General features: G+C 43.4%; 48 protein-coding genes. 26 read left to right on the top strand and 22 right to left on the bottom strand.

Going from position 1 to position 57,671, the window contains the following annotated elements; all coding sequences use genetic code 11:
- The first annotated feature begins 609 nt into the window (after window positions 1-609).
- From BMX95_RS32480 to BMX95_RS32470, 3 genes are all read left to right on the top strand, one after another.
- Window positions 610-1,161, top strand: a complete 552-nt coding sequence (locus BMX95_RS32480) for a DUF6882 domain-containing protein (RefSeq protein ID WP_081197044.1) — start codon at window positions 610-612, stop codon at window positions 1,159-1,161.
- A 115-nt stretch (window positions 1,162-1,276) separates the two neighbouring features.
- The gene (gene corA / locus BMX95_RS32475; RefSeq protein WP_081197045.1) at window positions 1,277-2,224 is read left to right on the top strand and encodes a magnesium/cobalt transporter CorA; all 948 of its coding nucleotides are present in this window, start codon (window positions 1,277-1,279) and stop codon (window positions 2,222-2,224) included.
- Window positions 2,225-2,262: 38 nt separating this feature from the next.
- Entirely contained in the window at window positions 2,263-2,991 is a 729-nt protein-coding gene (locus BMX95_RS32470) for a class I SAM-dependent methyltransferase (protein WP_081197046.1), read from the top strand.
- Window positions 2,992-3,158: 167 nt separating this feature from the next.
- Here BMX95_RS32470 and kdpA read toward each other — a convergent pair whose 3' ends face one another.
- From kdpA to BMX95_RS32450, 4 genes are all read right to left on the bottom strand, one after another.
- On the bottom strand, window positions 3,159-4,856 hold the full coding sequence (gene kdpA, locus BMX95_RS32465) for a potassium-transporting ATPase subunit KdpA (protein WP_081197047.1): 1,698 nt from the start codon (window positions 4,854-4,856) through the stop codon (window positions 3,159-3,161).
- Window positions 4,857-5,382: 526 nt separating this feature from the next.
- On the bottom strand, window positions 5,383-6,135 hold the full coding sequence (locus BMX95_RS32460) for a sulfite exporter TauE/SafE family protein (protein WP_081197048.1): 753 nt from the start codon (window positions 6,133-6,135) through the stop codon (window positions 5,383-5,385).
- Window positions 6,136-6,172: 37 nt separating this feature from the next.
- A complete protein-coding gene (locus tag BMX95_RS32455; RefSeq protein ID WP_081197049.1) occupies window positions 6,173-7,012 on the bottom strand; it encodes a helix-turn-helix domain-containing protein in 840 nt (279 codons plus the stop codon).
- Window positions 7,013-7,092: 80 nt separating this feature from the next.
- Window positions 7,093-7,623: a carboxymuconolactone decarboxylase family protein gene (locus BMX95_RS32450; protein WP_242672952.1), complete on the bottom strand. Its 531-nt coding sequence runs from the start codon at window positions 7,621-7,623 to the stop codon at window positions 7,093-7,095.
- Window positions 7,624-7,855: 232 nt separating this feature from the next.
- Here BMX95_RS32450 and BMX95_RS32445 point away from each other — a divergent pair, with 232 nt between their 5' ends.
- The 5 genes from BMX95_RS32445 (at window position 7,856) to BMX95_RS32425 (ending at window position 11,626) form a co-directional block, all read left to right on the top strand.
- Window positions 7,856-8,512, top strand: a complete 657-nt coding sequence (locus BMX95_RS32445; protein WP_081197051.1) for a hypothetical protein — start codon at window positions 7,856-7,858, stop codon at window positions 8,510-8,512.
- Between the two features lie 47 nt (window positions 8,513-8,559).
- Window positions 8,560-8,943 carry a DUF1801 domain-containing protein gene (locus tag BMX95_RS32440; RefSeq protein WP_081197052.1) on the top strand — a complete coding sequence of 128 codons (384 nt, stop codon included), beginning with the start codon at window positions 8,560-8,562 and terminating at the stop codon, window positions 8,941-8,943.
- Window positions 8,944-9,287: 344 nt separating this feature from the next.
- Entirely contained in the window at window positions 9,288-9,893 is a 606-nt protein-coding gene (locus BMX95_RS32435) for a TMEM175 family protein (protein ID WP_081197053.1), read from the top strand.
- A gap of 95 nt (window positions 9,894-9,988) precedes the next feature.
- A complete protein-coding gene (locus BMX95_RS32430; protein WP_081197054.1) occupies window positions 9,989-11,044 on the top strand; it encodes a hypothetical protein in 1,056 nt (351 codons plus the stop codon).
- Between the two features lie 327 nt (window positions 11,045-11,371).
- Window positions 11,372-11,626 (top strand): hypothetical protein, encoded by a 255-nt coding sequence (locus tag BMX95_RS32425; RefSeq protein ID WP_081197055.1) that lies wholly within the window; start codon window positions 11,372-11,374, stop codon window positions 11,624-11,626.
- Window positions 11,627-11,845: 219 nt separating this feature from the next.
- On the opposite strand, the gene BMX95_RS32415 is transcribed toward BMX95_RS32425, so the two are convergent.
- A complete protein-coding gene (locus BMX95_RS32415; protein ID WP_090519722.1) occupies window positions 11,846-14,386 on the bottom strand; it encodes a M1 family aminopeptidase in 2,541 nt (846 codons plus the stop codon).
- Window positions 14,387-14,434: 48 nt separating this feature from the next.
- On the bottom strand, window positions 14,435-15,283 hold the full coding sequence (locus BMX95_RS32410; RefSeq protein WP_081197058.1) for an AraC family transcriptional regulator: 849 nt from the start codon (window positions 15,281-15,283) through the stop codon (window positions 14,435-14,437).
- Between the two features lie 126 nt (window positions 15,284-15,409).
- Between BMX95_RS32410 and BMX95_RS32405 the strand changes: the two genes are divergently transcribed.
- From BMX95_RS32405 to BMX95_RS32380, 6 genes are all read left to right on the top strand, one after another.
- Window positions 15,410-16,519, top strand: a complete 1,110-nt coding sequence (locus BMX95_RS32405) for a Gfo/Idh/MocA family protein (RefSeq protein WP_081197298.1) — start codon at window positions 15,410-15,412, stop codon at window positions 16,517-16,519.
- Window positions 16,520-16,524: 5 nt separating this feature from the next.
- Window positions 16,525-17,442, top strand: a complete 918-nt coding sequence (locus BMX95_RS32400) for a sugar phosphate isomerase/epimerase family protein (RefSeq protein ID WP_081197059.1) — start codon at window positions 16,525-16,527, stop codon at window positions 17,440-17,442.
- An 18-nt stretch (window positions 17,443-17,460) separates the two neighbouring features.
- The gene (locus tag BMX95_RS32395) at window positions 17,461-18,291 is read left to right on the top strand and encodes a phytanoyl-CoA dioxygenase family protein (protein WP_081197061.1); all 831 of its coding nucleotides are present in this window, start codon (window positions 17,461-17,463) and stop codon (window positions 18,289-18,291) included.
- 50 nt (window positions 18,292-18,341) lie between these two features.
- Window positions 18,342-19,160, top strand: coding sequence for a sugar phosphate isomerase/epimerase family protein (locus BMX95_RS32390; RefSeq protein WP_081197062.1), 819 nt, complete (start codon window positions 18,342-18,344; stop codon window positions 19,158-19,160).
- A gap of 271 nt (window positions 19,161-19,431) precedes the next feature.
- Window positions 19,432-21,573 carry a cellulase family glycosylhydrolase gene (locus BMX95_RS35365; RefSeq protein WP_090519721.1) on the top strand — a complete coding sequence of 714 codons (2,142 nt, stop codon included), beginning with the start codon at window positions 19,432-19,434 and terminating at the stop codon, window positions 21,571-21,573.
- 131 nt (window positions 21,574-21,704) lie between these two features.
- Complete coding sequence (locus BMX95_RS32380; protein WP_081197063.1) at window positions 21,705-22,289, top strand: hypothetical protein; 585 nt, start codon at window positions 21,705-21,707, stop codon at window positions 22,287-22,289.
- A 10-nt stretch (window positions 22,290-22,299) separates the two neighbouring features.
- On the opposite strand, the gene BMX95_RS32375 is transcribed toward BMX95_RS32380, so the two are convergent.
- A complete protein-coding gene (locus tag BMX95_RS32375) occupies window positions 22,300-24,705 on the bottom strand; it encodes a YhdP family protein (RefSeq protein ID WP_133053815.1) in 2,406 nt (801 codons plus the stop codon).
- Between the two features lie 183 nt (window positions 24,706-24,888).
- Between BMX95_RS32375 and BMX95_RS32365 the strand changes: the two genes are divergently transcribed.
- Window positions 24,889-25,890: a cytochrome D1 domain-containing protein gene (locus BMX95_RS32365; RefSeq protein WP_081197068.1), complete on the top strand. Its 1,002-nt coding sequence runs from the start codon at window positions 24,889-24,891 to the stop codon at window positions 25,888-25,890.
- 50 nt (window positions 25,891-25,940) lie between these two features.
- On the opposite strand, the gene BMX95_RS32360 is transcribed toward BMX95_RS32365, so the two are convergent.
- Together BMX95_RS32360 and budA are read right to left on the bottom strand one after the other, a co-directional pair.
- The gene (locus BMX95_RS32360) at window positions 25,941-26,378 is read right to left on the bottom strand and encodes a PepSY-like domain-containing protein (RefSeq protein ID WP_081197069.1); all 438 of its coding nucleotides are present in this window, start codon (window positions 26,376-26,378) and stop codon (window positions 25,941-25,943) included.
- Window positions 26,379-26,518: 140 nt separating this feature from the next.
- Window positions 26,519-27,331, bottom strand: coding sequence for an acetolactate decarboxylase (gene budA / locus BMX95_RS32355; RefSeq protein ID WP_081197070.1), 813 nt, complete (start codon window positions 27,329-27,331; stop codon window positions 26,519-26,521).
- Window positions 27,332-27,466: 135 nt separating this feature from the next.
- Here budA and BMX95_RS32350 point away from each other — a divergent pair, with 135 nt between their 5' ends.
- A complete protein-coding gene (locus BMX95_RS32350; protein ID WP_207631445.1) occupies window positions 27,467-28,261 on the top strand; it encodes an alpha/beta fold hydrolase in 795 nt (264 codons plus the stop codon).
- A gap of 13 nt (window positions 28,262-28,274) precedes the next feature.
- On the opposite strand, the gene BMX95_RS32345 is transcribed toward BMX95_RS32350, so the two are convergent.
- The 3 genes from BMX95_RS32345 to BMX95_RS32335 all read right to left on the bottom strand — a co-directional run bounded on the left by BMX95_RS32345 (window position 28,275) and on the right by BMX95_RS32335 (window position 30,485).
- Complete coding sequence (locus tag BMX95_RS32345; RefSeq protein ID WP_081197071.1) at window positions 28,275-28,487, bottom strand: YwbE family protein; 213 nt, start codon at window positions 28,485-28,487, stop codon at window positions 28,275-28,277.
- A 703-nt stretch (window positions 28,488-29,190) separates the two neighbouring features.
- Window positions 29,191-29,862 carry a hypothetical protein gene (locus BMX95_RS32340; RefSeq protein ID WP_081197072.1) on the bottom strand — a complete coding sequence of 224 codons (672 nt, stop codon included), beginning with the start codon at window positions 29,860-29,862 and terminating at the stop codon, window positions 29,191-29,193.
- A 377-nt stretch (window positions 29,863-30,239) separates the two neighbouring features.
- Complete coding sequence (locus BMX95_RS32335) at window positions 30,240-30,485, bottom strand: helix-turn-helix domain-containing protein (RefSeq protein ID WP_081197073.1); 246 nt, start codon at window positions 30,483-30,485, stop codon at window positions 30,240-30,242.
- Window positions 30,486-31,024: 539 nt separating this feature from the next.
- On the opposite strand from BMX95_RS32335, the gene BMX95_RS32330 reads away from it, so the two are divergent.
- Window positions 31,025-31,240, top strand: coding sequence for a hypothetical protein (locus BMX95_RS32330; RefSeq protein WP_081197074.1), 216 nt, complete (start codon window positions 31,025-31,027; stop codon window positions 31,238-31,240).
- Between the two features lie 84 nt (window positions 31,241-31,324).
- Here BMX95_RS32330 and BMX95_RS32325 read toward each other — a convergent pair whose 3' ends face one another.
- Window positions 31,325-32,632 carry a RagB/SusD family nutrient uptake outer membrane protein gene (locus BMX95_RS32325; protein WP_081197075.1) on the bottom strand — a complete coding sequence of 436 codons (1,308 nt, stop codon included), beginning with the start codon at window positions 32,630-32,632 and terminating at the stop codon, window positions 31,325-31,327.
- 86 nt (window positions 32,633-32,718) lie between these two features.
- Here BMX95_RS32325 and BMX95_RS32320 point away from each other — a divergent pair, with 86 nt between their 5' ends.
- Both BMX95_RS32320 and BMX95_RS32315 read left to right on the top strand, forming a co-directional pair.
- The gene (locus BMX95_RS32320) at window positions 32,719-33,057 is read left to right on the top strand and encodes a GNAT family N-acetyltransferase (protein ID WP_081197076.1); all 339 of its coding nucleotides are present in this window, start codon (window positions 32,719-32,721) and stop codon (window positions 33,055-33,057) included.
- 137 nt (window positions 33,058-33,194) lie between these two features.
- Entirely contained in the window at window positions 33,195-33,743 is a 549-nt protein-coding gene (locus tag BMX95_RS32315) for a carboxymuconolactone decarboxylase family protein (RefSeq protein ID WP_081197077.1), read from the top strand.
- A 162-nt stretch (window positions 33,744-33,905) separates the two neighbouring features.
- On the opposite strand, the gene BMX95_RS32310 is transcribed toward BMX95_RS32315, so the two are convergent.
- From BMX95_RS32310 to BMX95_RS32290, 5 genes are all read right to left on the bottom strand, one after another.
- On the bottom strand, window positions 33,906-35,348 hold the full coding sequence (locus tag BMX95_RS32310; protein WP_081197078.1) for a RagB/SusD family nutrient uptake outer membrane protein: 1,443 nt from the start codon (window positions 35,346-35,348) through the stop codon (window positions 33,906-33,908).
- Window positions 35,349-35,376: 28 nt separating this feature from the next.
- A complete protein-coding gene (locus BMX95_RS32305; protein ID WP_081197079.1) occupies window positions 35,377-38,580 on the bottom strand; it encodes a SusC/RagA family TonB-linked outer membrane protein in 3,204 nt (1,067 codons plus the stop codon).
- A gap of 68 nt (window positions 38,581-38,648) precedes the next feature.
- Window positions 38,649-39,776 (bottom strand): FecR family protein, encoded by a 1,128-nt coding sequence (locus tag BMX95_RS32300; protein WP_081197080.1) that lies wholly within the window; start codon window positions 39,774-39,776, stop codon window positions 38,649-38,651.
- A 57-nt stretch (window positions 39,777-39,833) separates the two neighbouring features.
- Window positions 39,834-40,442, bottom strand: coding sequence for an RNA polymerase sigma-70 factor (locus BMX95_RS32295; RefSeq protein WP_081197081.1), 609 nt, complete (start codon window positions 40,440-40,442; stop codon window positions 39,834-39,836).
- A 224-nt stretch (window positions 40,443-40,666) separates the two neighbouring features.
- On the bottom strand, window positions 40,667-42,277 hold the full coding sequence (locus tag BMX95_RS32290; RefSeq protein WP_207631449.1) for an OmpA family protein: 1,611 nt from the start codon (window positions 42,275-42,277) through the stop codon (window positions 40,667-40,669).
- 216 nt (window positions 42,278-42,493) lie between these two features.
- Here BMX95_RS32290 and BMX95_RS32285 point away from each other — a divergent pair, with 216 nt between their 5' ends.
- The 3 genes from BMX95_RS32285 (at window position 42,494) to BMX95_RS32275 (ending at window position 48,850) form a co-directional block, all read left to right on the top strand.
- Window positions 42,494-43,693: an acetyltransferase domain-containing protein gene (locus BMX95_RS32285; protein WP_081197082.1), complete on the top strand. Its 1,200-nt coding sequence runs from the start codon at window positions 42,494-42,496 to the stop codon at window positions 43,691-43,693.
- A gap of 326 nt (window positions 43,694-44,019) precedes the next feature.
- Window positions 44,020-47,205, top strand: coding sequence for a SusC/RagA family TonB-linked outer membrane protein (locus BMX95_RS32280; protein WP_090519719.1), 3,186 nt, complete (start codon window positions 44,020-44,022; stop codon window positions 47,203-47,205).
- Window positions 47,206-47,221: 16 nt separating this feature from the next.
- Window positions 47,222-48,850, top strand: a complete 1,629-nt coding sequence (locus BMX95_RS32275) for a RagB/SusD family nutrient uptake outer membrane protein (protein WP_081197084.1) — start codon at window positions 47,222-47,224, stop codon at window positions 48,848-48,850.
- A gap of 81 nt (window positions 48,851-48,931) precedes the next feature.
- Here BMX95_RS32275 and BMX95_RS32270 read toward each other — a convergent pair whose 3' ends face one another.
- On the bottom strand, window positions 48,932-49,594 hold the full coding sequence (locus BMX95_RS32270) for an XRE family transcriptional regulator (protein WP_081197085.1): 663 nt from the start codon (window positions 49,592-49,594) through the stop codon (window positions 48,932-48,934).
- Window positions 49,595-49,708: 114 nt separating this feature from the next.
- On the opposite strand from BMX95_RS32270, the gene BMX95_RS32265 reads away from it, so the two are divergent.
- Complete coding sequence (locus BMX95_RS32265) at window positions 49,709-49,915, top strand: hypothetical protein (protein ID WP_081197086.1); 207 nt, start codon at window positions 49,709-49,711, stop codon at window positions 49,913-49,915.
- Between the two features lie 360 nt (window positions 49,916-50,275).
- Here BMX95_RS32265 and BMX95_RS32260 read toward each other — a convergent pair whose 3' ends face one another.
- Window positions 50,276-50,935, bottom strand: coding sequence for a LexA family transcriptional regulator (locus BMX95_RS32260; RefSeq protein WP_081197087.1), 660 nt, complete (start codon window positions 50,933-50,935; stop codon window positions 50,276-50,278).
- 399 nt (window positions 50,936-51,334) lie between these two features.
- On the opposite strand from BMX95_RS32260, the gene BMX95_RS32255 reads away from it, so the two are divergent.
- The 3 genes from BMX95_RS32255 to BMX95_RS32245 all read left to right on the top strand — a co-directional run bounded on the left by BMX95_RS32255 (window position 51,335) and on the right by BMX95_RS32245 (window position 53,495).
- Entirely contained in the window at window positions 51,335-51,703 is a 369-nt protein-coding gene (locus BMX95_RS32255; protein WP_081197088.1) for a helix-turn-helix transcriptional regulator, read from the top strand.
- Between the two features lie 857 nt (window positions 51,704-52,560).
- Window positions 52,561-52,977, top strand: a complete 417-nt coding sequence (locus BMX95_RS32250; RefSeq protein WP_081197089.1) for a hypothetical protein — start codon at window positions 52,561-52,563, stop codon at window positions 52,975-52,977.
- A gap of 89 nt (window positions 52,978-53,066) precedes the next feature.
- Window positions 53,067-53,495 carry a hypothetical protein gene (locus BMX95_RS32245; RefSeq protein ID WP_081197090.1) on the top strand — a complete coding sequence of 143 codons (429 nt, stop codon included), beginning with the start codon at window positions 53,067-53,069 and terminating at the stop codon, window positions 53,493-53,495.
- A 61-nt stretch (window positions 53,496-53,556) separates the two neighbouring features.
- Here BMX95_RS32245 and BMX95_RS32240 read toward each other — a convergent pair whose 3' ends face one another.
- Both BMX95_RS32240 and BMX95_RS32235 read right to left on the bottom strand, forming a co-directional pair.
- Window positions 53,557-56,169, bottom strand: a complete 2,613-nt coding sequence (locus BMX95_RS32240; protein WP_081197091.1) for a zinc-dependent metalloprotease — start codon at window positions 56,167-56,169, stop codon at window positions 53,557-53,559.
- 43 nt (window positions 56,170-56,212) lie between these two features.
- The coding region (locus tag BMX95_RS32235; protein WP_143067629.1) for a T9SS type A sorting domain-containing protein at window positions 56,213-57,671 on the bottom strand (1,459 nt) is incomplete at its 5' end.

Here is a 57,671-nt window from a genome sequence, read left to right as displayed (position 1 = left end):
GCATCAGTTTTGGCCAAATTGAGTAAATCTATACGGCCAAAACACTTGATTTTAATACGGTTTCTATTTCAAACTTAAGCCTCATTAATCAGCAGACAAGCTGTCTAATGCAATCAAGTCTTCTATTAACTGGTTAGACATTTCGCCCGATCCCGCTACACAGACTGCAAAGGTTTCACGAAAGTGGAGCCTTTTTTTATTGTATTTAGTGTTGGATTCATATCCGCCAGCTGGCGGACGGACGGGGCCGCGAACGCCTACCGGCGGCCTTCCGTATCCAAACAAATATTGATCAAGTGATTAAAGTGAATAATCTATTAACAAACCGGTTAATATCCATCGGACTGATCTATCATTTTGACGAAACCCATTCAAAATGATAGGAGCCTAATGATTCACCTTATTAAAACATTCATTTTGATAATCAACCCTTTCATTTTGAAAAGGTTTCTCGGAACAGTGTTATCTGATATCCCGCCGCACACCTATAAGTAACTTTCGTTCAGGTAATTATAATATAGTTTCTGCCTAACCGCAAACAGGCCTTTAATTTGAGATTTAATTAATTGTGCAAATGAACCTAATGCACATGCTAAATCCAGACAATCTATGGGGCTTTTCTCGTTTTTTGGCTGTGTCACTCAATTAGAGAAGTACACTACCAGACAGTTACATGATTTGAATTCCATTTCATTTGAAAACCTTTCAAAAAAGGCATCACAATATTTAAATAAGGAACAAGACTCTTGTAATGCAGTTTATAAAATCAACAACTGTATAGATTGGCGTTATGACCAATATAAAGGTGAGTTGATCTTTGGCGCACATGGCATTAAGAGACTTATTGTTGATTTTGAGGAGGTGGGTCTATTTTCTTTTAAATCAAAAACCTGGCTTTGGGCGTGGAAAAACCCACGTTTAGAGGAAAAAGTTAATTCTGAAATTAGTAGGATCCGAGACTATGGATACAAAAGAGGATTTGAAAAACTGACTAATCCTAAATGGCCTGCAGACGAATTTGATGGATGGGAAATGACAGCAATTGCAGCTTATTTAATGAAAGCTAAAGGTGCATTTAAGGTGCCATCCAGTGACAACATGTTTTATTCGTTTATGATCTATAAAAACGTTCGGTGGGCCGATACCACACAACCTAATTAAAAAAGGTCGCCAGCATATTATAGAATCTATAATGCCTCCTACACTATATTCACTTTATACCAGGGTGGTGGCATAACTGTGCAGTTTATACAATTTTATTTTCTAAAGTAAAGAGATGCTCAGAGTTTACTATCACAGCGAAACAGAAATAAAAAAAGGCGAAGGGGTAGATTGTCTTAAGCAAATATCTTTTGAAAAAATATGCTGGGTTGATTTACAATTTCCCACTGATCACGAAAGCAGGGAAGTTATAGCTGTTTTTAAAATTGATTTTAATAAGTTGAAGTTAGAAAATGAACTCGAAAGCAATCCAAGATTTTATGAATCGGAAGATTTCATTTTCATCAGTGCAAATTTTATAGCCCTGAAGGAAAATAATTTCGAAAGCACCCCTGTTTTTATTTATCTATTGAACAATGTACTCATAACCGAAAGGAATGCCGACTTAGCTTCATTTGAAGAAACCACAAAAAAAATTAAGCGAAACAGGAAAGGATTCAAAAATGGAAGTGATGTTCTGGAAGGGATTCTTGAAACAAAATTTGATTTTGATGCAGACTTTATAGAACAAATAGCAAAAAATATTGCTTCGGTGGGCAGAAGCTTGTCCTTAAAAAATAGCGTTGACATGGAAGGAACGTTGTTAAAGATCAGTGATTACCAGGAAGCAACCACGCTTTCAAGAGAAAGTTTTATTGATAAGCAGCGGGTTGCCTCAGCGCTCCTAAAAAGCAATGTATTTGACAACAAAGAAAGACTTAAAATCCTGATCAAAGATATCAATGCCATGCTCGAATACACTTCCTTTATTTTTATCCGCCTTGAATATTTACAAAATACACTTTTAGGACTAATAAACATAGAACAAAATAAAACAATTAAAATTTTCACAATCGTTGCAGTTGTATTTATGCCACCCACATTAATTGCCAGCATCTATGGAATGAATTTTAAATCCATGCCTGAGCTTAGCTGGCACTTTGGATACCCGCTTGCCATATTGTTGATTGTTGGATCTTCACTTCTTACTTTGTACTTGTTTAAAAGAAAGAAATGGCTATAATTTATAAATAAAGTTGTTAGATTAAATAAAATAATAAAATGGACCATTACACAAATTTGGCATCGCATTATGATGAGTACTACCGCTATTCTGATGATTATATCAATTACTTTACAAACAAGATCGTTGAAGACCTGCCGATAAAAAACTATGAAACAATTGTTGAAGTTGGGTCAGGTACAGGAATATTTGCAAAGGAGGTTCTAAATAAAGTTCCATCAATTCAAATGATCTGCGTAGATAATAGCTACATGATGCTTACCAGGAATAAAGACAAACGTATAAAGCAGGTATGCAGGGACGCAGTTGAGTTTTCAAAGGAAAGCCATGTTTATGACAGGGTATACATGAAGGAGTTCATACATCATATTCAAAAAGAAGATAGATTACAATTATTCAAAGGATTGCATCAACAATTAACAAGCAACGGATCAATTTTGATTTTACTTGAACCCCGGCGGCTGAACTATCCTTTGTTCGAAGAAGCGTTGAGTCGATTCGAAAGAAAACAACCATCCCGGGTTGAAATAATTAGTTATCTTCAATTAGCCGGATTTACCACTTCATTTAATATTATTTCTTACCCCATTATACTCTCAAAAACAAAATACATTGAAATGGTTCGAAACAGGTATATGTCGGTTCTTGAGACCTTTACTGATGAGGAATTGGAAAACGGCATCGAATCCATACATGGATCGCAAAAAAATGAGGAGTTGGAATTTCTGGAAATCTTCTATAGCATAAAAGGGATTAAATCTTATTAAGAAAAACCAACGATAATTGGCGTTAAGAATAGCATAAGCTATGTGTCTTATCGCCTGTAAGATAAGAATCCTTCAAATTATTGTATTTGAAGGATTCTTATTTGACTTCAGGACAATCGGACAAATGGTTACATGACTTTTTTTACTTGTTTTTACCTCTTTTTTATTTAGTGTGAAATGATTGAAAAGTGTTCTGCAAAAGGACCTAAGGCAAATGCAGGAAAAAATGTTAATGCGGCAACTATAAATATTAAGCCGAACACCATCAGGCCAAACGTGACACTGTCTGTTTTTAATGTACCCGGGCTATCACCCATATATTTTTTTTCTGCAAGACTTCCTGCTATGGCAACTACTCCTATGATAGGCAAGTAGCGTCCGATCAAAATAACGATCGCGCAACTGATATTCCACCACGGAGTATTGTCTCCTAAGCCTTCAAAACCACTGCCACTTCCAGAAGAAGCAGAGGTATATTCATAAAGCATTTCGGTGAATCCATGGAAACCCGGATTGTTTAGCGTGGGAGTGGTAAGCATGGGAAAAGCACACGCAAGTGCAGTACCTGTAAGGGAAAGGAAAGGGTGCAGTAACGTAATGATCACCGTAATCTTGATTTCACGCATACCAATTTTTTTCCCAAGCACCTCTGGACTTCTTCCAACCATCAGGCTGCCTATAAACACAGTGAGTATAATAATAATAAAGAATCCAAGAACACCTGTGCCTACGCCTCCGTACAGCGCATTAACCATTATGCCAAGCAATTGCATGCCGCCTGATAATGGCATATAGCTGTCATGCATACTGGTTACAGCTCCCTCCATTCCTGCAGTTGCTGTAATGCTCCAGAATGTGGAACCTACATTGCCAAAGCGGATCTCTTTTCCTTCCATATTTCCTATGGAATTATCAATACCCATTTGTGTGATGGCAGGATTACCTTGCAATTCATAATGAAGGGCGGGAATTAGCAGCAATAAAAAACCTAGCGTCATTACACCGAAGATCACCCATGCCAGTTTTTTCCGTTTAAGGTAATACCCTAGTGCAAATACTGTAGCAATGGGAAGTAGCAGGTGTAAAATGTTTTCAATAATATTAGTGACCTGATTAGGGTTCTCAAAAGGATGTGCAGAGTTTACCCCAAAGAAACCAGCTCCATTTAATCCCAACATCTTAATAGATTCAAATGCTGCGATGGGTCCTGTTGCCACATGGGAAATGTCTCCCTGTAGAGTTGTATATGTGTCTGCTCCTTTAAAGGTCATCGGTATACCATTAAACAGGAAAATAACAGCTACTGCAAATGATAAGGGAAGCAAAATCCGGGTAATTGACCTGATATAATAATTATAAAAATTACCGAGTTTTTTTGTACTTCTTTCCCTTAATGCATTAAATAATACCGCCATTGCAGCCAACGTAATGGAAGGGGTTAAGAAAAAGAGAGAAAACATAATAACAACTTGCGACAGGTAGCTCATGCCAGTTTCTCCCGAATAGTGCTGCTGGTTACAATTGGTTATAAATGCACAGGTAGAATGAAATGCCAGATCTGGTGACATGGCAGGTATTTTATCCGGATTCATTGGCAGCCAGTCCTGGTTCATTAAAATGAAAAAAACCAGCGGAAACCATATTACATTAATGTTTAGTAGTGTAACCAGGTGTTGTTTCCAGTTCATTTCCCTGTTGGGATCAACTCTTATAAAGCGATATATAAACCTTTCAATAGGATAAAGAATTGGATCCAGAAACGTTTTTTCTTCAGAATACACTTTGGCAATGTACTTCCCGAACGGGATAGCAAGTGCCACGGTTAGGGTGAATATGATCATTACTCCAAATATCTCAGTATACATATACTTTCATTTCTTTTTTGGGTAGAAGTATACTAAACCAATGCCTGAATTGAAAAAATACTGGCACCACCCTAAAGCTCCAGGAAAATAGGTTATTTCAGAAGGGAACATACGTTGAAGCAAATGGGAAGAAAATCAAAACCCTTTCATTTTGAAAGGGTTACTTATCAAAAGTGAAAAACATGAAGTTTATTCTAGAATGGGCCTCTATCTAGCGGGAACGTTAATATACAAAAGATGGACACGGTAGCTTTAAAGAGCTGTTTCAAAGGGTTGTTAGTTTTTATAATGAATAAAGTGAGCAAATCTTTAATGATCTGGTAGGCGACCGGCGGCAATTACCGGATTTATCGGAAAATATAAGTCACACAGAAATTCAGATGCTGATTGCTTTGCAGTAAGCAAGGGTATTTCCTTCTAGTTTATTCATTTTTTAAAATCTATTTCATAATCAAATCCCTTCTTGCTAATTTTCTCCAGCCATCTATTTTACAAATTATTACCTATAACAATTTGTCCATTCTGGTCACTGGAAGAAAGGGTGAACGGCGAGTTCGAGACCAAGAATTCCGATGAAGATCAGAAAGCATCGCCGAAAGGTTGCCGGGCCTATGTGCTTACGAACCATTGTTCCTACCAACATGCCTATCAAAGCCGGAATTATCGCGAGTGCGGACATGGCAATATTTCCAAGATGGAATGCTCCGCTACGGGCCAGGCCCATCGCAAGTGCAATTGTTGAGACCGTGAACGACAGTCCCATTGTTTGAATAAGATCATCTTTGGAAAGCCCGAGGGCCTGGAGATAAGGAACGGCTGGAAGTGTGAAAATCCCGGTTACTCCGTTGATCAACCCGGTTGTCACCCCAATGACCGGCGACAGTAGACGTTCGAAGCGCGCAGGAACCGAAAATGGTTTCGTAAACAAGCCATGTAACGCATAAACGATCAGGGCAGTGCCCAATCCAACGCTCGCATATACTTTATTGGCACTCGTCAGAAGCGACGAACCAGCAAGTGTGCCAACCATGATGCCGAGCATCATCACCCAAAGCCTTTTTATCAGAACTAGTAAGTTCCGCCCCGTTAAGAGTTGCCAAACATTGGTGACAAAGGATGGAATAATCAGTAGCGAAGCCGCGCTGACTGGCGATATGAACGCACTGAGGACACCCATGGCGACGGTTGGCAGGCCCATCCCGGACACACCCTTGACGAACCCGGCGACGAAAAAAGTTAGCGCGATAACCAGAACATATGACGGAAGATAGTTACTCATTTGATGCAGTCAGATTTTGTATATAGATACTCCTTTTTCAGAGATTCCTAAATGTTGAGACGCTTGTTCCGGCATATTGTTTAAAGAACCTGCTGAAATGTGCCCGGCTTTCAAATCCAAGTTCATAAGCTATTTCTTTTGAAGACTTCTCTGTAAAATGGACGTAACGTTTGGCCTCCATAATAAGCCTGTTCCGGATGATCGTAGATGGTGCTGGTTGCTTTAACAAAGCAAAGACATTGCTCAAAGTTTTGGGCGATTTATTGAGTGCAGCCGCATAAAAGCTGACATTATGCTCCTTCGTAAAATTTTCTTCCAACAGTAGTGCGAATTTTCTAACAATATCCATTTTTTCGTCCGGAAATTGCTGGTAACTTTCGCTCTGCTTCTTTGCAATCCTGGTGGTCTTTATGATGACTCTTTTTAACAAGATACGAAGCATTTCTCCCTGAAAATTGTCTCTTATCATCAGTTCATTGGAAAACACTTTTTCCAGAGAGGACATTTCCTCAGCCTCTTCCTCATTCAGCGTTATAAACATCGGATGTCGGATACCGTAGAAGAGAAAACCGACACAACCCACTTCAATATCGTGATCAATAATACAGTAAAAATCGCGGTTGAACTGCCAGGCGGTTAGGGATTCAGGATGTTGAAATGTAAAATGCTGATTGGAAACGAGCGGAAGAATACTACGTGCAGGCATCGTATAGGATATTGCATCGATGAGCACTTCCTGGGACTTACCCTTGTTATAAACCAAGGTCTTTAAAGGGTAAGGACTTGAATCGTCAAGTCCCTTCCCAGAAAACAATTTATTGCCGCTGTGCATGACAAACCGCGCCGATGTGGCATTTTCGCTGTATTCCCTGATCATTCCTATTCAGATTTTACTTTTATCTTTAACATGATTTCACTTTTGGAGGTTACTCAATGTGTTAATTGCATACAGCTTGATTAGTCAATGCTTTTTGCCAAAGGATACTCATTCGGCACCTGGGTTACGGCATGAACTATGTTGCTGATCGTTCTATCGCCGATCTGGACGATCAAATCGATAAGATTTTCTTTTGAATACCCGGCTTCAAAAAAATCAGTTACTAATGTGCCGTCGCCCGGATGTCTTTCCGCCGAAAGCTGTTTGGCAAGCTTTACCAAAGCATCCAGCTTTTTGTCAAAACTCGCAAACCCTTTTCTTAATTCAAGGGTCTGTTCTTCGGTGAAACCGTTTAGTTTGGCGACCACGGTATGGGCGCTTAGGCAATATACGCAGTTATTCACTTGGCTCACCACCAGTGTTGCCGCTTCTACCTCTTTTTTGGTTAATGATGTCTTGCTGTTTTTAAGATTAATGTAAGCTTCAAGTGCGTTTTCGGAATAGGCGAATGCTGAATACAAATTGGGAATAAATCCGAATACTTTTTTTAATTGGTCGAATACTTGTTGATTTTTTGCAGAAACCTCTTCTCTTTTCAGGACTTTAAACATGTTTTCCATTTTGTTAAATTGTAAATACAAAAATTCCTTTGCTAATTGATAATGCAAAAATAAAACATGTTTCCCCTTGCTCAGGTATCCGTACTTCCCCTAATGTTGACGAAACTTCCCGAAAGGGTATTCACTCCAACGTTATTTTTGCATAACAGCCCGGTATTATTAACCAATTTTTAATTACCGATTTATTCATTATGTTAGCAGCACGTTTAACGACCAATTACCAATGAGAACAATAATCGCTCTTATCGCTTTTTTTACGACCTCTACTTGCTTAGGTCAAACCGTTACATCCAGTCAACCAATAGCTGCAACAGAAAAGAACACTTTAACACCTGGCGCTATTTTCTTTGATGACTTTAACAACAATAATAACAAATGGACAGTTGGTGATCATAAGTATATAAACGCAAGAATTGATTCGGGGTTTTATTATTTAACTGCCGTAGGCCGGGCATGTGGAGACGCGCAGGAAGTGAAAATTGATACGCACAAAGATTTTGAAATAGAAACACGAATAAAAATAGTAAGTGGTAAGTCCGATCACAAAAATTATTACAGCATGCTTTTTTGGGGGCGGGAAGCAAAGATCGGCTATTGCTTTACTTTCGCTAAAGACGGCTTTGCTTTTGTAGAATTCTGTGACGGGATAAATCAGAGCGATTGTACAATACAAAATGGTTCGTTACAAAAAGCCATCCTTAACCCGGAAGATTTTAATGTGTATCTGATCAGGAAAACAGGTAACACTTATTCCTTTTTTATTAACGGAACACAATTTTACAAAATGCCTTTTGCTCCATTCTATGGAAATCTAATTGGAATTGGCGCAGGCAGAAAAGTCAGCCTGGCAATAGATTATTTAAAAGTAAGTTATTTGTAAGTTGACCAGAACGCTATAATCTGTGCAAATAATCAGTAAATTGACTGATGCCTGAAAAAATCAAATCCCTGATTCAACTGTATGAGTTGCTTCCCGAAAACGAAAAGATAATCGTTGATGTATTGAGACAGCTTGTGCTCGACACCCTTCCCCATTACTGCAAGGAGAAGATCTCATATAACGTCCCTTACTTCTATGGCAAAAAGGGTATTTGTATTATCTGGCCCGCGACTATTCAAAGAGGCGGGATCCATGAAGGTGTTCTCTTTGGATTTTGGTACGGCAATAAACTTAAAGACGTTGACAAGTATCTAACTCATGGGACTAACAAGCAGATCTTCTATAAAATTTATAAAACTCCTGAAGAGATCAATCAACAGAAAATAGTTCGTCTACTGAAAGAAGCCATTAAGTTGGACAAACAATGGTAATATAACTTCCTGTATCCCCCACTTTACGATCACACTACCTAGTTATTCACGGGTATTAACTTAACGGCTATTCCCTGCCAGGACGATATTTACACTGCAGGCAATGGTGAAATATCAGTGCGATTGGTGGAGGATACGACAGCCCCCACCCAGGGAGAAGCCATTGTGATAGTAGAAGTAGAAACGCTTCCTATTTCCTAAAATGGTTGCACGCTCTTATTGAACAGAACGAAGGCTTCACGAAAGTGGAGCCTTTTTTTTATAGTAATGAGTAAATATATTGGGTTCAGCATAGATTTATTATATTTTGTTTAGCTTTCCCAAGCCAACATTAAAAATCTATAATGAAAAAAGCAAGATTCGAAGCATTTAGCGATGGAGTAATGGCCATCATTATTACCATTATGGTGCTGGAAATAAAAGTGCCCCACGGCGAACAGTTTTCCGACTTGAAAGACGTAATTCCTGTTTTTCTGAGCTATGCCTTAAGTTTCCTTTACATCGGTATCTATTGGAATAATCACCACCACATGGTGTCTACCGTTCACCAGGTTACCGGTGGCATACTCTGGGCAAATTTACACCTCCTGTTTTGGTTGTCGTTGGTACCCTTTGCAACCGGATGGATAGGCGAAAACCATCTTTCAGCTGCTCCATTATCCCTATATGGTTGTGTTCTTTTAATGGCGGCCATTGCGTATGTCATTTTACAAAACCTGATCATTAAGAGTCAGGGGCAGGATTCGCTGCTTAAAAAAGCTATTGGAAAAGATATAAAAGGTAAGATCTCCCCTGTCCTTTATTTAGCAGCCATTGCATTTGCGTGGCTCTATCCTATTATTTCAGGTTTGATTTACGTTTCTGCCGCTCTGATCTGGCTGATCCCGGACAAACGTATAGAAAGACTCCTCCGCCAAATCGAAGATACGCCTACCCAAAACGGGGATTAGCGGCCAGCCCAACTTGCAACTATCAATTCTTCATTCTATATTTATTACCACGAACACATTAAAAATATACGCATTTAACATTTATCCCTATTCCTATGAGAATCGCCGTTGGTTGGAACAGTTTTAAACTCCGTAGTTTTTCTTTTCAAGATCTTGGTATAGCACAAAGAGAAGAATTCGGCATGAGCATTGAGGTACGACAAAAGTATTTTCATTTTTGCTTTATCCCGTTTTTTAGCCTGGGTAAAATATGGACGATCCGCAGAGGCAATCAATTATACGAAGTGCCTGCGGATCTGCAAACGCAGATAAATGCCTCAGCCACTGCGGCTGCAATAAAAACCCCGTTTTATACCTATACCGGACCATTACTATTTGCTTTGATAGTGATCCTTATCGTAATGAATAGCAACCACCCGAAGTACCCATCTAAAGAAGAGGCTGTTAAACTCTTCAACGCAGAAATGGCCGTATTGGATTCCAAACGGCAACACCTGACAACAAAGGATTTTATCACCGTACAGCGGCTGGGGAATGGCTTGTCAGACACGACTATCTATTTAAAAATAGAAGATATAAATGGCGATCAAATAACAGTTACCCCTGTGGAAATGACTCCCCCCGTAACTGATGCCAAAGCCTTTGAGGTAGACGATGAATACACCCGCCATGCAAGCACCCTACCCTCTGTTAAAATATCCAACAAACAATTGCAGGCTGCTTTTGTGAAAGATTATTTAACCTCCGGCAATAGGCAGGCAATAAAGAAACAGGGGATCAACCTGTTGAACGATGGAAAAAGCTATATAGCCACAGACGTTGTTCGCCATTTTGGGCCTGTTATTACGCGGCGCGGTTTAGGAAGTTACGGAGGGCCAGAACTTACCATCGGTTTGAGTAACACAGGCTGGCCTGCTACAATTAGTGACATCAAAGAATTGACTGGCAATGGTGACTGGTCTGACAACCTTAACCAAAAAGTAGGCGGACGTGATCCCGGTTTGTTTGGCGCCACCTTTAGGCTTAATGGCTACCATATTAAGGATGGACAGCCATACAAAATAGTAATGACCCTAAAAGACACTACCGGTCAGTTACATCAATACGAGATCGCAGGTGTTAACCTCGATCACACTGTAAAAGAACTATAACGTTAACCGGTCTAACTGATTTCTAAAAAGGCTTCACGTAAGTGGGCCTTTTTTTATGGTTTTATTGGGAAGAGAGGCTGTATTATGTGCAGCCTCTTTCCTTTTAGTAATATTTGCAGAATTTATGCGTTTTGCTTAACCATTAGATATAGTTAAGCCTATAAACATTATCTATGAATAGAATACTTTTTTATTGTTTACTCATTACAGTCGCAGCCCTTTCCATTTCCAGCCAAATTCCACCAGCAATTAAATATGCACAGCTGGTCAGGAAAAGGCAAATGGCAACCCTGCTGTTATACACCAGATCATACACAAAAACTATGCATGTGGAGTAAACCCAAAGAACTTACCTCCTATCCTGGAAACGGTTTCGAAATAGCTGCACAATATTCTGAACCTATCGATGCAAAACAAGCATTGACATTATGGAAAGGAAGCCAATACCATAATGAGGCCCTGCTAAACAAAGGAGTTTACGCCAGAGAATGGAAAGCAAGGGGAATAGGAATTTATAAAAACTATTCAGTTGTTTGGTTTGGGCATGAAGTTGATAACAATGGAGAACCTCTTAAACCATAATGGTGATAACATCCCTCTTATTCAGCATCGTAATAAAAGGATAGTACCCTTCCTGTAGCCTAATGGTCGTATAATCCCCTGGGTATTGCCTGGGTATTGCCTGAACATTGCCTGGGTATTGCCTTATACACCAGGCAATCCCCGTAGGCCCCCCAGGCAGTCCCTGTAGCATCCCGGGGCAATCCCCGCCCATTACCCTACCATTATGATACCATCTCATTACCCACCCCCCAGCTTCTGCGCCCGGTACAGGTTGTCCGTTGCCTGCTGGATCTTCGCTTTCAGCCTGGGATTGTAACTCGGATGTTTCTCAAGGAATTGTTGTACAACCTGCCAGGCAGCCTTTGTTTGATAGGAACCGAAAGTGGCACTCAGCCAGCTTTGCGGAAAAAAGATATCACCTGTACGCTGGATCTCTTCTACCAACTCCAGACTTTGTGGTAAATATTTATACGATGTGGATTGACGCAACGGATGATGCAAATACCCCAGTGCAATAATTACCCAGGCTTCCTTCGCCCGGTTCTTGCGGTCGGTGAGACTGTTAAAAAAGCTATCTCTAACTGAAACGTCAGGAGAAAGCGATGGCACTAAGAAATCAAGCCTTGCTTTTTTATCAGCATCTTTCATGCGATCACGCTGTTGCGTGATGACCGTGACGGCCGTATCGTTCTTTAATGCAATGGTGAGCGCCAGTGCCGTGTAATCTTCATCTGCCAGCTTAATACCAGCAGGTGGCTGTTGTTGTTTCCAGATCTCGTACATACGTTTTCCTGCCACTTCGCTTACATACACATTCTGGTAGGCCCTGAACAATACCTTTTTATTATTCGGTTGTGTTTGCGTTGCTATGGCATTCCACAATGCCTCTTCTAATTGGAAAGCAAATGCGGCTCTTTCTGCAGGTCGAGTGAACGTCCAGTACAAACTTCCAATGTAACTGGTAAGCAGCCGGAGGTTGGTCTCTTCTTTTTCAATGGCTACTCCTTTGGTGAGCAATGCAAGCAGTTCGGCCGGCGTCATATATCGGCCCGACAATACATTCTCATAAATATTCACATACGCCGAGGCGCGGCTTACGGCGCTTTTCTGACTAAAGATCTGTTCCAGCATCAATTTATCTGCCGGGAATAGTCCATACCCAATGCCATCTGAATTGAACAGGATGAACAGGGGTTTGGTTAAACCGGTGGCAGCTTTCAACTGCATGCCCGCGGTATTCATATTTACCGGAATACTATGTATGCTGTCTGCATACACCAGCGTTATAGCGAAAGTTTGCGGCCAAATGCGTGCCGCGCCAGCTTCGGGGCTTTGCGTGATATTAAGTTTATCTATTTTATCTCCCTTGTAACTGATCGTATAATCAAAAACGGGGCGGCCGGGCTGATTCACCCAAACCTTGTTCCAACCGGGGAGGTCGTACTTACTGTATTTGGCCAGGATCTGCACCAGGTCATTCCAGGTGGCATTGTTGTAAGCGTATTTCTTCAGGTATTCCTGAATGCCTTTCCGGAAATTATCTTTCCCCATCAGCAATTCCATCTGCCGCATCATGATGGGTGCTTTGTGATAGATGATGTTGCCATACATAGAACCGGCATCCTGCAGGTTATCCAGTTGCTGTCGAATGGGATTGGCGCCGGGGGTGCGATCAACCCCATAAGCACTGGGATAGTGATCGGTGAGAAACTGGAGATTAAACGTTTCGCTGCCCATCAATTGTTCCACCACTTTATCGGCCATAAAATTGGCAAACACTTCTTTCATCCACACATCATTGAACCATTGCATGGTCACCAGGTCACCAAACCACATATGCGCCGTCTCGTGCGATATAAGCCCGATACGGCCAATGAGCTGATCCTTGGTGGGTTCTTTCAAAAAGAGCGACATCGCCTTATATTGAACTTCTCCCGGGTGCTCCATACCGCCAAACTGAAAATCAGGGATGGCAGCAAAACCCACTTTCTGAAACGGATAGCGGATACCCGTCCAGGTTTCCAGAAAACGAAGCGCATTGTCGTGCGCCTGAAAAATGGAGTCGACATTGGTACCCGGATCGGTCTCCCGATAAAGGAACTCCGCATTATATTGTCCGATCTGTTTTCCTGCCCGCGTATATTTTCCCGCAGTAAATGAAAAGAGGTAAGTGGGCAGCAGGTCTGAATCAATAAAATTATAAATCGTTTGCGCCCCGTTAATGGCGCTGTCTTTTAATTTGCCATTGGCCAGCACCTTCCAGCCGGTTGGCACCCGCAGCGTTAAGGCAAAACGTGCCTTCAGATCGGGTTGATCAAAACAGGGAAATACGGTTCGGGCGCGGTCCGGCACAAACAAGGCATACAAATATTCGGCATTGCGGTTCAGCGAAGCATCGCCGGCGGTGAATTGCAGGTTGATGGTATTACTTCCTTTATGCAAATACGCGGGCGCAATTACCAGGTGTTCGTTTTCCAGCTTTGGGGTAACGGTTTTTCCATTAACTGTCAAAGCTTGTATATGATCGGCATTTTGTTTGAAATCGATCTGCAGCGGCTGTGCATTGGTTGTAAGATTGCAGTAGATGGTTTCCGTTGCAGGAATGGGTTCCGTTTTGATGGCGGGGATCTGAAAATCGAGCTGGTAACGGATATTGGAAATTTCCGCCCGGCGGTATTTTGACAATTCGCTGGAAACGCCGGGTGTTACAATTTGCCGGGTAAAAGCGGGTATGCTAATTACCAGCAGCAGGATGGTGTTCATTAAGGTCTGCCTCATGAGTGCTACAAGTTGGCAGCAATATTAATAAAAACGTTTTTCCCCACGCTAATAAACATTGTTTTTTTGCTTGAACTGGTATGGCGTGAGCTTAAGGACCTTTTTGAATTGTTCGTTGAAATTGGCCAGGTTATTAAAACCCGCGAGGTAGCAGGCGCTCGCCACACTTACATCTTTTTCCAATAACAGTTTGCACGAATAACCTATACGTACTTCATTTACAAAATGAGTGAAATTCTTCTTGGTGCGGTTTTTAAAATACCGGCAGAACCCGGAATAACTCATGTGTACGATCTCGGCAATCTCTTCGAGTTTTATTTCGCTGCGAAAATGGGTCATCACATAATCGAACACCGTGTTCAGGCGATCGTTGTCCCGGCTGTTTTGTCCGGCCACTTCAGCGCTCGACAACATCTCCAGTTCGGTTGATTGCGCCAGGATATTTAAAATGCTTAACAATAGAAGAATCCTGTCCATCCCCTGCAGATCGAGTAAATGATACATCTGCTCCCGCACTACCTGGGCAGTTTGGCCGGTAATGTTCAACCCCATCATCGACCGGCGAAACAACGCAACGATCTTCTGCATTTCCGGTGTTTGTATAAAGGTGGAACCGAGAAAGTCTTCGCGGAAATGGATCACCAGCGAGCCGCCTTCTTCATTCGCATTTTCTTTCCGGAACAGGTGCGGCACATCCGGACCGATAAATGTAAGATTGCCTTCTTTATAATCTGAAATATGATTGCCGACAAAACGGGTCCCCTGTCCTTTTATAATAAGCACCAATTCGTATTCTGTATGATAATGCCAGGGCGTTTCAAAATAAGGGGTTATGAACGTATCGGCAATAAATGAAGAATTTTTTGAAAGCGGAAGCTTTTGAACATGAGCTTTCATGCTGGCAATTGTTAGATGTTCAATTTACTGAAAAAGATCGAATACGGTGGATTTGTGTCAAAAAACCATATTTTTTTGGCCAAAAACCGGTTGAAATTGGCAGGCCCCTTCTTTAGCTTCGATAGCATGGCTGAATTTAACCTTGACCTTAAAATTGATCCGCAAATGCCCGTGCGAAAGGATTGGCGGATTGGCACCATCGGCGCCGGCGCCATCATACGTGGCTGCCACCAGGTGGCTTATCAACAGGCCGGCTTCAACACTTACGCAATTGCTTCATTGAACAGATCACGCGCCGAAGAAGTGGCCCGCGACTTCAAGATCCCCATAGTACATAATTCGTGGCTGGACCTGCTAAAGGATAAACAGGTAGAGATCGTTGACATTGCGGTTCCACCCGATGTACAGCTGGAGATCGTTCGCGAAGCAGTGAAGGAAAAAGACCACATCAAAGGGATCCTTTGTCAAAAACCGCTGGCAATGACCCTGGCTGAAGCCAATGAGATCGTGCTGCTGTGCGAACAGGCCGGGATCAAATTAGCCGTCAACAGCAATATGCGGTACGACCAAAGTATACGCGCATTGAAGACGTTGCTGAACCATCAGTATTTCGGGAAAATAGTACTGGCTACCATCGATATGCGGGCTATCCCCCACTGGCAGGATTTTCTAAAAAAATACGACCGCATTGAAATGCTTAATATGGGCATTCACCACATCGATACATTCAGGTACCTCTTTGGCGATCCGGAAAAAGTTACTGCCATCACCCGCAGTGATCCGCGTACCACCTTTACTCATATAGATGGCATTACGCAGTATACCTTTAAATACGCAGATGACATGATGGCTACCAGTCTGGATGATGTATGGGCCTGGCAGGGAGAAGGCACCCAAAAGGATATGTATATACGCTGGCGGGTGGAAGGACTGGATGGCATGGCGCAAGGTGAAATTGGCTGGCCCAAATTTCCAGCGAAAGGATTAAGCACCATCCGTTTCACTTCCAGAAAATTTCCTGACCAATGGATAGAACCTACCTGGGACACGGTTTGGTTCCCCGATGCGTTTCAGGGCACCATGGCGTCTTTGCTGCGGGCGGTTGAAAACGATACGCTGCCGGAGATCAACGGTCGCGACAATCTGCACACCATGGCTACCATAGATGCACTTTATTTATCAATCAAAGAAGAAAGGACCGTACGCTTAACAGAAACTTTAAAAAACGTTAAATAACAATTATGATCTCCGTTGGCATTTTTAATGGATACTATCCATATACACTTGATGAAACAATAAAACGCGTTAAAAAAGACGGCTTTAATTGTATACAGCTCGATCTCAGTTTTAAAGATTTCGACCTGAACGACCCCCACACGCTGCCGCAGAACCTGACGCTGGAAAAAGCCCGTACCATCCGAAATGCGTTTCGTGATGCCAATATCGAGATCGTTGCCATTTCAGGTTATACCAATTTAATTTCCCCCGACCCCGATAAAAAGAAGAAGAACATAGCCTACGTAAAAACGCTGCTGCTATTCGCCCGTGAACTGGGCAGTCCGTATGTGATCAGTGAAACCGGCACGTATGAACCCAGCAGCGATTGGGTATTCCATGAAAAAAATACAACCGAAGAAGCATTCCAGGAAATTAAAGCAGTGATCCGCGACCTGGCCATCTATGCGCATGAACACAACGCCGTGTTCCTGGTGGAGAACTACGTAAACAATGTGGTGGGCAGTGTAGACCAACTGCTGCGGCTGTTTCGGGAAATAGATCATCCCGGTCTTGGCCTGCTGATGGACCCCACCAATTATTTCAATGGCGCTAATATCCGGGATGTGGATGGCGAACTGCATCGCATTTTCAATGCCCTGGACGGACGTATAAAGATCGCCCACGCCAAGGACATCAAACGCGCAGAAAACAGTGAGGAGAAACATGCCAGCATCGATGCAGTAGAGTCGCACACTTTTCGTGGGGCAGGTGATGTGGAACTGCCGGCAGCAGGACTCGGTATTTTGAATTACGAATTGTACCTGCAACTTCTTGCTAAAAACCATCCCAATATCCCGATCATAATCGAGCACCTTGATGAAGCTGATATTCCCCGTGCCAAGCAATTCGTAGATGATACGCTTAAAAAAATAGGCGCTTAACAATTAAAAATGTGAGATATGAATAATCTTAAATTAACAGATGCCCAAAAGGTACAATACGAAAATGACGGTTACCTGATCGTCAAGAATTTCGTAACGCCGGAAGAAGCTCAATTGCTTTATAATATAGCCACAGGCGACGATGTAATGCGGGGTAAAGCGTTCGACTTTAATGACCAAACAGGCAAGAGCACCAAACTCACGTTGTGGTTCACCCCGGGTGATGACACCTACGGGCTGCTCACCCGCAGCGAAGCCATGGTGCATGCCGTGCAGGACCTGCTGGGCGAAGGAGAAGTTTGTCACTTTCATTCCAAATTAATGCAGAAGGAACCAAAGGTTGGTGGCGCCTGGGAATGGCACCAGGATTATGGATACTGGTATAAGAATGGTTTCCTGTTCCCCGATGCTATGATCAGTGTAATGCTGGCATTAACGGAAGCTACCAAACTAAACGGCTGCCTGCAGGTGTTGAAAGGCACGCACAAGATGGGCCGCATAGAACACAACTTCGCCGGTGACCAACAGGGCGCCGATATGGACTTTGTGAACCAGGCTTTAGAGCGCTTTGAACGCGTGTATGTAGAACTGGAAGCGGGTGATATCCTGTTCTTCCACAGTAACATTTTACACATGTCGGATGCCAATACCTCCGACAAACCACGCTGGTCAATGATCTCTGCCTATAACATGAGTTATAACATACCGTTCCGGGAAAAGAACCTGTCGTGCATAACACCCGTTACAACGGTCTCAAACGACTCCATACTTTCAGCAGGCGCCAAAGGCCTTTCAGCCGACCGGGATTTTCTGCAGAAAGAAAATGAGATCACATTGAATGTTAAATAATATTGTTGGTCCCGCTTAGGCGGGGCCACTTTTGCATAAATAGAAAATACGTGGAATTAAAATTCTTCTGCCCGCGCTGGGGTTGTGAGCATATAGACTGGGATGCTTTTTGTGAACAGGTTAAACAGGCCGGCTATAACGGCGTGGAGTATGGTATTCCCAATGAAACGGAAGCCGCAACACTCGATATGGTTTGGGAGAAGCTGGCGAAATACCGGTTGGATGTAATTCCACAGCATTATGGAACGTATGATGCGGACTTCAACCAGCATTATGACTCGTATGCTGCGTGGCTGGAAAAGGTTCGTCCTTACCCGGCCATCAAGATCGATTCACAAACAGGGAAAGACTTTTTTACTTTTGAACAGAACAGCCGACTGTTGGAGGTAGCTGCTAAACATGAAGTACTGACCGGTGTACCGGTTTGTCATGAAACACATCGCAACAAATTTCCCTTTGCAGCACATGTTACTTACTATTACCTGCTGAACATTCCAACGTTACGCATCACACTCGATGCGTCACATTGGGTAAATGTAGCAGAATCCTATCTCACCGATCAGCCGAAAGCAATGGCACTGGCTATTGAACGAACCGATCATATACATGCCCGCGTGGGATATCCCGAAGGCCCCCAGGTGCCTGACCCACGCGCACCGGAATGGAAAGAGGCGCTCGGCCACCACCTGCAATGGTGGGATGCCGTTATAGCCCTTAAACGAAATATGCAGGACATAATGACGATCACGCCTGAGTTTGGTCCATATCCATATATGGTGCACCTGCCTTACACTGACAAACCCATTTGCAACCAATGGGATGTCAATCACTTTATGATGCAAACCCTTCGTGCGCGTTATACTATCTAAACGCGCCACACACGCTGCTATAACCATCAAAAGTTGTAAATCTTAAGAAAGGTTAAGAATAAATTTATTGTTATCCACAAGATAAAAAAGAATACTTCCCATTCCCTACATTTGCCTTCCCTATAACTCCTACAGCTAAACTAAGCCGTACAGTCAAACGATTTCCTTCTTCACTGCCTTTACCCACTAGCCCCTTGCACTTTTGTTTCCTTTCCTTAACAGGTTAGGCCAATCCGCATGTCTTTTTCAATCATGTAAATAAACCAATGTGATGAAACCACTAATGAAACCAATTTTCCTATGTGTATGCCTGTTCCTCAGTGCCTGGGGATTTGCGCAAACACCTGTTGCCATCAATGGCCAGCTAAAAGTATCAGGCACAAAATTAGTAAACAAGAACGGCTACCCTATTCAGTTACGTGGTATGAGCACCCACGGCTTGCAATGGTACGCCAATTGTATTACCGATGCATCGCTCGATGTATTGGCGAATGAATGGGGCGCAGACATTATGCGTGTTTCCATGTACATTCAGGAAGATGGGTATGAAACCAATCCTACCTATTTCACCAACCTGGTTAAAACAATCGTGAACAAGCTCACCGCCCGGGGTTTGTATGCACTGATCGATTTTCACCAGTTGGAACCAAGTGATCCCAACTACAATCTCAGCCGCGCCATCACCTTCTTTACAGAGATCGCCAACACGTTCAGGAACAACAACAACGTGATTTACGAGATCTGTAATGAGCCCAGCGAAGTGAGCTGGAACACCATTAAGAACTATGCCAACCAGGTGATCCCCGTTATTCGTGCTATCGACGCCGATGCGCCTATCGTTGTTGGTACCAGAGCCTGGTCATCACTGGGTATGTCTGATGGCAGTACCGCCCAGGAGATCATCAACAGCCCTATTAACTTCCCTAACCTCCTGTACACGTTCCACTTTTACGCAAAAGATCACCGCGATTCTTACCTGAATCAACTGAGCTGGGCCGCTGACCGCCTGCCTATTTTCGTAACTGAATTTGGCAGCCAGGAAGCTTCTGGTGATGGTCCTAACGACTTCACCATGGCACAGAAGTACATCGACCTGATGCGCTCTAAAAAGATCAGCTGGTGTAACTGGAACTACAGCGACGACTTCAGAAGCGGCGCCGTATGGAAAACCAATACCTGCGGTGGTACAAACTGGAGCACCAGCAGACTGAAAGAAGCTGGTACCTGGGTTCGCAATAACATCATGACCCCTGCCGATGATTTTGGCGGAAGCGGTCCTGTTGATACAACCGGTCCTACCAATCCTGATCCTACCAACATTGCATTGAATAAAACCGTTACGGTCTCCTCTATTGAAGACAATACCTTAACTGGTAACTTTGCAGTGGATGGCAATGGTTCAACCCGTTGGGCAAGTGCTGCAGGTATCGATCCTCAATCGATCACTGTTGACCTGGGCGGTCAGTATAACATCTCCCGCATTAAACTGGCGTGGGAAGCTGCCTATGGTAAGAATTTCGTACTGGAAGTTTCTCCAAATAATGCAAACTGGACAAATGTTAAAAACATTACTAACAACACTTCTCTCACCAATGATTATACCGGCTTAACAGCTACCGGCCGATATGTACGCATGACCGGTACTGCCCGCGGTACTGAGTATGGTTATTCGCTGTATGAACTGGAAGTATACGGTAAAGCTACCAACGATACAACCACAACGCCTCCTCCTCCAACTACCAGTGTGTTGATCCAGGCTGAGAACTATAGCACTATGTCTGGTGTTCAAAAAGAAACAACTGCTGACACAGATGGTGGCCAGGATGTAGGCTGGATCGATCAGGGTGACTGGATGGCTTTCAACAACATCAACTTCCCTGTTACCGGTACTTACAAAGTGGAATACCGTGTTGCCAGCGAGAATGGTGGCGGTCGCGTATCCTGCGACCTGAATGCAGGTTCTATCCAACTGGGTCAGATAGATGTGCCAAACACAGGTGGCTGGCAGAATTGGACAACCATTTCTCACAACGTTACTGTGAATGCCGGCACCTACAACTTTGGTGTGTATGCCCAGGCAAGTGGCTGGAACCTGAACTGGGTTCGTATTACTCCGGTTACCACAACAACTAAGAAAAATACCCGTATGGAAACAGCTACTGCTGCAAACAGCCTGGAGCAACGCATACAGGTATATCCTGTTCCTTCAAAAGATCAGGTAACTATCCTTTTACCCGAAAGCAATCAAAAAACTCAGGTGGTTGTTACTGACCTGAATGGTAAAACTTATTACACAGGTATCGCAGCTGGCAACATACACCAATTGCAGATCAGCAAATACCCAGCTGGTATCTATGTAGTACAGATCATCAACGGAAATTCAAAGACTATTAAAAGAATTGTAAAGAAATAAAGAGCTTTTTTGTCTTGTTGCAGAACAATTATCAGCACAGGAGGCGCCGGTCGTGGCGCCTCCTTTTTTTTGTGCAACTGTGTAATCATGCAGGGCATGGTTTTTATGGCTTAGTTGGTTAAAAGTTAGCCATGAAAAAATCATTTACGTTAATGATCGCATTTACGTTGATCATCGTTCATGCAAAATCACAGATCCAGAGTGGTAACCTGTTATGGGGTGCTGATATTGCCAATATGAATTTAAGTCTGGACGAAGGCGGTGATTTCGACTTTCGCCTTGATCCCAAACTGGCTTTTTTCATTAGCAATAACGTGGCATTAGGCGGATATGTAAACTTTGGATTGCACACTTCAAAAGGCGCCGGTAAAGACATTGATTATGGTGTGGGTTTATTGGGACGTTATTATCTCGGTACTGACATAAACGTGGTACGTAATTCCCGGTGGTTTCTGGAAGGAAACGTGGGTATTGAAGGTACCAATCCTGAGTCTGGTGATAATACCAATGGGCTGGGCCTTGGTGTTGGCCCCGGCTGGACATACTTCATTTCCAACAACGTAGGCCTTGAGGCGCTTTTGAAATATAGAGGTATTGTTGGTTTTGGGGAAAGCGTTACCTCCAGTAACCTGGAGCTGTCTATAGGTTTCCAGATCTATTTGCCTTCTGCCCAGTTAAGAAAACGGTTGGAAAAATCAGAGGATAAAAACCAATAAGACAGCTGTATCAACTCACTTTATACTTTATCACCGTATCCGCCTTTTTATCTTTTTCGTAATCTTTAAACAGGTCAAGCTGGAATTTTATATTTCCATCTGAACCCGGCCGGCCGCGGAGAAAGATACTTCTGCCAACTTTCTTATTAACGCCTATATTCTCGGGGTTATAATCCTCATCCCGTTTTTTCAGGTTGCTCAAGGGCACCTGGATGCTTAAATCCGTAGTACCTTTCTGATTATATTTACCTTCGATGAATATCGACATAACAGTAGATTGTATTTCCATCCGGTTAATTTTGATCTCCTGGTTGCTTATATCCAGCCTGTTCTTTAATTCAGCAAATTTTATATTGTCAAAATTCCGTTTCTTAAAAACAAACCGTTGTAACTTTTTAATGGGCTCATAGTTATTCAGCGCGCCATCTTTAAGGGTGAAATCTATCTGGCTCACAACGGAAGCTGGTACTACATGGCCATCATTTTCTAATTTCATGGAGGCTTCAACGGTTGCGGTTAGTCTTCCTTCCAAACTTTGGGCGGTAAGTCCATCCTGGCCAAAATTGTTGAAATCAGCAAACACCTTGCTCACATTCACGTTATCCAGATCTATAGCCAGGTTAGCCTGGTGATAAGCAGTTTTGTTTAATAAATTACCGCTAAAGGCAATATGGCCGCCGGAGTGATCCATCTTTACATTATTAATGATATAGCGGTCGTTAAGCAGGGTAATATCTGCCAGCGCATTCCGGCCTTCAAAACCCTTATAGATGAGTTTATCCGCATTTAATTTCACATGCAGTCTTCCATTCTCGATGAGGTCATCCATTTTATTGGCCATAGTTTGTAGTACAGATTTCTTTTCTGATTTTTTTCCTTCTGGTCCTTTTGATTTGAACAGGTATACAAACGAACCCAGATTCATTACCGGCATGTAGATATTCCAGTTAATGATTGCTTTGTCGGGCTGGGTGTTGATGAGTGTTAACAGACTGTGCGCCTGTCCATTCATAGTAATGTCGTTGTCCATTACACTACAGTGCAGGTTCTCGATAAACAGGTCGGAGTTCTTAAACGTTAGTTTGCCGTTCACTTTCTTCATTTCTACCTTACGCGGCAGGTATTCAATACTGGCATCTTTAAATGAAATGGTGCCGTTTAAATAAGCATTGGTACTATCGTTCCTGGCCAGTGGGCCTGCATACTTTAATTGAACATTCCCGGCCCCCTGGCTCAGATACAGTGTTTTACTCCCTATCAGTTCATTGAGATCAGTAAGGGAAAATTGGGAAGTAAGGTCACAGATGAGCAAAGGCTGGGACAAATTATATATCCTGATGTTCTCCGATTTAACGGGCAATCCATGCCATTTAGCAGTGAATCCATTTAATTGAATGACGGAGTTCGGATCTTTCCGGGGTAAACCAGGTATTACTTCATTGCTGAAAAAACCATTGAAACTGGCATGGTCAAAATCCAGGAAAAGGGTTTGTAAGCTGATATCCCTCGCCTGCCAGGTAACATATACTTTAGGGTCACCGCCTTTTAGCGGGCCTGTTATGCTGGCGCTTGCATTTAAAGGAGTATTAACATCTACTACAGCCAGTGAACTGGCTATTTTTTGCGGCAGGGCTGATCTGATAAAGTCGTATTTCACTTTACGGGTATGTAAACGTAACCAGAACTGTGGTGCATTGCCCGCCAATTCCAATTGACCGCTGCAATTAAATGGCTGTCCTGATAATTGTATATTAATGCTATCGAAAAATATCTGTTTTGCGCTTTTTTGAAACGTCACATTAAAATGACCCCTGAACATTTTGTCTTTTGCAAAACTTCCACGCAAGGTATTAAAGGCAAGACTTTTTATTAGTATCTCCGCTTTTGTAGAAAGCAACACCCGGTCTTCCTTACTGTCAATACCCAGTTTTAGCTGCTCAATAACCAGGTCATGCATCTTATGCTTCTTTCTGTCATCAACAATAAACCGAACGTTTCTCAACAACACGCTCTTCAATTCATTTCTTGTTTCACTTTGCCTGCTGGTAGTTATAGTATCCTGCTTTAAGTGAAACAAATAGGTATTGGTATACCCGGTGGAATCGGTGTACAAATACAATTCACCCGTTTGCAACCTGAGGCCTTTTATCGGCGGCTGGTGATCGATCAGTTTTAAAACGTCGATGCGGACAAATATTTCCTTTCCTTTAAAAAATGTATGATGATGGTTAGTAAACAAAGTATCGGTAATGCTGACATCATGAAGCAGAACGGAGATATGCGGGAAATTTCTAATAAAGCTCAGCTCCATATTCCCAATAACAACATGGCCATTTAACTGGTCACTGATTGCACTGGTAACCTGCCCGATGATTTTTTTCTTATTTACAGAGACATATATAACCACTGCTATCACCAGCGTTGCTACAACTGCCAGAAAGATTTTTAAAATCCTGAACAGGTATGTAAGTTGGGTTTTCAGATGGCTGGCGTTAGTGGTTCAATATTATAATTTTCCACTATTTAGGCATATAAAAACCGTGCCCTGCGGTAAAAAACATAACAAATAAGCTTACATTCAATAGGTAAATTGAATGCTATGTTTAGAATAACTGCCTTCTTATTTCTGTTGATTGTTTTTTGGGGAATAACGGGTAATGCGCAATCACAAGCCCGATTACTGGCATTGTCGAAAGCTGACCATACACTGGCCATTGTAGACCCGGCCACGTTAAAGGTAATAGGCACTGTTCCGGTAGGTGAAGACCCGCATGAAGTAATTGCTTCTACGGATGGTAAAACAGCTTACGTTTCCATTTACGGCGGTGGCACCCTGCATACCATTAACGTGATCGATCTGTTGTCACAAAAGCCCTTGCCCAACGTTGATACCAGACCGTTGTTCGGGCCGCATGGGATTGAATTTGTAAATGGCAAGGTGTGGTTTTCGGCAGAAGGCAGCAAAGCGATTGGCCGTTATGACCCTGCTACCAATAAACTGGACTGGAGCATGGGCACCGGTCAGGACAGAACACATATGTTATACGTTTCTGCCGATGCAAAAAAGATCTACACCACCAATGTCAACTCCGGCACGGTGAGTATTCTTACAGGTACCCTTATAACGCCGCCCAATGGCAAACCCCGGGAAGACTGGTCACAAACGGTGATCCCCGTTACCAAAGGCTGTGAAGGGTTCGATGTATCGCCCAATGGCAAACAGTTATGGGCTGCAGCCAGTGAAGATGGAAGTATTGCTGTTATTGATGTAGAAACAAAAAAGCTGATTACCACTATCGACGCAAAAGCGGTGGGTGCCAACCGGCTGAAATTTACACCCGACGGCAAAATGGTATTCATCACCAGCCTTCGATCGGGCGACCTGCTGGTGTACGATGCACAAACACAAAAGGAACTCAAACGGGTAAAAGTTGGCAAAGGCGCTGCAGGCATTCTGATGGTACCGGATGGGTCACGGGCTTTTGTTGCCTGCTCGCCCGATAATTACATAGCAGTAATAGATCTTAAAAAGCTGGAAGTTACCGGTCATTTGGAAGTAGGCCGCTCTCCAGATGGGTTGGCATGGGCGGAACAACGATAAAAAAAGGTCCCGGCTAAGCCGGGACCAACCAATACCTATTAGAACAAATGCTAGTCTACTTTTTCTTTTGCTACCTGACCATCCGGTGTATACAACACTTTCGTATCCGGATCGCCTTCGAGTTTTACCAGGTAGTAAGCAGAACCGTTTTTATCCATGCGGTATACATTGTCGATGGTTCTGCCGGCATATCCGCTCTTTACTGCATCTGCGATCGCCGAAGGCAGCTCAGACCGCCTGATCTTTAAACCCTTTGAGATTATTTTACCGTCGGCGCCATAGTAAGCAATATAATCCGTGCCGTTTATTTCAAATTTAGCCTTGTAATTTCCTTCTTTCTTTTTCCATTCAACATCTTTAGCATTTGAAAAGGCTGATTTGAAATTGGTTTTCACAGCAGCGGGAACATCGCTTTCTTTTACGTCCTGAGCTGCTGCGCTAAGCATTACACCAGCACTCAACAGGATTGCCAATAGTGTCTTTTTCATAAGTTAATCTTTACCCGGAAAGATGCAAATAGCAAGCCAATACGCTTATTGGCAATTTTGGGCTGCTGAATGCCGACTGATGAAGTTATTTTTTAACAACCTCTTGCAAAAAGTTTCCAGTACCGGATTGAAATGTGCGATTATTTTCCTTCTTTACCCCGTTCTACACTTTTAATGTCTTCAGCCCGGTTCTTTTTAAAATCAAAATGTTCAAAATCGGTGGTAGCAGGTACCTGTACCGAGTAACTATCGAGTTGATCGATCTCAATGGTGATGCTATCGGCTTTAAGGTCAATTATATGACCACCGGCATTTTTTTGGGCACTTAAGAAATGGAAATGATAGCCTGAAATGTTGGTATTATCCATGAAGGATGGCAGGCGATACCCGATCAGGTCACCCTGTGCATCATTGAATTCAAAAAAATGCTGCAGATTCAACATGGAAGCCAGCGGTGTGTGGTCATGCTCTTTTACCGGTGGAAAAGCCCTGGTTTTAAGATAGCTGAACTTTCCATTAATATGTATGGCATAAAGTCCGTTAACATTGGTTAACACACTATCAAGAAAATGAAACAGCGATTCTTTGGTCAGGGTACTGCTAACGGTGTACTTTTTATCAGGCTGAAAGAAATTAACCATGGCGAAAGAGGTTAATTGCCTGTCGTCAACTAAAAATGTTTTGCCTGTGTTTTGGGTTTGATAAACTTTTCCCTGAAAAACAACCAACTCACCATCCAGTTTATCAGGAGCGCCCAAACCAAAGTCGCCGTGTTGTTTAAGCTTTTGGTAGGGATAGTAACCATCGTATAATCCACCTATCAATCCGGCGCCCACGCCTACAGTGAAAAGATGATTGGGCGGGTTACCACCCGTGGGTGTATTAACAAATGAAGTGGTGAAAAATAAGGTAACCGTAAGGGTACAGATTAATAAAATAATTGTCGCACGCATATTGCCTTTCTTTTAGAAGGCAAAGATATTTCGGTTGTAAGAAAATTGTCGCATTTACCCTCTTAAATTGCCGTATTCACACCCCTATAATATTTTTTGATACCATTATTTTTGTAATAAATAAATGTCACGGTTATGCCAGCAATGAACAAAATGGAAAGTGGTTATGCCTCAATAAATGGAATAAAAATGCACTATGAAATTCATGGAGAAAGTTCGCTTATTCCAATAGTGTTGATCCATGGCGGCGGCTCCACCATTCCTTCTAACTGGGGAACCATGCTTCCACTGTTAGCAACACACTATAAGGTGATAGCGATGGAGCTACAGGCACATGGCCGTACTTCAGACAGAGACAGGGACGAGTCATTTAAACAGGATGCTGCTGACGTAATTTCTTTATTGCAACATCTCAACATACACAAAGCAAATTTTATCGGCTTTAGTAATGGAGGATCCACAACACTGGAAATAGCTGTTAACCGTGCTGACTATATTAACAAAGCAGTGGTTATTTCGTGCGGCTACAAACGGGATGGTATGATAAACGGACTTTTTGATGGTTTACAGCAAGCCACCTTTAAAGACATGCCCGAGCCGTTAAAAAAGGCCTACCTTGATGTAAACCCGGATGAAAAAGGACTGTTAAACATGTTCAATAAAGACCGGGCAAGGATGCTGGCCTTTACCGACAGAACCGATGAAGAAATGCGATCAATTACAGCTCCGGTATTGGTAATGATTGGCGACCAGGACGTGGTAACTGTTGAGCACACTGTACAAATGCACAAAGTGATACCCGGTTCCAGACTTGCCATACTACCGGGCAACCACGGTTCATTCATAGGGGAAGTGATGGCATCGGATCCGGCCAGTAATACTCCTGCATTGACCGTTGGAATTATTAAAGAGTTTTTAGACAGGCCTTAATCATTTTTCCAGCTTATTCACCATCGGGATCAACCACATCGATCTCGGCAACGCGGCCTACCTGTCCATCTGTTAAGCGTACTTTTATTCCCCTGGAATGATACGCTGCCGACGTTAGCAGGTCTTTTACTATGCCGTATGTTAATTTACCACTGCGTTGGTCCTTTTTAAGAATAATTGCAACTTCCTGCCCGGGATAAATGTCTTTTCTATACTGGCCATCCATGATGCGCTGTTATTTAATTGACTGCAAAAATAACAGAAAGCACCCTTTCCAGGGAGAATTAGTTTCAATAGACATTCCAACATGCAAACTGACGCCGAATAACAACAAGCAGGAATAATCCTATGTTTTACACACATACGCCACCAGGTTTATGTAAAATTCCTGTCGGCGAATAGCCATTTCTTTCTCCCGTTCTTCCAAACCTTTTTAGGGGCGAAACGGCAGCGCCGTTCGCCAATACCAATACTCTTCTTTTCTTTAGTTTAGTTTACTTTACTTTGTGGCATTTCTTCCGACATTAATGGGGTTTCTGTCGCCTCAATGACGGAAGAAACTTCCAACAAACAAATTCTTTCATCTAATGTACAGCCTTTTCCTTGCGTGTTGCGTCCAACCAGGTAACCTGGATATGTTGAAGTGCGAATGGAAGCGAATCAAAGACAGTTCGATCAATTAACTCCCATTTGATTAACCTCGGTACAGCCTCATTTAAGAAACTCACTGAGAAACCACAGTAATTGTAACGTCTCAGGAACCTCAAGTGTACCACTTCATTCCACTCAGCATAATATCCGTTCGTCTTATAGTTCTATGCATAAAAACTGACTTAAAATTACGATGAAATAGTCAGGAAAAAATTAAACTTTTTTAAGAAATCATCATCATTTCGGTTTTGCCTCACTGAACGTAACACCTGCCAGCGTTAAAACACATACGCTATAGCCAGTGGATTATGTTTTTTATTAACGGGGTCATATATTCCCTGTATCCCGATAAAAAATTCAATGCCCAATGCAACGACCACCGAATTATCAGGCTGATGTTCAATAACCTGCATATGCAGTTGCAGATTTTCATAATGCTGCAGGGCCAGATCAAAAATATCGGTCCTCACCGGTTCAACCGGAAAGGCACCTTTTTCCAGATCCAACGACACCGCCATGGCAGTCAACCTAAAAGCGTTTGCGCCAGATGCCGTGTCGATCATAGCCTTGGGAATAAAGGATGGGAAGCTAATGGTCGCCTGCATGTTTTCCAGATCGAATATAACCGAATAGGGCGCCTTTAAAACGTTTTGCAGACTGGTATCGCGGTTGAAGTTAAACCCCTTCAAAGTGCTTAACATGCCCTGTGGCACCCTGCGTTCACCCCGGTTGTTTACGAGGTCGCCTTGCAGGACCTTGAACATGGTTTTGGTAAGCCGGCCTGAAATGTATTGATGGGCCGTATTGTGTAATCCCGGTGCAAGAGTTTTATGCAGCAAACGGGCGGCTCTGCCTGCACGGGAAAACTCGGCACTATTCTGCCGGGTCATTTCAAAAGCGGGATCGGTAAGCACCCGCTTGCGGTTTAATGGCGTTTTTTTCCTTTTCATATGGAACGTTAGGTTATTGATAGTCCAGTCGAACTCATCGCATATATATTCAAGATAGCCATTTCTTCGGTAATAATGAGATAAGAATGCCATAAGAATGCCATAAAAATTCCATAGACTATAGCATTATGCAGGCATTCTGCTGGTAGATAGAAGGGATAAGGATCGGCTATTCACCGAATATGGCATGATATAGACACGGTATTGCTGTGAATCAGCAAATAAAATAAAGGAATTGTGGATAAAGAGGGATGGGATGCGGTTAGTGCAAGTGTATCCTACTGTAGTTAAAATTGCATTTAATGCGGCATTGTTTTAAAGATAGGTATTGCCCGTGCAGATCACAAATTACGTGGGTACCCATAATAAATCTTATTTCATTTTTTAGGCTTGCCTTTATTGCTCAGGTCTAATAACTCCGTAGGATCAACGCCCAAACCCTCAGCTAAATCCAATAAAGTAGTCACCACCAGGTTTGCCTGACCCGATTCAATCTTACTAATTTTTGATCGATCTACATCGCTGTTATAAGATAATTCCTCCTGCGTGTAACCTTTATCGGTTCTAATTCTTAATAGGTTGGCACCTATTTTTTGTAGTCTGATTTTGTCTTTTTCTTTCATCTGAAATTTTAAGAATCAGGAAAAGTCAAAGTTTTTCTCGAAAATCCTTGTGGTAGAACTACCACAAAAAGAATATTTGCTTTATATTTGAATTCAGAAACAGGAATTATTCTATAAAATAGAAGTATCGCACTTACGAGCCTCGTCGAACGAACCTGACAATTCACAGAGTACGAGTGTAAGTAAAGTGCCCAATCCCTTTATTTACTATAGGGTTGGGCTTACTTATGCCTTTTGTACTCTGGCAACCATAAGGTGGTGGGCTTTGGCGGGGCCCGTTCGGAATGGCAGGGTAGTTCCCAACCCTATATTTATGCCCCGGGGCACCTACCTACCTTTTAGGCTCGTTAAACTAATTTTTTTTACATGGGCGAGCTATCACCAGCCCACAGATATCCTTTTCTGGTAAAACTTACAACAAGCACATTCGCACATTCAATGTAGGATGCCTGTAAACACAGTAGCGGGGATTGTAAATGATTATTGTTGACCCGCATATTATCTCTAAAAATTCAATTACCTAACAAAAGTATCGAATTATGAAACTCAGTCAGAAAGCACTCAAAGCGATAAACAACCCCGTGACTCGCCGTCGTTTAATGGATGTACTGGGTTGTACTGAATTTACCGTTTCAAGGTATATTCAAAAGAATAGCGACAATCTCACTAAGGCTGCGGCTATGCAGGTGATCAGGGGTGTGACCGGATTGTCCGACAATGAAATATTAGAAGAACCAATTACCAAAGCCGTTTAGCCCAGCTCAATATTGCCAGGGGCGGATGGTAATAGGCTATGGATTCAATCAGAAAGGCCCCGATAGGGCCTTTCTGACTATTATTTACTGCACTGGCACCGGAAACTTATCCCACACATCATCGTTGGTTCTGTCAACAGGCAGCGTATTCAACTTTCCATACCGCCGCATATCGATCCAGTAATGTCCTTCCCCAAAAAGGGAATAACGCCGCTGGTTCAACAACTCAGTTATTAACGCCGATTGTGATACGCCACCCGAATAAGCCGTCAGACCATGAGCGCTCCTTATCCTGTTGAGCGCCACTATAGCATCGGGAAACTGGCTAAGTTGAATTTTAGCTTCTGCATATATCAGTACCAGTTCTTCATTGCGAATGATGGGAACGCTTGTCACGTTAACGGGATAGATCCACAGATCGCGGTTGGAAGTCAATCCATCCTGGCTTTTGGCACTGGTGCGCAGGGATGTTTTATTGATCCTGTCATCGCCGGGCAGGATGTTAGCCGCAAACGCAGGATGTGTCAGACGAACATTATCACTTGCATTTTTCGCAATAAAACAGGGATTTAAAATATCCCCCTGAAAAGTAGCAAAGGCATGTTTGGGGCCGGCAGTCAGATCGCCATTCATACTAAAGAACGACTCATTTAATGCTGTGAGCGCAGCGCTCCATTGTTGCCGGTATACTGCTACCCGTGCTGCCAGGGCACGGTTCACCTTTAAAAAGCCAGGAACATCTACATAATCCGTAAACCCGGTAGGCAACGGAGGCAGCACCGCTCCCATCAATACCGTTTTTGAATCATCGAGCAGGCGGGCAATAGAATCAAGCGCAGCACCCTGTGGCACAATTGGCCCGGAAGCCGGATTGTCTGCTGCGAGGTTTATATAGATGCCATTTGCACCAGTCAGGTTCAGGTTCATCAACAATTCATGCGCAATCACTGTTTTTGCTACGCCAATATAGCCGCGAAGCGCTGCATCGGTTATTTTTGTTGATTTGCCAGCCACTTTTATCAATTGTAACGCTTCGGTTATCACTCTGTAACGAGCTTTCCACGGCACCATGATATAGAATTTATCATTACCCAGGGTAACATCGCCACTACCCAGCAAATCGGTAGTATAACGTGGTTCTGTCGACGAAAACCGGTATATTTCCCGGCCAACTACGCCGATAGCATCAAAATAGGCATCCATAGCCACGCGCATATCCAGCACCATGGTCATGACATTATAATCCAATTGCTCTTTGGTTGCATTGGACAATGAATCTACAGGCGGAGGAGGGGGCATCGTATCTTTATGTTTATTACAGGCTTGTAAGGTGAACAGCAGCAGCAAGGCAGTCGCGAGAAACATCCCGGGTACAGGATAATTTTTTTTCATATAAGAGGGTTTAAACAGAATAAGTATCAAAATAGGATATTTGTATCAGTTCGTGTAGTGTTTTTTGAGTGATTTAACTTTTCCATATGCACATATTTGCAGAAACCAACCGGCTGATTTTACGGGAGATCCGTCCCACTGATGTTGACGGTATGTTTGAACTGGACAACCTCGACCTGGGCTACCGCCTTATAAAAAAATACTGGGGATTGGGTATTGCCACAGAAGCAGCATGGGCATCGCTGGCTTATGCCTTTTCTGAATTAAAGGCGCCCGCTGTTTATGCCATAACCGACAGCAATAATGCTGCTTCCCACCACGTACTACTCAAGGCTGGTCTTCATTTTATCGAAACGTTCGAATACCATGGCTTTATCCATAACTGGTATCAAATTGACTGGGAAACGTTTGAAACGAAGCGCTAGCAAGCTGATTCTTCAATAAAATACCCGCTCGGGAAAAAAGTGCAAGTTTTCGGGAAAAGAGCTCATCACCGGATGGCCTTTTGTTTTGCAATTTTACATCGTCAACAACGACGAAAACAAATCAAAAACTTAATACAATGAAAACTTTCACAGTTCCCACAAAAGAAAACGTTACCGAAGCTAACCAGGCAATTTTCGATACCCTGCAAAAGAAAATAGGCAAAGTACCCAACCTGTATGCAACTATGGCTTATTCTAAAAATGCATTGGGTGCTTATCTGTCCCTATCATCTGGCCCTTCCTCTTTATCCGCAAAAGAAAAAGAAGTAGTTAATCTGGCTGTTAGTCAGGCCAATGGTTGTGACTACTGTTTAGCCGCCCACACTGCCATTGGTAAATTAAATGGTTTTACTGACAATCAGATCCTGGAGATCCGCAGCGGTAATGTTTCTTTCGATGCTAAATACAACGCCCTGGCTGCCCTGTCAAAAAGCTTTGTAGAGAATTTCGGTAAAGCCAGTGAAGAAGCAGTTAACAACTTTTTCGAAGTGGGTTATACCAACGAAAACCTGGTTGACGCCATCATCTTAATTGGCGATAAAACAATCACCAACTACCTGTACGCTGTTACCAAAGTTTCGATCGATTTCCCTGCAGCACCTGCGCTGCCTGCAACCGTTGCTTAATACAATACACACAATATAAACAACAAGTCCCCCCGAGGAATCGGGAGGACTTCTCTTTTTTGTACCAGGTGATTGTTAACGACTGCTTATCACTTTAACTTTTTCCGTCTCTATTTGCTTTACTCCTTTTACCAGTAGTATTACGGATCTGATATGCCACTTTTAATAACCATCGTTTTGTCCAAGATCAGGGTTCTGGTCTCTTGCAAACTGCGGGATGGGCAACAACAGCTTGTTGGCATTTACCAGTTTGCCTTTGGCGGTTAATACCGGAATGGCCCGGCCTGTTCGCTTCAGGTCGAACCAGCGATGAAACTCCATGGCAAACTCCATACGCCGCTCATGTTCTATAGCCAGGTCCAGTGTGGGATATTGAGCAGCGGGATAACCTGCAGTTCCGTATAAAGGCAATCCGGCCCTTGCTCTTACTCTATTCATGTACTGCACATCACCGGTAGCTTCGGTAAGCATCAGTAATACATCGGCATACCGCATGATCATGAAGTTATTGTTGCACGATTCAGCCGCATTTACGATGGGTGCATTGGCGTCTTTCCATTTTTTCTGGAATTTAATGGCGATCCAGTTTGCGCCTTTGAAATAACCCAGTTCAAAAGATGTATCTCTCCTTTTATCGCCTGCTTCATATTCATTATACAGATCGTCGGTTACCTGGTTCATACCACCGCCAAAACGGGTGATGGCAAAATTCTCAAACGGGGCAAAGGCCGGCCAGTACGTGCTGGATGGATTATTGGCACCTCCTTTATATTGTATTTCGAAGATCGACTCCTTCGTATTCTTCTGGGCCAGTGTAGCACCCCAAAGGGAACCAAACTCCGGCAACAGGTCATAGGTACTTGCATTGTAGGAACTGTACACCTGTTGTAATGTTTGCGCCGCCAATGATTTATTACCCATGGTCAGGTATACCTTTCCCAACAGGGTCAATGCCGCAGCGTTTGATGCCCGCCCGGGAGCAGGCACTTTATCCGGTGCGGTTAAATTATCGGCAGCATATTTCAGATCCTCTAAAACCTGGTTGTATACATCTGCTTTGGGCGTGCGGCCGGTAGTAAACGCCTCACCTGAGGTAATGGGCTTGGTCACCAGTGGAACATCGCCCCAGGCCTGCACCATATAGAAATAATACATGCCCCGCAGAAAACGCATTTCCGCAGTTACCTGTGTTTTATAACCTTCGTCGAGGGCAGCATCCGTTATTTTTTCCAGTACAATATTCAGGTTATATAACGATACATAAGAATCGCTCCAAAGCTGGTTCACTACATTATTGGCCGAGTTCAGGGTATAATCACGGAACGCCCACCTGTCACCCACTGTAATACTGCCTGAACCAGCTACGGTGTACAAGGTTGCATTGTCACTCATTAACTCCCCGCAATAAGATACCAGGCCAGTTGGGCCGTACATAGTGTATAATGTGCTGTAGGCATTATTCACCGCCAGGTCAAAATCGCTTTTTGTTTTATAAAAATTATTGGCATTGCTGTTCGATACCGGTGCCAGTTCGAGGAAAGATTTTTTACAACTTGTAATGATTGCGGTCACAAACAGTATGCTGAGAATTATTTTCGTTTTCATAAACGCTGTTTTTGAGTTCTACCAATTGTTACAGATCTACTTTTAATCCGAAGGTTACCGTAAGCGGTATGGGATAACTTCCGTAATCGGCCCCTACCATTAATCCCGGCGGGAAAGGTGTATTGGCCGATGCCGCATCGGTACCTGTTGAGTAGATGCTATTCTCAGGGTCATAACCAATGTATTTGCTGAACACATGTACATTCTCTGCATTTACATATACCCGCATGGTGCGGAATGTTAGTTTGGATGAGATTGATTTTGGTAAGGTATATGATAACCGGATATTTTTTATTCTTACAAACGTGCCATCCTCTATCCAGTAACTACTGAACTGGGTTTGCATACCCTTGAACTCGGCATTGGGTTTAAACGTTTTTCCATCGCCCGGTTCCTGTTCCGATTTCCAGTAATTGCCAATTGCGGCATAGGCATTGCGGCTGTCGTTCCAGTATTTGTTGTACCGCGTTTGCTGGTTTACGATCTCATTGCCAAACACCCCGTGCAACATAAAGGAGAACTCAAAGTTCTTATACGTGATCGTATTGGTGAGGCCCGCAGTAAAATCGGGCTGGCCATTACCCAGAATAGTTCTGTCCTCTGCATCGATGGTCCCATTTCCCGTTACATCCCTCACCCGGGGATCGCCGGGTGTTACCACCACACCTGATCCATACTTAGGTCCTTTATTAACTTCATCCTGGTTTTTATATACGCCATCGAAAACATACCCCACAAAATTACTGATGGGCTTTCCTACTTCGGTTACAAACCGGCTGCCCCACTCTTCTACAATCACCGGGGCATTGTTTGGACCAAGCTGTAATACTTTATTGCGGTTAGCAGCAATATTAAAATCAGTTGACCATTTAAAATTGCTGTTCACGATGTTCTTTGATGAAATAGCCAGTTCCACCCCGCGGTTACGCACCTTGCCAATATTGGTTAACTGGGTAGCAAACCCGGTAAGAATGGGCACCGGTACATTCAGCAACAGGTCTTTGGTAATGGAGTTATAAAAATCTGCCGTAATACTAATGCGGTTATTTAAAGCGGTTACATCGAGCCCCACGTTAAACTGGGTTGTTTTTTCCCATTTCAGATCGGGATTGGGAATGGTGATCACCTTAATACCATTGGCTACATTATCACTATAAGCATACCTCGACCCATCCAGCAAACTAATAGGGCCATAGTTAGGAATTTGATTATTACCCGTAGCGCCATAACTTACCCGCAGCTTGGCGCTGTTGATAGCCGATACGCTTTGCATGAACGCTTCATCGGAGATCAACCAGCCCAGTGACAGGGAGGGGAAATACCCCCAGCGGGAAGCCTGCCCAAACCGCGAACTGCCGTCGCGCCTGATGGTCCCATTCAGGAAATACCGGTTCTTGTAACTATAACTTACGCGCGACAACCACGACAATAATGCCCATTCTCCGGTAGTAGTGGTACTTAACGTTGGAGTACCGGCGGCATTCAATGTTTGCACCAGGTCATTGGGATAATTGGTACCGCGTTGTTGAGAGGTATCACCGCGTTGTTTCTGCGCTGTATAGGCCACCAATGCACCAATGGTATGATCGCCGAACACTTTATCATACGAAAGCGAGTTCTCGGTAAGCCAGTTCAGATTGTTATAGGTCTGGTACCTGCCTTCAGCCGGCAGCAGGGTGCTATAGCCATAACCGGCATTGGTTTGCCAGAACCAGCTGTAATTGCGCTGGGTAAGAATAGCATTCACACTGCTTTTGAATGTAAGGTCTTTAATTGGTTTGATCTCGATATACCCGCCGGCGATGGTATTGTATACCTTATTGAGCTTATTGGCATATTTGATCAGTGAATAAGGATGCCACAATTGTACGCCGTAAGCCGAAAACCGGTTCCAGGTTGAATTGGGGTCAAGAAAACCGAGGTTCCCATTTTCATTATACACCGGGAAGATAGGATCGCTTTGCTGGGCAAGGCTCACCACATCCGATTTACCTTCTACCCCATCGATGCGGCTGTGGTTACCGGTAAAGGAAACGTTCAAACCCGCAGTAACTTTCTCTGTGATCTTTTGCCTGATGTTCATCCGCAGGGATAAGCGTTTGTAAAAGTTATCTATCACCACGGCATCCTGGTCTAAATAACCGGCAGAAAAAAGATATTGTGCCCTGTCGGTTCCCCCACTTACAGAAGCCTGAATATTTTGCGACTGGGCAGTTCTGAAGAGTACATCCTGCCAATCGGTCCCTTTGCCAAACTGTTCAGGATTGTTTAAAAAATCTGGTGGGATCAAATACGTTTTATTGCCACCTCTTGCACTGTTGGGGTCGGATGCCGAACGGCCCGGACCTGATGCTACCCAGGCGTTGTTGCGTGCATCGATGTAATATTTTATCCATTCCTGCGCATCCATCACATCTACTTTCCGCACCACCTTTTGTATTCCAAACTCATAACCCAGGTTTACCTGTGGTTTTCCGGCCTTGCCCAGTTTGGTAGTTACTATTATTACACCATTGGCGCCACGCGATCCGTAGATAGCTGCCGAAGCCGCGTCTTTTAAAATTTCCAATGATTGGATATCCTGTGCATTGAGGATGTTCAGATCAAAGTTTTCCATGGCCATGCCATCTACCACATAAAGCGGATTGGTACCAGCCGTGATAGAGTTAATACCTCTTACGCGAATGGTTGGGCCAAAACCTGGCGCACCCTGTGTAGTGGAAATGTTCACACCGGGCACTGTACCTTCAATAGACTGCGCCACGTTGCTCGATGACCGGTCTTTAAACTGATCGGAGCTTACAGAAACGACCGAACCGGTTACCGCGCGCTTGCGTTGTGACCCATAACCGATCACGATCACCTGGTCGAGCGAATTGGCAGCGTCTTTCATTTTCACTACCAAAGAAAGTGTGATGTCGTTTTTAATATTATAACCCGACAACGTTTGGCTTTCATAACCTACAATGGAGAAGGTGAATTTATACGGCCCACCGGCTGGAATGCGGGAGAACGAAAACACCCCGGTGCTGTCTGTACTGGTACCTGAGGTAAAATTATTAGCCGTGTTTCGGATAACCACCGATACCCCCGCTAATACGTCGCCGATGTTGTTTTGAACAACGCCTTTTACAATACTTGAATTTTCCTGTGCATGAAGCAGAATTGGCAGGAGATGTAGTAGCAAGACAAGGGCATAACATGGCCCCGACTTAATTGCATTAAATCTCATATGGCGTATCGTTTTATATTTAAGAAAGATTGGCCGTCCCTAAAGCTGAACGCAAAACGCGTAATAAACTACCTGCTTATGATATAGGTTTCGTTTTGTTTGTTTACCGTTAAGTTGTTAAGCGCAGCAATTTGTTTCAGGATATTGCTCACCGAATCATTTTTGCTGAACTTACCTATGAAATACATTTTTTCAATGTCCTTTTCCGAATAACTGATGTGAACGCCGTACATTTCTTCCAGCTGTTTAAACACCTGTGCCAAGGGCTGGTTATTGAACATGTACCACGATCCCTTATCTGCCGGTAACAATGGCTGATCTTCCCCGCTTTCTTCTTTATTACGCTTCGCCATTGAGTTATCATTTACAAACCTCCGTACCCGTGCGGTGTATTGTTTGTTATTATATAAAAGTTCTTCACCGGGTAACAGGTAGAAATCGTTCTTCAGTTTGGGCTGCAGGCTGTCCGCCGCTTTTACTACTACTTTTCCTTCAAACAACTGTACCGTTATAAAATCATCCTGTTCAAATGCGGTGACGGTAAATTGCGTGCCAAGGGCTGTGGTAGCAATCTGTCCGCTGAATACGGTAAAAGGTTTTGTTTTGTCTTTTGCCACCTGAAACCTGGCTTTTCCTTTCAGCATAATAACCCTTCTGTTATTGGTGAAGGGTTCGCTCCAGGTTACTTCACTTAAAGGTTCCAGTATTATTTCAGAACTATCCTGCAAAACCAGCCGTTTCACTTTTCCCGATGTATTTACTTCATGCCGCGTTACAACGGCAGCCGGGTTGTTTGTTTCAATTGTTGCCACCACGGGTGCTGTATTGTTCTTTCTATTCCCCAGCCAGTTGTATCCGGCTATAACTATTAATAATATGGAAGCGGCAATAGCGGTGGCTACCAATATCTTTCGCACTATGCCGGGTTTGCCGGGTTTATCGGCGGCGTAATCGCGTTCGCCCCGGGCGTCCTGCTCCAGCACTTCCTGGAAATAGGACCATTCCTTGTCTGCATTTATTTCATCGGGTAATTTTGCGTCCTTCATCAACTGCCAGGTATTTTTCAATGCTTCGTAATATTGCCTGTTTTCTTCACTGGCACTTAACCATTGCACCAAAAACTGCTGATCATCACTGTTCAGTTCGTTGCCAAAACTTCTGGTGATCAAATCGTCCAATTGCTCGCTATTCTTCATGTTCTGATGATATTACGTTTGGGAGAACACTTACCATGACACGCGCACCCATTTTTTTTAAAATATTATTTTGTTGATAATCATTAGTATGAAATACCCACTGGATAAATAAACAGCCAGTTTGTTGCGTAATTTTTTCAGGGCCCGCCCCATTTGGGTTTCTACCGTGTTTACCGATACATTGAGTTGCCGGGCAATTTCGGCATACTTCAACCCTTCGTACCGGCTCAGTTCAAAAATGGTACGCATTTGTTCGGGCAGCTCCGCGATGGCGGTATCGATGTCGGTCCGTAATTTTTTCGAATCGTAACTCTCCTGTGGGGTAGTGGAAGCGCTTTCGTTCCGTTGCTGAACAAAGCGTTCAAAGCGTTCCCGCACTTTGGCATGGCGCAGTATATCGAGGCTGGTATTTATAATTACTCTGTGCAGAAAAGCCTTTACGGGCATTTCGGGTGGTAAGGTAGTGCGGTTCTTCCATAGCTTTATAAAAGCCGTATGCACTACCTCTTTAGCGATATCGGTATCGAATTCATATTTATGCTTACACCAGGTGCATAAGGAAGCGAAGTGTTGTTTGAAGTATTGTTCAAAAGCAGCCTCATCGTTCTTTATGGCAAACATGGAGGCATCGTTGCTATCAAGATTAAATGTCTGATCAGCGTACATGTCACCCCTCACTTTTAGCAGTTAGGTTTAAAACAGTTTGTGCTTACTGACCTGAAAATAGGTATTTAATTCTGAATTGTATCCTGTGCCATCCTTATAACGACAAAAACGCCTGAAATGGAGCTGGTTACGGTTCGTCTTGCAGGCGGGCCCACCTCAAACAAAAAAGGTGAGTCATCCGCCAGCCGGCGGATGACTCACCTTAGAGTATATCTATTAATTTATTAGTTCTTTAAGATCTTGAATTCAACACGACGGTTCAACTGACGGCCTTCATCGGTTTCGTTAGTGGCCACCGGCATGCTTTCACCATATCCTTTCGAAGTGATCCTGCTTGCAGGGATACCTTTCGAGATGATGTATTCCACGCACGATTTGGCACGGTTATCAGAAAGTCTGAAGTTATAGTCATCAGAACCCTTACTATCCGTGTGCGCGCTCAACTCAATTTCAATAGACGGATTCTCTTTCAACAGTTTAACTACACGGTCCAGTTCAACATCCGATTCCGGACGCAGGTCCCATTTATCGAAGTCGAAGAACACGTTGTTCAGGCGCACCACCTGTCCAATTTCAATGGGCACCAGGTACAGGTCTTTATGAATTTCCTGGAAACCTGCTTTCACCATCGAGTCGAGGTTCAGGTTCTCGGAAATAGCAAAGAATTTATCGGCGCTGGCGCGAATACTGTAGTTCTTATCGTAAGGCAATACAATTTTGAAAGCGCCATCGGTTGGGCTCGACAACCCATTGCCCGCTTCTACCCCATCGGGCAGGGTTTCATATATAAGGGATGCACTAAGCGGTTGTTTTGTTTTGGCATTGTACACATTGCCGCTTACCAAAATCACCGGGTTCGGTTTTTCACGCTCTAACAGCTTTACGCGTACGATATCGCTTTCGCCATATGTATCCTTATTGCTGGTCAAATACGCATATTCACCACCGGCATCCAGGGTAAAAAAGGCATCCCAGCCTTCGGTGTTTATGGGTGCCCCTAAATTCACCGGTGTGCTCCATTTCGTCCAGCTTTTATCGAGGCGTTTGGTCATGTAAATATCGTTATCACCCAGGCCACCCGGCTTGTCGCTGCTGAAATACATGGTAACACCATCAGCTGCGATGTAGGGGGTCATTTCATTTCCAGGGAAATTAATTTGCTTGCCCAGGTTCTTGGGCTCGGTCCAGCTGCCGTCATCTTCCCGAAAACAAACCCACAGGTCATTGTAGGGGCTGCCAGGATCGGGCGACATATACAACACCAATGCCTTCATATCTGGTGTAAGGGTAGCCCCAGACACCTGACCTTTGTCATATTTATCGTATTTTTTAATATACAACATTTCCGGTTCGCCCCAACGGCCATCGGCCTGGCGGGTACAAAGGCTCACCCCTTTTCCAAAATATGCTCCTCCATTCCCAAACGAACCGCGGATCAGGATCCGGTTCTTATCGGGCGAGATCCAGTATACCGCATTGTACTGAGCCGTATTCAGTGGATATTTTAAATGGCGGGCTTCCCTCCACACTCCATTTGAATCCCGTTCAGAATACCAGATATCCTGTGAATTGGGGACCGAATTGTATTTGGTATTGGCGGGGTGGTTCTCACAAATAAAAAACAGCAGATTGCCATCTGCCGACACGGTAGGACGCAACTCCCCGAGATCGGAGTTGATGTTCTCGCCTAAATTTTCGATCTTGATGATCGTATTAGACGTAATGATATTTTCCTTTTGCGCTACTAATTTGCCAGTATCACTTGGATTGGACATCTGGGCAGTAGCCTGTTGCAGGCACAAGGCCAGGGCCAGAAAGGGTACTACTCTTCTCACTAGGTATGGATTTAATTACTTAATAACGTACAATTTAGCCGCGGATTGCATATTGCCGCCCAGATAAAATTTTTAATGTACCTCTAATCCCCTTTTTTCCGATTCATTGGTGTTAAAACCCTAAACAGACAGAATAATATTCTAAAGTGTATAAATTTTACTGAATTTTATTCTAACAACAACTACCTTTACAGAACAAGACATCAACCATTTATAATGAGCCAACCAACTGCAATACCGGCCATGCCGGTTAAAGGTAAGCGCCTTCATTCTATTGATCTGCTGCGGGGTACCGTTATGATCATTATGGCGTTGGACCATGTGCGCGATTATTTTCATGCGAGCGCTTTCTTATACGATCCCACTGACCTTACCAGAACCGACGTGCCGTTGTTCTTTACCCGGTGGATCACCCATTTTTGTGCGCCCATCTTTACTTTTCTGGCCGGCACTTCTGCATTTTTGAATGGGACCAAAAAAACAAAAAAAGAATTATCCCTCTTCCTTTTAACGCGTGGTTTGTGGCTGGTAATTGCCGAACTGGTAATTGTTACACTCGGCTGGACCTTCAACCCACAATACCCGGTGCTGATACTACAGGTTATTTGGGCGTTGGGGGTTAGTATGATGGTGCTTGCAGGCATGATCTATCTGCCACTAACGGCAATACTGGTTATTGGCCTCGCTATCATTGGCGCACATAACCTGCTCGATGTACCACCAGGCCCTCATAATACTTCCTTTATAATGGGGGTACTGCATGAACAACATATCTTTTTCATGAAGCCGGTTTCCATTATGATGGGGTATCCGGTTACCCCCTGGATAGGTATTATGATGGTTGGTTATGCGTTCGGACAATTATACCTGCCTACGTTTGATTCGGGTAAAAGAAGGAAAACGCTGATCTGGTTGGGACTGGGCGCTGTTGCCTTGTTCATCATCATTCGTTTTATTAATATGTATGGCGACCCACATCCCTGGTCTGCACAAAAAAATCCCGTGTTTACGGTATTGTCTTTTTTGAATACCACCAAGTATCCGCCTTCCCTATTATATATTTTAATGACGTTAGGCCCTGCCATGCTGTTCCTGGCGTTTGCAGAAAAACCTTTGAACCGGTTGTCTGAGAAACTTGTTGTGTTTGGCCGCGTGCCCATGTTCTATTATCTGTTGCACATTTATTTAATCCATATCCTGGCAGTAATTGCTGCGGCCATCTCCGGCTTCAAATGGAGCGATATGGTATTGACAGGCTGGGTAAGCATGAACAGCCAGTTGCAGGGTTATGGTTACAGCCTTGCCTTTGTGTATGTTTTATGGATCATAATTGTTATTGGGGTGTATCCACTTTGCAAAAGGTACGATGCCTACAAACAGGCCAACCGTACTAAATGGTGGCTGAGTTATATATAATTTGTTGTACCATAATAAAATGCCGACAGGCGGGAAGGCGATCAATTTTGGTCGCCTTCTTCTATTTTAATGCACCAGACATCGTGCAACTTCCAATGCAGCAATTGCGAACAAGCGTTTGTCATATAATTGATCTCCGCTCCTCCAAGCAAAAATTACTAGTCTGACCGAGTATCCACGTTCAAACTGTTATAATCTTCTGCCCTGGATCCTGCCCTGTTTTATTTTATGTAAAACGGAACCATAGTTGAGGTAATGCGAAAGCTTTTTTGCCCGGCTTTTCATTATCACGGAAACTGTATTGTTTAACCAAACATACCATCACCATGAGAAAACTCCTGGCATTATTACTATTGCCATGTATGCTCACTACAGCATACGCTCAAACGAAAACAGTAAGCGGAAAAATTACTGATGCCACCGGCACGCCACTACAGAGTATTTCAATCACCATCAAAGGAACCTCGTCAGGTACCACTTCGGGCACCGATGGCAGCTTTAGACTAACTGTTCCCGAAAATGCCACGCTGGTATTTTCAGGAGTAGGTTATGAACCAACTGAAATGAGTGTGCGAAACCGCACTGCTTTTGACATTCAGTTAACACCCGAAGTAAAATCACTTAGTGAAATAGTGGTCACCGGTACGGGGGTGGCTACCGAAAAGAAAAAGCTGTCTATCGATGTAGCCAGCGTGGGCAACAAGGATATGGCAAAATCGGCAATACTTTCCATTGACCAGGCATTGATCGGGAAAGTAGCCGGCGCCAATATTCAAAGCCTTTCAGGTGAACCCGGACAAAAACCGAATATCATTCTTCGTGGTATTAACTCACTGGGTTCTACCAATCCAATTATATTGGTTGATGGGGTTCAGGTCACAGACATCAACGGACTGGACGTGAGTAATGTTGAAAAGGTAGAAGTAGCCAAGGGACCTTCAGCCGGTATGCTTTATGGCGCACAGGGCGCTAACGGCGTTATCCAGATCTTTACCAAGAAAGGCAGCCGTAATAAACCTTTGGCCATTACACTTAACTCAAAAGTAAGCATCGACAATGTTATACTGGGCGAAGACAAAACCCTGAGTGCAAAACTCCATCACTTTCAGCAGGATGCCAATGGCAATATCCTCGACCGCAATGGAGATGTTTTACAACCCGACTCCAATGGCATGTGGCCCGAACCAGCCGAAGAAGATTTCAATACCGATTTCAATTTAAAGAACAATAAAACCTATCCTTCCACTTTACCGTTGTATGACCACCTTGAACAGGCTTACCAAACAGCTACCTCCACCATCAACTCATTAGGGATCTCCGGTGGTGGTAACAAAACAGATTATTCATTTACACTTTCACATATTGACCAGGAAAATGTATTGAACAACCACCTTCGCCGCACCAACCTTTCGGCCAACCTGGGGTTTGAATTATTCAAGGGATTTACCGCCCGTAATAGTACACAGTTAATTCTGCAGGATGAAAACCTGTTGTCGGGTACTTATAATGTTACCTCGCGGATGTTATTTAATGTAGATGATCTGTTCAAAGGCACCAATAACAACCGGTTCGAAATGATCAACTCCTATCCCTGGATAGATTTTACGGCCAAATACCCCGGTACCGATTTAGTGGTTGTACGGCCAAGAGATGAAAACCAGTTGAATGTTTTGTCAGAACCCGACTGGCACTCCCGGTACAGTAAGGATAACCGCGTTATCAACAACAGTAACCTGAATTATAAATTCCCCCGTTTTGTTGAACTGGACTTTAAATATGGAATTGAATTATGGAATTCAGAATTCCAGGACCTTTACAAAAACCAGGAATCTTCTCCCCAGGTAGATCTGGGTTACTGGGGGAATACCGCACTCGGTTCTGTTCGGGACGACCATGCGAAATCAACCTATCAAAATGCCCTATCCAGTGTTTATGTAAGACTTGATTTCAACAAGGATTTCAAGTTGAACGTTCCCATCACCACTACTACCCAGTTTTCTTACGACTGGCGCAAACTGGAATACAATTCTTTCTTCTCTCAGGGCGTTAATCTGCCACAATACCCACCAGCCAATATTACGGCCGCAGGTGTAAAAACCAGTGGCGATGGCAGCCTGGAGTACATTACATTTGGTTACCTGATCAATCAGACCATTGATTTTGGAAACCTGTTTGGGGCAACGGGCGGTTTACGCAGTGATTATAACTCACAATTTGGTGATCAAAAGAGTCCATTCACCTTTGGCCGTGCAACGGCTTACTTCAGGCCATCGGAATTGCTGAAGATAAATGTGCTGAACGATTGGAAGGTACGCGCGGCCTATGGCGCTGCCGGTATTCCACCCAATGAATTTGATGGCAATTATTATTCCCGTCAAACAACCCTCAGCTCTCAGCAGTTAGGCAGTGGCGTTGGTTTATACCTGCCGAATATTCCGGGAAATCCGAGACTGCAGGTACAGGAAGTAAAGGAAATGGAATTAGGTACTGATGTAACACTCCTGCCTGGCACCAAAGACTGGTTCAATAGGATCAGTTTGTCGTTCACTTACTGGAAAAAGAACAACAATAACAATATTCAGTATGTTGACCAGCCTGCTTCTTCCGGCTTTCAGCAGACCGTGGAAAATCTGATTGACTTAACTGTTAAAGGTGCTGACATAAGCCTGGATGCAAATATGTATACCAGTAAAAAAGTGGACTGGACCCTGGCTGTTCGTTTTGGTACCTTTAAAACAAAAGTTGACCGGGTAGCCAATGGCCGGGACTTTGTAAATGGGTTGTTTATTGTAAAAGAAGGGGAATCGCTGGGTAATTTTTATACCTCCAATCCTTTAACCAGTATTAACCAAACCCGGCAGTCAGACAAAAGCAGGTATATACCCGAAGCAGATGCATCGCAATACGAGATCGCCAATGGTGTTGTGGTAAACAAGACCACCAAACGAGCCGTTCTTACCGATGCCAACGACCAGTACATTACTGGTAATGCCTATCCTGATTTTACCATGTCATTTACCAACAACATTACGCTGTTTCAAAAGTTGTCCATTTCTATGCAGTGGGACTGGTCGCATGGCAATGACATTTATAACCTCACCAGGCAATGGATGTATCGCGACAGGTTACATAAGGATTTTGACAAGTCGCTCACCATTAACGGCGAAACAGGCTCTTTTGTGAATTTCTATAATAGTATGTACAATAGTGTGCAACGCACAGGATGGTTTGTTGAAGATGGATCGTATTGGCGGATGAGGGACCTTACATTGATCTATCAACTGGGCGATTTGATCAAAGATAAAGCCTCCTGGGTTAAAGGGATCGCATTGACTGTGTCTGGAAGAAACCTGTTAACCATTACAGATTACACAGGATTGGACCCCGAAGCCACATCGGCACAGGATAGTCAGGGGAACCGCTCGGTAGGAGCAGGCTCAAATATTGGCGCCGATTATTTTTCTGTCCCCAACCTGCGCTCGTTCCAGTTTGGCATTAACCTTCAATTCTAACCACAAACTACTTATTATGAAACGATACCTCAATTATATAATAATCATTGTTTTCATATCGGGGGCTTGTAAAAAATCTTCACTTGAGTTGAACAACCCCAATCAGCCCTTACCCCAACAGGCGTTGACAACGCAGGCGGGGTTACAGAACTTTTCATTGGGGATATTGCAGAAAATGATCGCAGATGTGCCTGGAGAAGGCAAGACTAATATTTTTCACATAGCCCTTACCAATCACAGCATCATGGGCGATGAAGCTTACTGTCCCTATGGTAACTATGGTTTTCGCTGGGTTAACCAGGTATATAAGATCACGTTGCCCGGCGGCACGGTAATCACCAATCCCAATACGGTTGATCAAAAAACCCAGCTACAGGGATTCGACTCAAGAGGATCTGGCGAACTCAACGCTTTTCAATATGAGTGGTCGAGCTGTTACTACATTATATCACAAGCCAACTTCCTGTTGGCATCTTTGAACGACCCGTTATTGAAACTCAGCGGTGATGCCGACAATAAGAAAAACATCTTCAGAGCCTGGGGATTGTGGTGGAAAGCATACGCCTATTCCCGTATTGGCTCTATGTACCTGGGCGGGGTAATTGTAGATACTGCAGGTAAAACCAATGGCAACTTTGTTGATCACAACGCTATTTTGGCCGAAGCCGATAAATCGCTGAACGATTGCCTGACCACGTTAGATGGCATTGAGGTCACAGACGATTATACCGCCATTATGAAGGCGATTGTAGCCTCTTTTAACCAAAATCAAAACGTAGTGACGCCCGATATGTGGAAGCGCCAGATCTATTCATTAAAGGCGCGCAATTTAATGGTCAATAAAAAAGTTACAGAAATGACCCCTGCCAACTGGCAACAGGTGATCACCCTTGTTGACCAGGGTATTCAGGCCGACGATTATGTCTTCAGGTTTGGCATAGATCCCAGTGGTTCCAACGATGTTTCCCTTGGGCAATTTCATCCATATTTATACCTGGGCGAAGTAGTGCAATTCTCTTTTGTAAGTGAACGATTGATCCAGGACTTTAAACCAGGTGATCACCGGTTCTCAACCGGATTCAAGCTTTTTGACCCACCCAAAGTAAATGAAAGAGGCCGGGGATTACAATTCGGCACCCGTTACAATCCCATATTTATTGAAGACGGAGGTTTGTATGCTACAGGTACCAGTCAGGGCACAGTTCCCTGGGCTTGCAGTTATGAAGAAACGCAACTGATGAAAGCAGAAGCATTGTTACGCACCAATAGTATTGAACCAGGTTTGCAACTGGTAGATGAAGTACGCGATTTTCAACATGCCGGTTTAGCGCATGTGGCCAACACCGGTTTAAGTGCCACCGATGCACTGGAAGAATACAGAAAGGAAAGAAGAGTAGCCCTCTTTTTGTGGGGCACTGCATTTTATGATGCCCGTCGCTGGGGTATTACTCAACCTGCCTCACAAGGTGGTGGACGGGCAAATGCCATCGTAATCATTCCGGGTAACCTGTTAACTCCACAGCAACCTGGTTCTGTACCCACTGCATGTTTTATGGAGTATGATTATATGGACTACTGGGATGTACCGCAGAATGAACTTGATTTTAATACACCGGGTAGCGTAAGTCCACCCCTGAAGAATTAAAAGATAATGGTTGTTACGAAGGCCGGCTCTCCTGCCATGCTGATATAGGCTATTGGTGGGAGAGCTTTTTTATTCTGGCACTTACTTATTGATAACGGCTTCCACACTAAAGATGGCCAGTACATCATCTATCTTTCTGATGATCTCGGGGTATTGTTCGTTTTCTGCAATCAGTATAATGCTGTTGTTTTCTGCGGCTGGTTGTACCCGCCTTAAAAGTCCTTGCAGGTTTTTATCAACCACATAATAGTGATAGCCGGCATTCAGAATTTTTGTGAAGCGAAGTTTCTTCAGGGCGATCCAGCTGCCGCTTTTGAATTTAGGTTCCATGCTATCGCCGGTAACCGCTATTACGCAATCGAAATTACCTATAACGGGTGCATCAATACGCCAGCCCACCAGCATGGGTTTATCATTCATCATAGTAATACCCGGGGCATTGCCATCCGCTAATGGAATGGCATCTTCGTCATTGGAAAGATAAATACCGGTAAATAAAGAGGGAGCGGTTTGTTTGGATTGTTTGATGTTATTCGCTTTGGGCTCCTCGTATACAAAATCAGGCGTACTTTCTACTTTATCCAGAAAATCAGCCAGCTTGTTGTATTGGGAAAAGTCGCTGGGTTTAGTACCCTTCTCCCATTTATACAGGTTTTCTTTTGAAATGCCGGTTGCTGCTGCAATTGCAGGCATCTTTATATTCTTGCGTTTACGAACTTCTTTTAACCTTTCGCCAATTTGCATTGATATTAGTCAATTAAGTGAGAACAAGTAAGAAATTACACTTTCAAAACATATAAAATGTAATATTTTCCATTATCTTTATAAAGCAATATTACTGTACCAAATTAAGAAATAATGAAACTCAGCCAAAAAGCATTAAAGGCAATAAATAATCCAGTTACCCGTCGCCGTCTTATGGATGCCCTTGGCTGCACGGAGTTCACCATTGCCAGGTATATACAAAAGAACAGCGATAACCTTACCAAGGCTGCTGCTTTACAAGTAATTAGAGAAGTAACCAAACTCCCCGATGCAGAAATACTGGAAGTAGAAAATAAATAACAACCCCTACAAAAACGGGCTCATCACTGAACCAAACCGCTTTAGAGGGCTTTAATGGCTTGTTTTACAATTTATTCCACATTCAGGTGTAAGATAGAGACAACTGGCCCAGGATTTCCCTGAGCCAGTTTTTCTATTAAAACGAAATTACACTGATTATGAGGTGAAGCACTGTGGTTAACACTTCTTCAGAGCAATGTTGCATAAGGACCTCGAAAAAGGATTTCCTTTCCTCGTATATAAAAACAATCAAGCAATACTGCTGTACTAAAAAGAGAAGAAAAAAAGTTGAGTTACGGGCAAATTTTAACAAAAGCGATACCCAGTCACCCCAATTAGTTTACATTATTATTATATATATCACAATTTCCAGATGGCTGCTATCACGCGGAAGATCGCTTCTATGTGGTCCCACTGGCGTTGGATGGGTGGAAATTTATCCTGGTTGGGATTATCGGCAACGAGGCATAAGCTACTTTCTGTTTCACCGGGGTAAACCCTTCGCACATACCCCTGCCAGTTTTTATCGATGATGTAGTAATGCCAGCCCCAATCGAGTATACGGTAGTTATTCAACCTGATAATGGCTACCCGGCAGCCATTGACAAAGGTAGGCGCCATGCTTTCGCCGGAAACCTCTACAATACCTTCCACCGGCCCCAGGAAAGGCGCATTGATACGGTCTACGATCAGCTCCGGTTCATTGTTCATGAACAGAATGGTGCCGGCAGCAGCCTTGCCATCTGTTTGGGGAATAGGTACCCGGTCGCGGTTCAGGGGCAGGCGTATAGTGGCCGGTTTTCGATATTCCAGGTCCAGCTGCTCTTCCTCCAGCTTGTTCTCCATTTTATCGAGATAGGACTTCAGCCTGAAATAATCATTGATATCGCTGGGTTTGGTGCCCTTCTCCCATTTATACAGGGTTTCTTTGGCAATACCGGTAAGGGCTGCAATGGCGGGCATTTTAATGTTGGTTTGCTCCCGGAAGGCTTTCAGTCTTTGTCCTATGTGATGATCCATTTATATGGGGTTCTGGGGGTAAATTTTATTGACGACGGTCAAATTAATTGTAACATTTTACACAATTGTAATTTTGTATACATAAATTCCATATCTTACAATACAAATGTATTAATTATAATAACTTCCATCCGGGCTTCCCTAATTTTATTGATCTCCGTCATTATACCGGTGAGGCATATCCATTAAATTCCTTTATATTTTTTAGTATTTTCTTAAAAGATCGAGCTTTCTCTTTTTCGGAAAAAAAACTACATTTGATTTCTAGCAACTCCTCAGCCCATTTTTATCTGTTCCCGGGAAACATAAACTCTCTGGTATTTTATTGGTATAGTGCGCAGGATCGATGCATCAGCGTTCAACATGCAACATTATAAACCTTTATCTTAAAATTATCTTATGAGCCAGAAACGTTTGAGGAGAACATTCTTGGAGGCCATTCATTCCATTAAAGACTACATTGATCAACATCCGCTGGAAATTAAAACGATCGAAGAACTCATTCACAGGACCCATTCACAAATCGGCATCAATTTGCTTCACCAGGGTTTCCGTCAACTATACGGAGCCAGGATCAAAGAGTATGAGATCAAAAAACGGTTAGAAGCAGCCGCCCTCCTGTTGCAACAGGATGAAATGACCATGCAGGAGATCACTACCCTGTGCGGATACAGTTCACAAAGTTCGTTTGTTCGGGCGTTTAAAGATGTACATGGCATTACACCCGGACAATGGCGCAACCAACACGTTCCATTATTATTTCAGTAAACGAGACGAATTCACGTGCCTAAATTAAGCGCGCGTTAAAAGCCAACAGATAAAAGGGTTGGCTTAATTTTGAATAACAGGGTTGGCCGAAAACCTGCAACAGAGTAGGCAATACCATTAACTATTGAACCTTATTTTTATGATCAATGCACCTGCTGCGCTCGCAGCTGATTACCCGTTATATTCAGGGATTCCTGTTATACAACATTACGATCCGCATTCGGATCACAATCTGCCTTTACAAAAATGCAAACAGAAGAAACAGCAGTGTGATTTTGTATAAAAAAAATGCAAACAGCGGAAATGTATGACCGTAAATTGCATACAGAATATTTGATAATGGAGTTAAGACAAACGATACACACGGATACGAACTTAAGCATCAGGAGCATTAATCAATAACCAACGGCCTTTCCTGATCTATTATAGAAGGTTTTAACAGTGGCTTGCTGTGCTGCCTTTTTTGTCTAATTGAGGCACCCTGCAGTAAGCACACCACAAAGCCCTTGGCAATTACAACACCTAACATTTTTAAAACAGTGAAAAAATGGTAAAAAAAGGTGCAAACGCGATAAATTCCAGCAACTATCTTGCATACAGATTCGAGCAACACTACTTACGACGAGTTTTACATTTTACCGTCCCGGAATGTACCTGCTAACAGCACCCGTTTTTAACAACCAAAGTACTACCCACCGTACATATATATATATCAAGTTATTGTTCCTGAACTAATGCTCAGGTAAAATATTGTGCGCACTTCGCTAACCCTTGTGGCCACCTGGGTTGGCAAAAACAGGCCTAGCCGAAAACCTGTAACAGAGTAGGCATATCATTAATCAGTTAAATTTTATTTTATGAAATTAAAAGTTGCTATCGCTTCTTTAGCAGTTGTTGCCACTGCAGTTGTTGCTTTCGCTTTCACAACAGCTCACAAGCCTACAGTTGATACAACATTCTATTATCAGGATGAAAACAAATTCATTGGAACTGGCGATGTTAACAGTATCGACGCCAGCGCGCTGAATAATCCTGACAAATGGGATGTAGATGGTTCTGCTTCATTTACAACCGGTGATTATCTCGCAGCAATCAGCTTCAACCTGGATGAAGTTAATCCAGCTAATGGTGGCAGCGATGGCGATCTTACTATGCAGGAAGCTATCGATGCAGTAAAAGCATTGTACCAATCAAGTGGTTCATTGCCTTTAAACAATAGCTCTTTCATGCAAGGTTCTACTGTTATTACTATCCACAGAAGGTCAACTAACTAATACCTTTGGGATTAGCTAATATTAATGTTATAGCGAGGTAGCTCAAACCGGGTTACCTCGCTATTCATATTAACCATTAAACTTTATTTATGAAGCCCACGTCTGCTATTGCGTTCTCATCCATTATCATTGCGCTTGCTTTTAATACCCCAATGACTCACCAACCCACAATTGATACGACTTTTTATTACCGGGCTGAAAATAAATTTATTGGAACAGGTGATGTCAACAGTATATTTACAAATGAGCTGAATAATCCTGATAAATGGGATATTGAAGGCAGTTGCTGCTTTTCATTTGGTGCTGGTAATTATCTCGCCGCAATAAGTTTTCAGGAAGATGATGCCAATCCTGCCAATGGAGGCGATGATGGCGATCTGACTATGCAGGAAGCCTTCGATGCTGTAAAAGCTGTATATGTTTCAACAGGTACTTTTCCTGTAAATGGTGCCAGTTTTACCGTAGGCGCCACTGTTATAACTGTTCACAGAACTTCAGTCAATTGTTCATTCCATTAAAAAAGCGGGGGCTGCATCCTTCTTGTGACGTAATCCCCCGCTTTATTATTATTTATAAATACTAATCCTGCCAACAGGAATTCAGGCCACTCGTCCGATTTGCCTTTTCCTCCTGCTCATCGAACAGATTAAACGCATTTTTATTGCCTGTTTTTTTTTCCTGAACTACATTACCCCTTCCCTGATCAACCAACGCATTTTTTATCCGGTCTCTCATTTCCATCAAATGCAACCGGCTCATTTTATCTGTATAACCAGGCAGGGCTCCATTGATCTTTACGACCAGGCCTTTTAAATGATCTTTAACAACCACCACAGCATCGGTAAAAGTCTGTTCAAACGAAAAGATCTTTCCATCAAAAAAACTCAGCTTCCCTTCATCAGTCCTGGTACTTAATTGTCTGATCAAACGCTCCGTATATAAATTTTGCAACACGCGTCTGTTAACATCGATGGAAGACTTTGTATTCAATTCACGCCAGATGCCTTTTTCAAGATCGGTAAGCAATTCATCAATTGAATAGCTTTTTCCCGGCACGGTTGTTTCCTGGGCTATCAGATTTCCATAGGCATAGAAGGAAGTGATCTTGGTAAGTATTTCGCCTTGCAAACCCAGCAGCTTGTAAATATTTCCGGACGCTACATTATAGATGTCCTCGCCTGCCGATGAGCGATAAATTTCATTATTCAGAACCCATCCAGGCGTTGTAAACAATTCGTTTTGCAAAAACTGGATCGCAGACTTTAACTGGTCGCGCGAGGGAAAATGTACCCCTTCTCCGCCCTGTTCCGATTCCTGTTCTACCCAGGTCCTTCCACCAATGTTATTAGCAACATGAAACAGGTACCGTCTGTATTGTTCCCACACCTGTTTGTTCATTTTTTGCAAAGCTTCATATTCATATTCGGGCTCCTTTGTCCAGTCTTTAAGAGAAGTTATAACCCGTTTCAAATTCTGTATTCCCCAATAGCCTGCTTTCATGGCATTGTCGCCTATGTCTTCACTTTGGCATTTAGGGTCCCAGTTATAGGTAAGCGGTTGACCTTCCTGCCCAAACCACAATTGCTTTTTGTTATTTATCCGGCTGGTTACCCACTTGTTTGTAAACAGCAACTCCTGCTCCCGGGAATCGAAACCAGGAAACCATTTATAACCAAATTCAATTGCCCATTTATCGTATTCACCAATTTTTGGCACCAGGTCTTCGGGATTAAATCCATCTGTTGGCTGTGCCACATAATTGAAACGGGCATAATCCATAATGGAAGGGCAAAAACCATTCACCTGTACATACTGTTTGCTCCGAAGGCTGTCTACCGGAACTGTTGAACTGGCGCCAAAATTATGCATCAGGCCCAGTGTATGTCCTACTTCATGTGCACATACAAAACGGATCAAACGGCCCATCAATGCATCGTCGAACTGCATCTTTCTTGCCCGGGGGTCGTTGGGCCCAGCCTGTACCATATACCAGTCGTGTAACAGGTCCATTACATTATGGTACCAGTTGATATGGCTTTCAAGTATCTCGCCTGTTCTGGGGTCATTTACCTGTGGGCCGCTTGCATTGGGAATGCGGGATGCTTTGTAAACGATGGCACTGTGCCGGGCATCATCGATGCTCCAGGTTGAGTCATTGGCGGGGGCCTCCAGTGCATAGATCGCATTCTTAAAACCTGCCTGTTCAAACGCTTTCTGCCAGTCGTTTACTCCCTGAATCAAATAAGGGACCCACTTTTTAGGTGTGGCAGGATCTATAAAGTAGACAATCGGCTTTTGGGGTTCCACCAGCTCCCCATTTTTATATTTCTCCTTGTCAGCTTCTTTGGGTTCTAACCGCCATCTTGTGATCATGCGGTTAATGTCTACCGGCCGCGAAGGGTCATACTCATAATAACCTCTCGAGAAATATCCCACGCGTTTGTCTGCAAAACGGGGCTTCATAGGCACCTTCGGCAATAACACGATTGAATTATTTATTTCGAAACTACCATAGCCGATCATATCCTGGGTTGAATAGGTTTTAACAGTCCTGATCTCAACATTCATGGGAAGAGAGCGGATACCCACTATATAAGATTTATCGGCCTGAAAAGCGCCTAACGCATATCCGAGTGTTGTTTTTAAGATGGGGTTAAAAGCCAACAACTCGTTATCCTTGTTCAGGTAATCTGTCCAGTCTATTACAGTACCGGATGAATCGGGAGAAAACGTCTTAATGTCAAAGGAAGCTACAATTGGTAAAAATCCTGAATTTTGTACAGCCCGATACATGCCAGTTTCAGAACTGTCCATCGATTTCATTTCATAAGACATTTGATTTACCAGTATTTTAGCACCGCTTTCTTTTACAAAGCGGATAACGCGCTCGCCTATCCAATCGCCACCAAAGCCCCTGCTGGAAGCAGCGGCCTTACTAATCCGGTTAACGATCAATATGTCCCGGTTCAAAATGGAATCGGGAATTTCAATATAGTAACGCTCCTCTACCTTATGAATTTTAAACAATCCATTTTGCGAAACGGCTTTTGCCGTTATTATTTCATGGTAAGGCTTGAATGGCTTCTTCGTCGTATCTACATTTATGCCATCACTTTTTGCGATTGCATGCAGGCAAGTGCAGGATAACAAAACAATATACACCGCTAATTGTAACACATGGCTGGTACGCATCTTTCCTTTTGTTTATTTATAAATTTTTATTTCTATCCTACTATTACTGCTTGATTATTCTCACAACGGTCCGTTGTTGTCCGTTGTAATAGCAAACAAGGTAAACACCTGGCGCCCAGCTACTGGCGGGAATGGAGATTGAATTGGTGTTTACTTGTTTTCGATAAACTATTTTACCCATAACATCACTGATGGTTATATCTCCGGAATTGCCTATGCCTTCTAACTTCACCCGCAAGGTTTCAATTACAGGACTTGGATATACCTGCATACCCTGCGTAGCAAATGGGATGGTACTCCATTCGGATAGCGCACCATTGATGCAAACGCTTCTTACATGAAAATAATAGGCAGTGCCGTCCTTTACCTTATTGGTGGTATAAACAGTATCACTGGTATAACTTCCGCTTATTGGCTTTACCGGATTAAAGGTTAAAGCATATTCATATTTAACCGCTTTGTTGATCCTGTTCCAGGAAACGCCGGCATTCCCGGGTAAAACAGCAACACTAATAGCCGGCATAAAACAATCCGTTGAAAACGCTTTTGTTGTCCATTCCGAGTACGCGCCGCCACCACATTTGGAGCGAACATGAAAATAATATTGAGAAACTGAATTCAGAGATGAAACCGTCAATGCGGTATCAGTGCTATTATCACCCGTTGTGGGTGGCATTGCACTGGTTGAAATAAGATATTCATAGGCATCGGCGCCAAATACTTTTTTCCATTTGATATCAACGAGGCCTTTTGTTGAAACTGCAATGTTTACCGGAGGTGCCGCAGGCGGTTTGCAACCTGTGACAAAAGAAGTAACGCTCCATTCAGAGTTGCTGAGCGCGTTACATTGGGTGCGAACATACACATAATAAGTGGTGCCATTTATAAGTCCGCTTACGTTTGCAAACGTATTGGTTGTTACGGTTCCTGAAGGCGGTGGTGTTACATCGGTTGTAACGGCATATTCATAATTCCCGCCGCCGGTAGCCGGATTATCCCAAAAAATATTGGCCTGTGTTGCCGAAACATCGGGCGCCCGTAGCCCATTAACCGCAGCACAACCTAATGGGACCCTGGCCACCCCTCTGAATGCCATGGCATCGATATTGGCAACAGTTGCCAGTACGGTGGGTGTTCCGGTTAAAGTGCCATTATAGCCACTGTTGTCTGTAAGTGTAACCAGTTGCCCGCCACGGGCAGCTGTACCATTGGGCCCACGCCGGGTCCAGAACAACGCCACTGTATTGCCCAATACCTTTACGGTCAACCCCTGATAGCGGTCTGCGCTAACAGTACCGGTTGATACTACGCCATTGGCGACCCATGTACCGTTTACTAATGAAAATTTCTTCAGGCCGCCAAGCGTGCTCGATCCCTGTTGCGAAGCCAGGTACAATACATCAACACCGGGTATCGAAGGGTCCAGATCGGCAAACGCAAACTGTTGGGTTGCCAGTGGCAGGCTCAAACCTGGCAACACAGTCAACGACTGACTGCCGGTG

The organism is Niastella yeongjuensis, assembly GCF_900110245.1.
Taxonomy (GTDB): Bacteria; Bacteroidota; Bacteroidia; order Chitinophagales; family Chitinophagaceae; genus Niastella; species Niastella yeongjuensis.
The sequence above is the reverse complement of the archived record's forward strand: the minus strand, read 5'-3'. Positions and strand labels throughout refer to the sequence as shown.

Excerpts from the sequence above, each read along its gene's own strand:
- BMX95_RS32265 (WP_081197086.1), top strand. The coding sequence starts at position 49,709 with ATGAAACTCAGCCAAAAAGCATTAAAGGCAATAAATAATCCAGTTACC.
- BMX95_RS32450 (WP_242672952.1), bottom strand. The coding sequence starts at position 7,623 with ATGTTTAAAGTCCTGAAAAGAGAAGAGGTTTCTGCAAAAAATCAACAA.
- BMX95_RS32285 (WP_081197082.1), top strand. The coding sequence starts at position 42,494 with ATGAGCCAACCAACTGCAATACCGGCCATGCCGGTTAAAGGTAAGCGC.
- BMX95_RS32445 (WP_081197051.1), top strand. The coding sequence starts at position 7,856 with ATGAGAACAATAATCGCTCTTATCGCTTTTTTTACGACCTCTACTTGC.
- BMX95_RS32310 (WP_081197078.1), bottom strand. The coding sequence starts at position 35,348 with ATGAAAACGAAAATAATTCTCAGCATACTGTTTGTGACCGCAATCATT.
- BMX95_RS32245 (WP_081197090.1), top strand. The coding sequence starts at position 53,067 with ATGAAGCCCACGTCTGCTATTGCGTTCTCATCCATTATCATTGCGCTT.
- BMX95_RS32405 (WP_081197298.1), top strand. The coding sequence starts at position 15,410 with ATGGCTGAATTTAACCTTGACCTTAAAATTGATCCGCAAATGCCCGTG.
- BMX95_RS32340 (WP_081197072.1), bottom strand. The coding sequence starts at position 29,862 with ATGAAAAGGAAAAAAACGCCATTAAACCGCAAGCGGGTGCTTACCGAT.
- BMX95_RS32260 (WP_081197087.1), bottom strand. The coding sequence starts at position 50,935 with ATGGATCATCACATAGGACAAAGACTGAAAGCCTTCCGGGAGCAAACC.
- BMX95_RS32325 (WP_081197075.1), bottom strand. The coding sequence starts at position 32,632 with ATGAAAAAAAATTATCCTGTACCCGGGATGTTTCTCGCGACTGCCTTG.
- BMX95_RS32275 (WP_081197084.1), top strand. The coding sequence starts at position 47,222 with ATGAAACGATACCTCAATTATATAATAATCATTGTTTTCATATCGGGG.
- BMX95_RS32280 (WP_090519719.1), top strand. The coding sequence starts at position 44,020 with ATGAGAAAACTCCTGGCATTATTACTATTGCCATGTATGCTCACTACA.
- BMX95_RS32440 (WP_081197052.1), top strand. The coding sequence starts at position 8,560 with ATGCCTGAAAAAATCAAATCCCTGATTCAACTGTATGAGTTGCTTCCC.
- BMX95_RS32320 (WP_081197076.1), top strand. The coding sequence starts at position 32,719 with ATGCACATATTTGCAGAAACCAACCGGCTGATTTTACGGGAGATCCGT.
- BMX95_RS32330 (WP_081197074.1), top strand. The coding sequence starts at position 31,025 with ATGAAACTCAGTCAGAAAGCACTCAAAGCGATAAACAACCCCGTGACT.
- corA (WP_081197045.1), top strand. The coding sequence starts at position 1,277 with ATGCTCAGAGTTTACTATCACAGCGAAACAGAAATAAAAAAAGGCGAA.
- BMX95_RS32480 (WP_081197044.1), top strand. The coding sequence starts at position 610 with ATGGGGCTTTTCTCGTTTTTTGGCTGTGTCACTCAATTAGAGAAGTAC.
- BMX95_RS35365 (WP_090519721.1), top strand. The coding sequence starts at position 19,432 with ATGAAACCACTAATGAAACCAATTTTCCTATGTGTATGCCTGTTCCTC.
- BMX95_RS32270 (WP_081197085.1), bottom strand. The coding sequence starts at position 49,594 with ATGCAAATTGGCGAAAGGTTAAAAGAAGTTCGTAAACGCAAGAATATA.
- BMX95_RS32455 (WP_081197049.1), bottom strand. The coding sequence starts at position 7,012 with ATGATCAGGGAATACAGCGAAAATGCCACATCGGCGCGGTTTGTCATG.
- BMX95_RS32430 (WP_081197054.1), top strand. The coding sequence starts at position 9,989 with ATGAGAATCGCCGTTGGTTGGAACAGTTTTAAACTCCGTAGTTTTTCT.
- BMX95_RS32400 (WP_081197059.1), top strand. The coding sequence starts at position 16,525 with ATGATCTCCGTTGGCATTTTTAATGGATACTATCCATATACACTTGAT.
- BMX95_RS32415 (WP_090519722.1), bottom strand. The coding sequence starts at position 14,386 with ATGAGGCAGACCTTAATGAACACCATCCTGCTGCTGGTAATTAGCATA.
- BMX95_RS32295 (WP_081197081.1), bottom strand. The coding sequence starts at position 40,442 with ATGTACGCTGATCAGACATTTAATCTTGATAGCAACGATGCCTCCATG.
- BMX95_RS32315 (WP_081197077.1), top strand. The coding sequence starts at position 33,195 with ATGAAAACTTTCACAGTTCCCACAAAAGAAAACGTTACCGAAGCTAAC.
- BMX95_RS32360 (WP_081197069.1), bottom strand. The coding sequence starts at position 26,378 with ATGAAAAAGACACTATTGGCAATCCTGTTGAGTGCTGGTGTAATGCTT.
- BMX95_RS32470 (WP_081197046.1), top strand. The coding sequence starts at position 2,263 with ATGGACCATTACACAAATTTGGCATCGCATTATGATGAGTACTACCGC.
- BMX95_RS32435 (WP_081197053.1), top strand. The coding sequence starts at position 9,288 with ATGAAAAAAGCAAGATTCGAAGCATTTAGCGATGGAGTAATGGCCATC.
- budA (WP_081197070.1), bottom strand. The coding sequence starts at position 27,331 with ATGCGTGCGACAATTATTTTATTAATCTGTACCCTTACGGTTACCTTA.
- BMX95_RS32250 (WP_081197089.1), top strand. The coding sequence starts at position 52,561 with ATGAAATTAAAAGTTGCTATCGCTTCTTTAGCAGTTGTTGCCACTGCA.
- BMX95_RS32350 (WP_207631445.1), top strand. The coding sequence starts at position 27,467 with ATGCCAGCAATGAACAAAATGGAAAGTGGTTATGCCTCAATAAATGGA.
- BMX95_RS32305 (WP_081197079.1), bottom strand. The coding sequence starts at position 38,580 with ATGAGATTTAATGCAATTAAGTCGGGGCCATGTTATGCCCTTGTCTTG.
- BMX95_RS32335 (WP_081197073.1), bottom strand. The coding sequence starts at position 30,485 with ATGAAAGAAAAAGACAAAATCAGACTACAAAAAATAGGTGCCAACCTA.
- BMX95_RS32365 (WP_081197068.1), top strand. The coding sequence starts at position 24,889 with ATGTTTAGAATAACTGCCTTCTTATTTCTGTTGATTGTTTTTTGGGGA.
- BMX95_RS32380 (WP_081197063.1), top strand. The coding sequence starts at position 21,705 with ATGAAAAAATCATTTACGTTAATGATCGCATTTACGTTGATCATCGTT.
- BMX95_RS32460 (WP_081197048.1), bottom strand. The coding sequence starts at position 6,135 with ATGAGTAACTATCTTCCGTCATATGTTCTGGTTATCGCGCTAACTTTT.
- BMX95_RS32300 (WP_081197080.1), bottom strand. The coding sequence starts at position 39,776 with ATGAAGAATAGCGAGCAATTGGACGATTTGATCACCAGAAGTTTTGGC.
- BMX95_RS32395 (WP_081197061.1), top strand. The coding sequence starts at position 17,461 with ATGAATAATCTTAAATTAACAGATGCCCAAAAGGTACAATACGAAAAT.
- kdpA (WP_081197047.1), bottom strand. The coding sequence starts at position 4,856 with ATGTATACTGAGATATTTGGAGTAATGATCATATTCACCCTAACCGTG.
- BMX95_RS32410 (WP_081197058.1), bottom strand. The coding sequence starts at position 15,283 with ATGAAAGCTCATGTTCAAAAGCTTCCGCTTTCAAAAAATTCTTCATTT.
- BMX95_RS32255 (WP_081197088.1), top strand. The coding sequence starts at position 51,335 with ATGAGCCAGAAACGTTTGAGGAGAACATTCTTGGAGGCCATTCATTCC.
- BMX95_RS32345 (WP_081197071.1), bottom strand. The coding sequence starts at position 28,487 with ATGGATGGCCAGTATAGAAAAGACATTTATCCCGGGCAGGAAGTTGCA.
- BMX95_RS32240 (WP_081197091.1), bottom strand. The coding sequence starts at position 56,169 with ATGCGTACCAGCCATGTGTTACAATTAGCGGTGTATATTGTTTTGTTA.
- BMX95_RS32425 (WP_081197055.1), top strand. The coding sequence starts at position 11,372 with ATGTGGAGTAAACCCAAAGAACTTACCTCCTATCCTGGAAACGGTTTC.